General features: G+C 72.6%; 52 protein-coding genes and 1 pseudogene (1 of these 53 cut by a window edge). 23 read left to right on the forward strand and 30 right to left on the reverse strand.

Features of this window, described 5'->3' with window-relative positions; all coding sequences use genetic code 11:
* Positions 1-35: 35 nt before the first annotated feature.
* From ACZ6TV_RS15670 to ACZ6TV_RS15680, 3 genes are read right to left on the reverse strand one after another with little or no spacing between them, the layout of a single operon-like run.
* The gene (locus tag ACZ6TV_RS15670) at positions 36-3251 is read right to left on the reverse strand and encodes an ATP-dependent helicase (protein ID WP_465297851.1); all 3216 of its coding nucleotides are present in this window, start codon (positions 3249-3251) and stop codon (positions 36-38) included.
* A 12-nt stretch (positions 3252-3263) separates the two neighbouring features.
* Positions 3264-3830: an LOG family protein gene (locus tag ACZ6TV_RS15675; RefSeq protein WP_465297852.1), complete on the reverse strand. Its 567-nt coding sequence runs from the start codon at positions 3828-3830 to the stop codon at positions 3264-3266.
* Positions 3830-4624 (reverse strand): LOG family protein, encoded by a 795-nt coding sequence (locus tag ACZ6TV_RS15680; RefSeq protein WP_465297853.1) that lies wholly within the window; start codon positions 4622-4624, stop codon positions 3830-3832. The genes ACZ6TV_RS15675 and ACZ6TV_RS15680 overlap by 1 nt, the downstream gene beginning before the upstream one ends.
* Positions 4625-4663: 39 nt before the next feature.
* On the opposite strand from ACZ6TV_RS15680, the gene ACZ6TV_RS15685 reads away from it, so the two are divergent.
* Together ACZ6TV_RS15685 and ACZ6TV_RS15690 are read left to right on the forward strand one after the other, a co-directional pair.
* Positions 4664-5470 (forward strand): DUF3152 domain-containing protein, encoded by an 807-nt coding sequence (locus tag ACZ6TV_RS15685; RefSeq protein WP_465297854.1) that lies wholly within the window; start codon positions 4664-4666, stop codon positions 5468-5470.
* A 123-nt stretch (positions 5471-5593) separates the two neighbouring features.
* Complete coding sequence (locus ACZ6TV_RS15690; RefSeq protein WP_465297855.1) at positions 5594-5728, forward strand: hypothetical protein; 135 nt, start codon at positions 5594-5596, stop codon at positions 5726-5728.
* 6 nt (positions 5729-5734) lie between these two features.
* Here the strand turns inward: ACZ6TV_RS15690 and dapE are convergent, their stop codons facing one another.
* The gene (gene dapE / locus ACZ6TV_RS15695) at positions 5735-6802 is read right to left on the reverse strand and encodes a succinyl-diaminopimelate desuccinylase (protein WP_465297856.1); all 1068 of its coding nucleotides are present in this window, start codon (positions 6800-6802) and stop codon (positions 5735-5737) included.
* Positions 6803-6835: 33 nt separating this feature from the next.
* Here dapE and dapD point away from each other — a divergent pair, with 33 nt between their 5' ends.
* Complete coding sequence (dapD, locus tag ACZ6TV_RS15700) at positions 6836-7765, forward strand: 2,3,4,5-tetrahydropyridine-2,6-dicarboxylate N-succinyltransferase (protein ID WP_465297857.1); 930 nt, start codon at positions 6836-6838, stop codon at positions 7763-7765.
* A 56-nt stretch (positions 7766-7821) separates the two neighbouring features.
* Here the strand turns inward: dapD and dapC are convergent, their stop codons facing one another.
* Together dapC and fdxA are read right to left on the reverse strand one after the other, a co-directional pair.
* Positions 7822-8922: a succinyldiaminopimelate transaminase gene (gene dapC / locus ACZ6TV_RS15705; protein WP_465297996.1), complete on the reverse strand. Its 1101-nt coding sequence runs from the start codon at positions 8920-8922 to the stop codon at positions 7822-7824.
* A 5-nt stretch (positions 8923-8927) separates the two neighbouring features.
* Positions 8928-9254, reverse strand: coding sequence for a ferredoxin (gene fdxA / locus ACZ6TV_RS15710; protein ID WP_239136063.1), 327 nt, complete (start codon positions 9252-9254; stop codon positions 8928-8930).
* A gap of 107 nt (positions 9255-9361) precedes the next feature.
* On the opposite strand from fdxA, the gene ACZ6TV_RS15715 reads away from it, so the two are divergent.
* On the forward strand, positions 9362-10366 hold the full coding sequence (locus tag ACZ6TV_RS15715; RefSeq protein ID WP_465297858.1) for a GNAT family N-acetyltransferase: 1005 nt from the start codon (positions 9362-9364) through the stop codon (positions 10364-10366).
* Here the strand turns inward: ACZ6TV_RS15715 and ACZ6TV_RS15720 are convergent.
* The 3 genes from ACZ6TV_RS15720 to mshB are packed head-to-tail and all read right to left on the reverse strand — an operon-like array spanning position 10363 to position 12717.
* Entirely contained in the window at positions 10363-10827 is a 465-nt protein-coding gene (locus tag ACZ6TV_RS15720) for a hypothetical protein (RefSeq protein WP_465297859.1), read from the reverse strand. The two genes, ACZ6TV_RS15715 and ACZ6TV_RS15720, sit on opposite strands and share 4 nt — an antisense overlap.
* 43 nt (positions 10828-10870) lie before the next feature.
* Positions 10871-11860 (reverse strand): hypothetical protein, encoded by a 990-nt coding sequence (locus tag ACZ6TV_RS15725; RefSeq protein WP_465297860.1) that lies wholly within the window; start codon positions 11858-11860, stop codon positions 10871-10873.
* Positions 11857-12717, reverse strand: coding sequence for an N-acetyl-1-D-myo-inositol-2-amino-2-deoxy-alpha-D-glucopyranoside deacetylase (gene mshB, locus ACZ6TV_RS15730; protein ID WP_465297997.1), 861 nt, complete (start codon positions 12715-12717; stop codon positions 11857-11859). The genes ACZ6TV_RS15725 and mshB overlap by 4 nt, the downstream gene beginning before the upstream one ends.
* 144 nt (positions 12718-12861) lie before the next feature.
* Between mshB and ACZ6TV_RS15735 the strand changes: the two genes are divergently transcribed.
* The gene (locus tag ACZ6TV_RS15735) at positions 12862-14958 is read left to right on the forward strand and encodes a S9 family peptidase (RefSeq protein WP_465297861.1); all 2097 of its coding nucleotides are present in this window, start codon (positions 12862-12864) and stop codon (positions 14956-14958) included.
* Here ACZ6TV_RS15735 and ACZ6TV_RS15740 read toward each other — a convergent pair.
* Complete coding sequence (locus ACZ6TV_RS15740; protein WP_465297862.1) at positions 14936-15802, reverse strand: hypothetical protein; 867 nt, start codon at positions 15800-15802, stop codon at positions 14936-14938. The two genes, ACZ6TV_RS15735 and ACZ6TV_RS15740, sit on opposite strands and share 23 nt — an antisense overlap.
* Before the next feature lie 35 nt (positions 15803-15837).
* Here ACZ6TV_RS15740 and ACZ6TV_RS15745 point away from each other — a divergent pair, with 35 nt between their 5' ends.
* The 6 genes from ACZ6TV_RS15745 (at position 15838) to ACZ6TV_RS15770 (ending at position 22823) form a co-directional block, all read left to right on the forward strand.
* Positions 15838-16122 carry a 4a-hydroxytetrahydrobiopterin dehydratase gene (locus ACZ6TV_RS15745; RefSeq protein WP_465297863.1) on the forward strand — a complete coding sequence of 95 codons (285 nt, stop codon included), beginning with the start codon at positions 15838-15840 and terminating at the stop codon, positions 16120-16122.
* 70 nt (positions 16123-16192) lie between these two features.
* Positions 16193-17629, forward strand: coding sequence for a TldD/PmbA family protein (locus ACZ6TV_RS15750; protein ID WP_465297864.1), 1437 nt, complete (start codon positions 16193-16195; stop codon positions 17627-17629).
* Complete coding sequence (locus ACZ6TV_RS15755) at positions 17626-18993, forward strand: TldD/PmbA family protein (RefSeq protein WP_465297865.1); 1368 nt, start codon at positions 17626-17628, stop codon at positions 18991-18993. Before ACZ6TV_RS15750 ends, ACZ6TV_RS15755 begins: the two co-directional genes overlap by 4 nt.
* Positions 18994-19091: 98 nt before the next feature.
* Entirely contained in the window at positions 19092-19916 is an 825-nt protein-coding gene (locus ACZ6TV_RS15760) for a hypothetical protein (RefSeq protein WP_465297866.1), read from the forward strand.
* Between the two features lie 10 nt (positions 19917-19926).
* The gene (locus ACZ6TV_RS15765) at positions 19927-21792 is read left to right on the forward strand and encodes a fumarate reductase/succinate dehydrogenase flavoprotein subunit (protein WP_465297867.1); all 1866 of its coding nucleotides are present in this window, start codon (positions 19927-19929) and stop codon (positions 21790-21792) included.
* The gene (locus ACZ6TV_RS15770) at positions 21792-22823 is read left to right on the forward strand and encodes a succinate dehydrogenase/fumarate reductase iron-sulfur subunit (RefSeq protein ID WP_465297868.1); all 1032 of its coding nucleotides are present in this window, start codon (positions 21792-21794) and stop codon (positions 22821-22823) included. The genes ACZ6TV_RS15765 and ACZ6TV_RS15770 overlap by 1 nt, the downstream gene beginning before the upstream one ends.
* Before the next feature lie 417 nt (positions 22824-23240).
* Here the strand turns inward: ACZ6TV_RS15770 and ACZ6TV_RS15775 are convergent, their stop codons facing one another.
* Together ACZ6TV_RS15775 and ACZ6TV_RS15780 are read right to left on the reverse strand one after the other, a co-directional pair.
* Entirely contained in the window at positions 23241-23744 is a 504-nt protein-coding gene (locus ACZ6TV_RS15775) for a DUF1990 family protein (RefSeq protein WP_465297869.1), read from the reverse strand.
* Positions 23741-24139, reverse strand: a complete 399-nt coding sequence (locus ACZ6TV_RS15780) for a (deoxy)nucleoside triphosphate pyrophosphohydrolase (RefSeq protein ID WP_465297998.1) — start codon at positions 24137-24139, stop codon at positions 23741-23743. The genes ACZ6TV_RS15775 and ACZ6TV_RS15780 overlap by 4 nt, the downstream gene beginning before the upstream one ends.
* A 206-nt stretch (positions 24140-24345) precedes the next feature.
* Here ACZ6TV_RS15780 and ACZ6TV_RS15785 point away from each other — a divergent pair, with 206 nt between their 5' ends.
* Complete coding sequence (locus ACZ6TV_RS15785) at positions 24346-24657, forward strand: 4a-hydroxytetrahydrobiopterin dehydratase (RefSeq protein ID WP_465297870.1); 312 nt, start codon at positions 24346-24348, stop codon at positions 24655-24657.
* Between the two features lie 42 nt (positions 24658-24699).
* Positions 24700-25236, forward strand: a complete 537-nt coding sequence (locus ACZ6TV_RS15790) for a Uma2 family endonuclease (RefSeq protein ID WP_465297871.1) — start codon at positions 24700-24702, stop codon at positions 25234-25236.
* Here ACZ6TV_RS15790 and ychF read toward each other — a convergent pair.
* Genes ychF through ACZ6TV_RS15805 form a run of 3 tightly spaced genes read right to left on the reverse strand, consistent with a single transcriptional unit; the run spans position 25226 to position 28368 of the window.
* The gene (gene ychF / locus ACZ6TV_RS15795; protein ID WP_465297872.1) at positions 25226-26311 is read right to left on the reverse strand and encodes a redox-regulated ATPase YchF; all 1086 of its coding nucleotides are present in this window, start codon (positions 26309-26311) and stop codon (positions 25226-25228) included. The two genes, ACZ6TV_RS15790 and ychF, sit on opposite strands and share 11 nt — an antisense overlap.
* A gap of 9 nt (positions 26312-26320) precedes the next feature.
* The gene (locus tag ACZ6TV_RS15800; protein WP_465297873.1) at positions 26321-27487 is read right to left on the reverse strand and encodes an endonuclease/exonuclease/phosphatase family protein; all 1167 of its coding nucleotides are present in this window, start codon (positions 27485-27487) and stop codon (positions 26321-26323) included.
* A gap of 50 nt (positions 27488-27537) precedes the next feature.
* Positions 27538-28368, reverse strand: a complete 831-nt coding sequence (locus ACZ6TV_RS15805) for a sugar phosphate isomerase/epimerase family protein (protein ID WP_465297874.1) — start codon at positions 28366-28368, stop codon at positions 27538-27540.
* A 33-nt stretch (positions 28369-28401) separates the two neighbouring features.
* On the opposite strand from ACZ6TV_RS15805, the gene ACZ6TV_RS15810 reads away from it, so the two are divergent.
* Complete coding sequence (locus ACZ6TV_RS15810) at positions 28402-29220, forward strand: AAC(3) family N-acetyltransferase (RefSeq protein WP_465297875.1); 819 nt, start codon at positions 28402-28404, stop codon at positions 29218-29220.
* 23 nt (positions 29221-29243) lie between these two features.
* Here the strand turns inward: ACZ6TV_RS15810 and ACZ6TV_RS15815 are convergent, their stop codons facing one another.
* Positions 29244-29801 (reverse strand): hypothetical protein, encoded by a 558-nt coding sequence (locus ACZ6TV_RS15815; protein ID WP_465297876.1) that lies wholly within the window; start codon positions 29799-29801, stop codon positions 29244-29246.
* A 179-nt stretch (positions 29802-29980) separates the two neighbouring features.
* Here ACZ6TV_RS15815 and ACZ6TV_RS15820 point away from each other — a divergent pair, with 179 nt between their 5' ends.
* The 4 genes and pseudogenes from ACZ6TV_RS15820 to ACZ6TV_RS15835 all read left to right on the forward strand — a co-directional run.
* Complete coding sequence (locus ACZ6TV_RS15820) at positions 29981-31363, forward strand: AlkA N-terminal domain-containing protein (RefSeq protein ID WP_465297877.1); 1383 nt, start codon at positions 29981-29983, stop codon at positions 31361-31363.
* Positions 31363-31851, forward strand: coding sequence for a methylated-DNA--[protein]-cysteine S-methyltransferase (locus ACZ6TV_RS15825; protein ID WP_465297878.1), 489 nt, complete (start codon positions 31363-31365; stop codon positions 31849-31851). Before ACZ6TV_RS15820 ends, ACZ6TV_RS15825 begins: the two co-directional genes overlap by 1 nt.
* 143 nt (positions 31852-31994) lie before the next feature.
* Entirely contained in the window at positions 31995-33830 is a 1836-nt protein-coding gene (locus tag ACZ6TV_RS15830; RefSeq protein ID WP_465297879.1) for a tetratricopeptide repeat protein, read from the forward strand.
* Positions 33831-33854: 24 nt separating this feature from the next.
* Positions 33855-34994: pseudogene (locus ACZ6TV_RS15835) on the forward strand (DNA recombination protein RmuC); the annotation flags it as partial.
* A gap of 1455 nt (positions 34995-36449) precedes the next feature.
* Here the strand turns inward: ACZ6TV_RS15835 and ACZ6TV_RS15840 are convergent.
* From ACZ6TV_RS15840 to ACZ6TV_RS15855, 4 genes are read right to left on the reverse strand one after another with little or no spacing between them, the layout of a single operon-like run.
* A complete protein-coding gene (locus tag ACZ6TV_RS15840; RefSeq protein ID WP_465297999.1) occupies positions 36450-36671 on the reverse strand; it encodes an exodeoxyribonuclease VII small subunit in 222 nt (73 codons plus the stop codon).
* Position 36672: 1 nt separating this feature from the next.
* Positions 36673-37896 carry an exodeoxyribonuclease VII large subunit gene (gene xseA / locus ACZ6TV_RS15845; RefSeq protein ID WP_465297880.1) on the reverse strand — a complete coding sequence of 408 codons (1224 nt, stop codon included), beginning with the start codon at positions 37894-37896 and terminating at the stop codon, positions 36673-36675.
* Positions 37897-37905: 9 nt separating this feature from the next.
* Positions 37906-38547, reverse strand: a complete 642-nt coding sequence (locus ACZ6TV_RS15850) for a response regulator (RefSeq protein ID WP_465297881.1) — start codon at positions 38545-38547, stop codon at positions 37906-37908.
* Entirely contained in the window at positions 38535-39770 is a 1236-nt protein-coding gene (locus tag ACZ6TV_RS15855) for a sensor histidine kinase (RefSeq protein ID WP_465297882.1), read from the reverse strand. Before ACZ6TV_RS15855 ends, ACZ6TV_RS15850 begins: the two co-directional genes overlap by 13 nt.
* A gap of 110 nt (positions 39771-39880) precedes the next feature.
* Here ACZ6TV_RS15855 and ACZ6TV_RS15860 point away from each other — a divergent pair, with 110 nt between their 5' ends.
* Genes ACZ6TV_RS15860 through ACZ6TV_RS15870 form a run of 3 tightly spaced genes read left to right on the forward strand, consistent with a single transcriptional unit; the run spans position 39881 to position 43904 of the window.
* Entirely contained in the window at positions 39881-40624 is a 744-nt protein-coding gene (locus ACZ6TV_RS15860; protein ID WP_465297883.1) for an ABC transporter ATP-binding protein, read from the forward strand.
* Positions 40621-42915, forward strand: a complete 2295-nt coding sequence (locus tag ACZ6TV_RS15865) for an ABC transporter permease (protein WP_465297884.1) — start codon at positions 40621-40623, stop codon at positions 42913-42915. Before ACZ6TV_RS15860 ends, ACZ6TV_RS15865 begins: the two co-directional genes overlap by 4 nt.
* Positions 42912-43904 (forward strand): 4-hydroxy-3-methylbut-2-enyl diphosphate reductase, encoded by a 993-nt coding sequence (locus tag ACZ6TV_RS15870; RefSeq protein ID WP_465297885.1) that lies wholly within the window; start codon positions 42912-42914, stop codon positions 43902-43904. The genes ACZ6TV_RS15865 and ACZ6TV_RS15870 overlap by 4 nt, the downstream gene beginning before the upstream one ends.
* Positions 43905-45163: 1259 nt before the next feature.
* On the opposite strand, the gene ACZ6TV_RS15875 is transcribed toward ACZ6TV_RS15870, so the two are convergent.
* Entirely contained in the window at positions 45164-45526 is a 363-nt protein-coding gene (locus ACZ6TV_RS15875; protein WP_465297886.1) for a hypothetical protein, read from the reverse strand.
* Between the two features lie 80 nt (positions 45527-45606).
* A complete protein-coding gene (locus tag ACZ6TV_RS15880; RefSeq protein ID WP_465297887.1) occupies positions 45607-46143 on the reverse strand; it encodes a DUF4245 domain-containing protein in 537 nt (178 codons plus the stop codon).
* A gap of 128 nt (positions 46144-46271) precedes the next feature.
* Here ACZ6TV_RS15880 and glpX point away from each other — a divergent pair, with 128 nt between their 5' ends.
* Positions 46272-47312 carry a class II fructose-bisphosphatase gene (glpX, locus tag ACZ6TV_RS15885; RefSeq protein WP_465297888.1) on the forward strand — a complete coding sequence of 347 codons (1041 nt, stop codon included), beginning with the start codon at positions 46272-46274 and terminating at the stop codon, positions 47310-47312.
* Here glpX and ACZ6TV_RS15890 read toward each other — a convergent pair.
* Positions 47234-48178, reverse strand: coding sequence for a Rossmann-fold NAD(P)-binding domain-containing protein (locus tag ACZ6TV_RS15890; protein WP_465297889.1), 945 nt, complete (start codon positions 48176-48178; stop codon positions 47234-47236). The genes glpX and ACZ6TV_RS15890 overlap by 79 nt on opposite strands.
* A gap of 111 nt (positions 48179-48289) precedes the next feature.
* Between ACZ6TV_RS15890 and ACZ6TV_RS15895 the strand changes: the two genes are divergently transcribed.
* The gene (locus ACZ6TV_RS15895) at positions 48290-48973 is read left to right on the forward strand and encodes a TetR/AcrR family transcriptional regulator (protein WP_465297890.1); all 684 of its coding nucleotides are present in this window, start codon (positions 48290-48292) and stop codon (positions 48971-48973) included.
* A 7-nt stretch (positions 48974-48980) separates the two neighbouring features.
* Here ACZ6TV_RS15895 and ACZ6TV_RS15900 read toward each other — a convergent pair whose 3' ends face one another.
* The 7 genes in view from ACZ6TV_RS15900 to ACZ6TV_RS15930 are tightly spaced (at most 45 nt apart) and all read right to left on the reverse strand, a layout consistent with a single transcriptional unit that may run on beyond the window.
* On the reverse strand, positions 48981-50480 hold the full coding sequence (locus tag ACZ6TV_RS15900; RefSeq protein ID WP_465297891.1) for an ATP-binding response regulator: 1500 nt from the start codon (positions 50478-50480) through the stop codon (positions 48981-48983).
* Positions 50477-50905 carry a response regulator gene (locus tag ACZ6TV_RS15905; RefSeq protein WP_465297892.1) on the reverse strand — a complete coding sequence of 143 codons (429 nt, stop codon included), beginning with the start codon at positions 50903-50905 and terminating at the stop codon, positions 50477-50479. Before ACZ6TV_RS15905 ends, ACZ6TV_RS15900 begins: the two co-directional genes overlap by 4 nt.
* Entirely contained in the window at positions 50902-53424 is a 2523-nt protein-coding gene (locus ACZ6TV_RS15910) for a PAS domain S-box protein (RefSeq protein WP_465297893.1), read from the reverse strand. Before ACZ6TV_RS15910 ends, ACZ6TV_RS15905 begins: the two co-directional genes overlap by 4 nt.
* A gap of 45 nt (positions 53425-53469) precedes the next feature.
* Complete coding sequence (locus ACZ6TV_RS15915) at positions 53470-54450, reverse strand: NAD(P)/FAD-dependent oxidoreductase (RefSeq protein WP_465297894.1); 981 nt, start codon at positions 54448-54450, stop codon at positions 53470-53472.
* Between the two features lie 9 nt (positions 54451-54459).
* Complete coding sequence (locus ACZ6TV_RS15920) at positions 54460-55113, reverse strand: rhomboid family intramembrane serine protease (protein WP_465297895.1); 654 nt, start codon at positions 55111-55113, stop codon at positions 54460-54462.
* Between the two features lie 26 nt (positions 55114-55139).
* A complete protein-coding gene (locus tag ACZ6TV_RS15925; RefSeq protein WP_465297896.1) occupies positions 55140-55838 on the reverse strand; it encodes an aggregation-promoting factor C-terminal-like domain-containing protein in 699 nt (232 codons plus the stop codon).
* A gap of 3 nt (positions 55839-55841) precedes the next feature.
* A protein-coding gene (locus tag ACZ6TV_RS15930) for an aggregation-promoting factor C-terminal-like domain-containing protein (RefSeq protein WP_465297897.1) crosses the window boundary here: on the reverse strand, positions 55842-56040 show its final stretch. The gene runs 461 nt beyond the window's last position; 199 of the gene's 660 nt are visible here — the last part of the coding sequence; its start codon lies off the right edge, out of view; its stop codon occupies positions 55842-55844.

The raw sequence follows: 56040 nt of genomic DNA on the forward strand, positions 1-56040 counted from the left end.
TGCCGATGACCGGCCCGAGACGCTTCGCTGGCCGGTCATGTGACGTGCCGTCCCTTCCCGGACACCGGGCAGGAGGTCTTCACCGGGCAGACCCGGCACTTGTTGTTGACCACGGCGTTGAAGGTCGACGCGGCCATCGTCTGCGCGGTCTTCTTCACCAGCGCCTGGGCCCAGTTGGGGTCGCCGGACTCGCCCAGCGGGGGCTGGACCTGCTCGCGGGCACTGTTGGTCTCCCCGCCGAGCTGCACGAGCGACGCGCCGCCGGGGACGGTGGACTCCTCGAAGGCGCCGAGCTCGATCGCCGCCTGATAGGCCGCGAGCTGCGGGTGCTCGGCCAGGTTGGCGTTGGCGGGGATGGACTTGCCGGTCTTGAGGTCGACGACGACGAGCCGGCCCTGCTCGTCGAGCTCCAGGCGGTCGACCCGGCCCTTGATCTCGACCGGGGCCTCGGGGTCGGCGAGCTCGACGAGGAAGTCCTGCTCGATCGCGACCAGCCGGCGCGGGTTGCCGGCCAGCCAGCCGATGAGCTTGTCGAGCATCGTCTCGGCCCGGTCTCGCTCGCGGCCGGCGAGCCAGCGCGCGGAAAGCTCGATCGCGTCGAAGCGGTCGGCGACGTAGGAGACCAGGTGGGCCCGGTCGGCGGTGGCGTCGGAGGCGAGCATCGCGGCGGCGTGCACGAGGTTGCCGATCGACTGCTCCGGCGACGGCGCCAGCTTCCCGCCGTGCCGCTCCAGGAGCCAGCGCAGGCTGCACCGGTCGACGCTCTCGACCGTGGACGGGGTGACGGTCACCGGCTCGCCGGGGTCGACGAGCGGCCGGTCGTCCGACAGCGGCGGCAGCCCCCACCAGCTGTCCGGGTCGGCGCCGGGCACCCCCTCGGCGGCGAGCCGGGCGAGGATCGCGGCGGCCGCGGCCCGGCGCCCGTCGGTGGCGTCGGGGTCGATCAGCGCGACCCGCAGCTCGGCGACGAGCGTGGGCAGGGTCAGCGCACGCGGCGGCCGTCCCATGACCGCACCGTCGACGCCTTGGGCGGACACCACCGTGCCGTCGGGCTCGGCGTCGCCGTCGGCGCCGGTCAACTCGGTGAGGAAGCGGCTGGGCTGGTCCTCGCCGTCGCCGGAGGCGACCGCGGTGACGAGGACCTGCTCGCGGGCCCGGCTGACGGCGACGTAGAAGAGCCGGCGCTCCTCGTCGAGCAGCGCCGACAGCCGGCCGATGGTCTCCATCGTGCGCCCGGCGAGGACCTCGACGAGCAGCTCGGAGCCCAGCACGCTGCCGCGCAGCCGCAGGTCGGGCCAGACGCCCTCCTGCACGCCGGCGACGGCGACGACGTCCCACTCCAGGCCCTTGGCGGCGTGCGCGGTCAGGATGCGGACCGCCTCGCCGCGGTCGGCGGACGGGGCGAGGGAGTCGGCGGGCAGGTCCTGGCCCTCGACGTGGTCGAGGAAGACGGCGATGCCGGCGCCGGGGAGCCGGTCGGTGAAGCGGGCCGCCGCGTCGAACAGCGACACGACGGCGTCGAGGTCACGGTCGGCGGCGGCGCCGCGGTGGCCGCCGCGGGAGCTCAGCGACGTCCACCGGTCGGCGAGGCCGCTGCCCTGCCACGCGGTCCACAGCACCTCCTCGGCGGTGGCGCCGGGCCGGGCGGCGGCGTCGCGGACGGCCTGCAGCAGCTGCCCGACGGCGCGGGCCGGGGCGGCCCACTTGCGCTCGACCGGGGCCAGCTCGCCGGGGTCGCGCAGCGCCCGCAGGAGCAGCACCCCGGACGGGCGCCGGTCGCCGGCGGCGAGCGCGAGGGCCCGCAGGCCCTGCCGGAGGCGCCGCTCGGCCAGCGGGTCGGCGCCGCCGAGCGGCGAGTGCAGCAGCGCGATCGCGGCGTCCTCGTCGAGCCGGTCGGCGTCCAGGGCACAGCGCAGGAGCAGCAGCAGCGGCGCGATCGCGGACTGCAGGTGCAGCGGCAGGTCCTCGGACTCGGTGACGGTCGGCACGCCCGCCGAGTGCAGGGCCCGCTGCAGCGGCGCGAGCTGCCGGGCCGTGGAGCGCACGATGACCGCCATCCGCGACCACGGCACGCCGCGCAGCAGGTGCGCCTCGCGGAGCCGGTGCGCGAGGAACGCGGCCTCGGTCGTCTCCGAGCCGAACGTCGCGGTCTCCACGGTGCCGCCCGGGTGGGACGCCGCGAGCTGCCGGTGCCGGGCGGGTCCGCGCAGCCGGGACGCGACCCGCCGGGTCGGCTCGAGCAGCCCCTCACCGAGCCGGCGCGAGTGCGGGAGGACGACCTGCGGGGCGGGGGCGCCTCCGGCGGTGCGGAATCGGGCGGGAAACTCGCCGACGATGCCGGGGTCGGCGCCGCGGAACGCGAACGTCGAGGAGTCGGGGTCGGCGAACGCGACGAGGTGCGCGCCGGAGCCGGCGATCAGGTCGAGCAGCTCGATCTGGGCGGGGTCGGTGTCGGGCAGCTCGTCGAGGTAGACGCAGGAGATCCGGCGCCGCTCCGCGGCGAGGACGTCGGGCTGGTCGGCCAGCAGCCCCGCGGCGGCCCGCACCAGCTCGGCGTAGTCATAGGCGACCGCGCCCCGGCCGGCCGCGTCGCGCAGGGCGAGGACCTGCAGATACTCCTCGAAGAACGCGGCGGCGGCGGCCCAGTCGGGACGCCGGTGCACGGCCGCGAGCCGGGCCAGCCCCTGCGGGCCGACGCCGCGCTCGACGGCGCGCAGCAGCAGGTCGCGCAGCTCCGTGGCGAAGGCCCGGGTGCCCAGCGCGCCGCGCAGCGACTCCGGCCACGGTGCCCGCGAGTCCTCGTGCGCGCCCTGCAGCAGCTCCCGGATCACGAGGTCCTGCTCGGGGCCGGTGAGCAGCCGGGGCGACGGCTCGCCCCGCTCGACGGCGGCGCGGCGCAGCAGCCCGAACGCATAGCCGTGGAACGTGCGCACCATCGGCTCGGCGGTGGTCCGCAGCCCCGCGGCGCGGCCGAGCCGGGCCTCGATCGTGTCCCGCAGCCGCACCGCGCCCCGCCGGCCGAACGTCAGGACCAGGATCCGCTCGGGGTCGACGCCCTCGGCGACCCGCGCGGCGACGGACTCGACGAGCGTGGTGGTCTTGCCGGTGCCGGGCCCGCCGACGACGAGCAGCGGCCCGGTCGTGTGCTCCACGACGAGCCGCTGCCACGGATCCCGCTCGATCGCGACGGCCGCCGCACCGGGTCGCCGCACCAGACGATACTGGCGGCGGGAGGCAGCGGTCGCGGTCACGCCGCTATGCAATCACGACCGGCCGACAGTTCCTCCGAGGAGGCTCGCTTCCAGCAGGTCGAGTGACTCCGACACGTCCCGGGAGATCAGCAGCATCGACATCGCCGAGGACCGGACGAACTCCTGGGCGGCGAGGCCGCGCAGCCAGTCGAGCAGGCCCGCGTAGAAGCCGTCGGCGTCGAACAGCAGCACCGGCTTGCGGTGCAGGTCGAGCATGGCGGTCGTCCAGACCTCGAACAGCTCGTCGAGGGTGCCGAGGCCGCCGGGCAGGACCACGAACGCGTCCGACTTCTCGATCATGAGCGTCTTGCGCGAGGCCATGCCGTCGGTGACGACGAGCTCGGCCGACTTCGTGTCGGCGACCTCCAGGTCCACCAGCGACTGCGGGATCACGCCGTAGGTGCGGCCGCCGCCGTCGCGGGCCCCGTCGGCGACGGCGCCCATCATGCCGACGCAGCCGCCGCCGGAGACCAGCTCGTGGCCGCGGCGGCCGATCTCCAGGCCCAGCTGGTGGGCCAGGTCGAGCCAGCGCCGGTCGAGCCGCTGCGAGGAGGCGCAGAACACGCCGATCGAGGCCATCAGCCGCTCGCCTCGCGGGCGGTCCGGCGCGCGGACGCCACCTCGATCTCCTCCGAGCCGGCCGCCACGATGTACTGGACGGCCTCCTCGACGTCGTCGGTGAGGTACAGCAGCCCCAGGTCCTCGGGGCCGATCTTGCCGTCGGCCTGCATCGTGTCGCGCAGCCAGTCGACGAGGCCCTGCCAGTACGACACCCCCATGAGCACGACCGGGAACCTGGTGACCTTCTTCGTCTGCACCAGGGTCACCGCCTCGAAGAGCTCGTCGAGGGTGCCGAAGCCGCCGGGCAGCACGACGAACGCCTGCGCGTACTTGACGAACATCGTCTTGCGGGCGAAGAAGTAGCGGAAGTCGATGCCGAGGTCGACCCACTCGTTGAGGCCCTGCTCGAACGGCAGCTCGATGCCGAGCCCGACGGACAGCCCGCCGGCCTCCGCGGCGCCCTTGTTGGCCGCCTCCATGACGCCTGGGCCGCCGCCGGTGATGACCGCGTAGCCGGCCCGGGCGAGCGCCGCCCCGATCTCCTCGCCGAGCTTCCACTCCGGGCTGTCGGGCTTGCTGCGGGCCGAGCCGAAGACGCTCACGGACGGCGGCAGGTCGGCGAGGGTGTCGAAGCCCTCGACGAACTCGCTGAGGATCCGCAGCGCCCGCCAGGCGTCCTTCGTCTTCCACTCGCCGCGCAGGTGCGAGTCGAGCAGGCGCTGGTCGGCGGTGCTCGGCGGGATCGAGTCGCGGCGCAGGGTGACGGGTCCGCGGTGCCGCTCGGGTGGCTGACTGGTCTTGCCCTCGGTCATGGTCCCCACCGTACGTGGATCGCATGATGCAATGCAGCCATGGGGCGACGCCGAGGCTTGATCGTCGCGTTGGCGCTGGCGGTCACCGCGGGTGTCGGCGCGGCCTGGTACGGGCTGGGCACGGCCGCCGTGCCGGCGCCGGCACCGCCGGTCTCCCCCTCGCCGACCCTCTCCCCGTCCCCGTCCCCGTCCCTCTCGCCCTCGCCGTCGCCCTCCGCCTCGCCGTCGCCCTCCGCCTCGCCGTCGCCGCCGCCCTCGCCGGTGGTCACCGCGGTGCCCGCGCGCGGCAACGGGACGTTCGACTTCAGCACCGCCGGCGGCGAGCGGGTCGGCGGCGCCGGGCGGCTCGTCCGCTACACGGTCGCCACCGAGCAGGGGTCGGCGGTCGACCCGGAGGAGTTCGCGGCGGCGGTGCACGAGACGCTGGGCGACCCCAGGAGCTGGATCGCCGGCGGGAGGGTGTCCTTCCAGCGGGTCCCGGCGGGGCAGCCGAGCGAGCTGACCGTGCACCTGGCGACCCCCGGCACGACCGACACGATGTGCGCGAAGCGGGGCGTGCGCACCGGCGGCGAGGTCTCCTGCCGCGGCGGCCGGGACGTGATCATCAACCTGAAGCGGTGGCAGCTCGGCGTCGCCTGGTACCCGGTGCTCGCCGACTACCGGGACATGGTCGTCAACCACGAGGTCGGGCACTTCCTCGGCAACGGTCACGTGGTGTGCCCGCGCAAGGGGGCGCCGGCGCCGGTCATGGCGCGGCAGACGTTCGGCCTCGAAGGATGCGCCCAGAACCCGTGGCCCTACCCGGACGGCCGGACCTACGTGACCGGGCCCGCGGCGGCGCGCTGAGCCACCTGATGATTAGTCCGAACGTCGCGGTTCGGTGAGAAATCAGGTGCGGAGGGCAACGTTCGCCGGTTTCATCGCGTCGTACCCGATATACCGGACGGCAAGGTGTAGGGGGTGACCGGTATGACACGTGCTGAGCACGACCGTCGCAAGCGGCAGATGAACCGGCGGATCCGCGAGGTGCTCGCGGTGCGCCGCATGCTGGCCGCCATCGGTCCGCTGGTCGAGCCCCCGGAACCCTCAACACTCGAACGCTGAGGTCGGTTACGGCCTTCCGGTGAGCCAGCGCCTGACCACGTCGGCGCCCTCGGCGATCTTGTCGAGCTCGACGTGCTCGTCCTGCTTGTGCGCGAGGTTCGGGTCGCCGGGGCCGTAGTTGAGCGCGGGCACGCCGAGCGCGGCGAACCGGGCCACGTCGGTCCAGCCGAGCTTCGCCCGCGGCGGCTGCCCGATCGCGGCGAGGAACTCCCTGGCCGGCGGCGCGTCGAGGCCGGGGAGCGCGCCGGGCGCGGAGTCGACCACCTCCAGGTCGAAGCCGTCGAGCACGTCGCCGACGTGCGCCGCCGCCTGCTCCTCGGAGCGGTCCGGGGCGAAGCGGAAGTTGACCTCGACCACGCACGCGTCGGGGATCACGTTGCCCGCCACGCCGCCGCCGATCCGCACCGCGTTGAGGCCCTCACGGAACTCGCAGCCGTCGATGGTGACGGTGCGCGGCTCGTACGCCAGCAGCCGCTGCAGAATGGGCGCGGCCTTGTGGATCGCGTTGTCGCCGAGCCAGGAGCGGGCCGAGTGCGCGCGCCGGCCGCTGGTGCGGGCGAGGACCCGCAGCGTGCCCTGGCAGCCGGCCTCCACCAGGCCGTGGGTGGGCTCCAGCAGCAGCGCGAAGGACGCGTCGGTCAGCAGCCCGGGCCGGGCGTCGGCGAGGATCTTCAGCCCGTTGCGCGCCGAGTCGACCTCCTCGCACTCGTAGAAGACATACGTGACGTCGTGCCGCGGCTCCCGCTCGGTGACCGCGAGGTGCAGCGCGATCGCCGTGCCCGACTTCATGTCCGACGTGCCGCAGCCGTGCATCAGGTTGCCCTCGGTGCGCGACGGCCAGTTGTCGTTGAGCGGGACCGTGTCGAGGTGCCCGGCGAGGACGACCCGCTGCGGGCGGCCCAGCTCGGTGCGCGCGACGATCGTGTGCCCGAAGCGCTCGACCTTGAGCCCGGTGCCCTCCAGCGCCCGCTGGACCTGGTCGGCGATCTCGGCCTCGTCGCCGGACACCGACTCGATGTCGACCAGGGCACGGGTCAGGGCGATGGGATCGTCGAGCACGTCACGCGTGAGCATGCCCATACCCTAGATGCGGTAGCGTTCGATCACGTGACGACCGCCTACATCGACTCCCCCGCCTGGGGACTCGGCCTTGCCACCGTGACCTCGTCCGGCCAGGTGCTGGACGCCTGGTTCCCGACCGGTCACCTCGGGCTCGGCCCGATCCCCGCCGACCTTCCGCCGCTGGCCCCGACGGGTGCCGCGCCGCTGCCGTCGCTGTCGGTCGAGGTGGTCCGGGTCGAGATCGGCTCGCTCGGTGACGCGCCGGCGTCCACCGCCGACGTGTATCTGCGGCTGCACCTGCTCTCGCACCGGATCGTCCAGCCGCACCAGGCCAACCTCGACGGCCAGTTCGGGCTGCTCGCCAACGTCGCGTGGACGTCGGCCGGCCCGTGCCTGCCCGACCAGGTCGACGAGCTGCGGCTCGCCTCCGGTCGCCGGCTCAACGTCTTCGGCATCGACAAGTTCCCGCGGATGGTCGACTACGTCACACCGTCCGGCGTGCGCATCGCCGACGCCGACCGGGTCCGGCTCGGCGCCCACCTCGCGCCCGGCACGACCGTCATGCACGAGGGCTTCGTCAACTTCAACGCCGGCACCCTCGGCACCTCCATGGTCGAGGGCCGCATCTCCGCGGGTGTCGTCGTCGGCGACGGCACCGACGTCGGCGGCGGTTCCTCGATCATGGGCACGCTGTCCGGCGGCGGCAAGGAGGTCATCCGGCTCGGCGAGCGCTGCCTGCTGGGCGCCAACGCGGGCATCGGCATCTCCCTCGGCGACGACTGCGTCGTGGAGGCCGGCTGCTACATCACGGCGGGTTCGAAGCTCACCCTGCCCGACGGGCGCGTGGTGAAGGCCCGGGAGCTGTCGGGGGTGTCGAACCTGCTGTACATCCGCGACTCGGTCTCCGGCCGCCTGGAGGTCCGCGAGCGGGCGGGGCGGGGCATCGAGCTGAACGCCGCGCTGCACTCCAACTAGCCGCACCGACCAACCCCGCAGACCCCGGCGCGTCACGACGTGCCGGGGTCTTCGAGTCAGCTCAGGCGTCTCGCCGCTTCGTCGACGCGCTCGTCGGAGGCGGTCAGGGCGGCTCTGACGTGGCGGCTGCCGTCCGGACCGTAGAAGGCGCCCGGTGCGGTCAGGATGCCGCGCCCGGCCAGCCAGGCGACCGTGTCCCAGGAGTCCTCGTCGCGGGTCAGCCACAGATACAGGCCGGCCTCGGAGTGCTCGACCGTGAAGCCCGCCTTCTCGAACGCCTCCCGCAGCACGGCCCGGCGGCGCGCATACCGGTCGCGCTGCTCCTGGACGTGCGTCTCGTCGCCGAGGGCGGCCACCATCGCGGCCTGCACCGGCGCGGGGACGATCATCCCGGCGTGCTTGCGCACCGCCAGGAGCTCGTCGACCAGTGCCGGGTCGCCGGCGACGAACCCGGCACGGTACCCGGCCAGGTTGGACCGCTTGGACAGCGAGTGCACGGCGAGGACGTTGCTGAAGTCCCCGTCGCAGACCGACAGGATCGAGACCGGCTCGGCCTCCCACGGCAGCGGCAGGTAGCACTCGTCGCTGGCCACGACCGCGCCGCGCTCGCGGGCCCAGTCGACGACCTTGCGCAGGTGGGCGGCGGGCAGGACGCGACCCGTCGGGTTGGACGGCGAGTTGACCCACACCAGCCGGACGCGGGCCGGGCCGAGCGACGTCAGGGAGTCCGACCGCACCACGGTCGCGCCGGACAGCTGCACGCCGACCTCATAGGTCGGGTAGCAGACCGGCGGGATGACCACGGTGTCGCCGGGACCGAGCCCGAGCAGCGTCGGCAGCCACGCGACCAGCTCCTTCGAGCCGATCGTCGGCAGCACGCCGAAGCCGCCGTCCGCCGCGCACCAGCGGGTCACCCAGGCGCGGATCGCCTCCCGCAGCCGCGGGGTGCCCGCGGTCAGCGGATAGCCGGGAGAGTCCGACGCCTGCGCCAGGGCAGCACGGATCGCCGCGGGGACCGGATCGACAGGCGTGCCGATCGACAGGTCGACGAGACCGCCGGGGTGAGCGGCGGCGCTGGTCTTGGCCGGCTCAAGCCGGTCCCACGGGAAATCCGGGAGCCCGGCAGCGAGCGAGCGCCGGGCTCCGGGCGGGACGATGCCGGTCAGTGGTCGTGCTCCTGCGGCGGCAGGCCCGCGACGAACGTCGCGTCCTTCTCGACCTTGCCGACCTTCGAGGCGCCGCCGGGCGAGCCCAGCTCGTCGAAGAAGGTGTAGTTGGCGCCGACGAAGTCCTTCCACTTCTCCGGGACGTCGTCCTCGTAGAAGATCGCCTCGACCGGGCACACCGGCTCGCAGGCACCACAGTCGACGCACTCATCCGGGTGGATGTAGAGCATGCGGTTGCCCTCGTAGATACAGTCGACAGGGCACTCCTCGATGCACGCCTTGTCGAGCAGGTCCACGCAAGGTTCGGCGATGATGTATGTCACGGGTCGCCCTCTTTCGCACCTGAGGCTGCCAACGTGGTCGGCGAGCCCCGCCGCATCCCTACCGCGGCGGGTACGAGCCTAGTATCCCGCGGCGCAGGAGGTGCATCGTGCTCGGACCACAGCACGTGGGAAGTCGGGTCGTCGTGCGCCGCATCGTGGGACAACGCGGAGATCGGCCCGTGTACTCGGACATTCTGGGTCATCTGGTCGAGGCTACCGAGACACATCTCACAGTGCGTGCGCGCACCGGAGCCATCCGCGTTCCAACGGCTGAGATCTACAGGGCCAAGCAGGTCCCGGACCGGCGCCGGTTCACGCCGACCGAGGCCCTGGAGGTCGCGGCCGCCGCCGGGTGGCCGGCCGGCGAGCAGGACCGCCTCGGCGACTGGCTGCTGCGCGCCACCGGCGGCTGGACGATGCGGGCCAACTCGGCGCTGCCCGTCGGCGACCCCGACCTGCCGCTGCCCGACGCGGTCGACGCGGTCACGCGGTGGTACGAGCAGCGCGGCCTCCGCCCGACGATGAGCGTGCCGCTGCCGATGTTCCGGCGCGTCGACGTCGAGCTGGAGCGCCGCGGGTGGACGCCGACCCCGCTGACGATGGTGATGACCGCACCGCTCGCGGCCCTCACCGCGCTGCCGCCGTCGCCGGCACCGTCGCAGGATCCGGCGGTCGCGTCGGACGCCGTGCCGGCGGGGGATCCGGCGGTCTCGCTGGAGGCCGTGCCTTCGGAGGAGTGGCTGGCGTCGGTCGCGGGCCGGAAGGGGCCGCTGCCCGAGGCCGCCCGGGCGGTCCTCACCGGGGTGGCGGCGGTGCGGTTCGCCGCATTGCGCGACGCCGCAGGGACGCTCCTGGCCACCGGGCGCGGCTGCGTCGCCGACCCCGACGGGCGCTGGCTGGGCCTGTCCCTGATCGGCACCGACGAGCGCGCCAGGCGGCAGGGCCTGGCCCGCCGGGTGATCGCCGCCCTGGTCACATGGGGCGTGCAGGCCGGCGCCACCGACGCATACCTGCAGGTCGAGCAGCGCAACACGGGGGCGGTCGCGCTCTACGAGAAGCTCGGCTTCAGCACCCACCACGTCTACATGACGCGGCAGCTCATCGCCACCTAGCGGCGCACGACCCGGCGGGGCTTGGTGCCGGCCCGTTCGATGTACCGCTTCCACGACTGCGACCGGTGGTCCAGGCCGAGCGTCATCAGCGCGAGCATGCCCAGGACCGCCCCGATCGCGGAGAGCCCGACGAAGTAGAAGAACTGCCGGAACACGAGCCCGACCCCGTCACCGAACGGCGTGGCACCCGACACGAACGGGCCGACCACCACCGCGAGCACGCACGCGGCGACGACGGCGATGCCCAGGTCGGCCACGACGCGGAGCATGGGGTGGCGGCGCCCATACCAGAACGCGACGGGGATCATCACGGCGCCGACGGCGAACAGCGCCCACAGCCCGATGGTGATCTGCTTGTCGTCGTCGTCACCGGCGGCGAACCGCACGATCAGCCTGGCGACCACGTTGACGAGGAACAGCGTCCCCGCGATGACGCCGACAGGCAGCCAACGCTCCTTCATGCCAAGCCTCCGCTGCTGCTCGCTCCCCGCGCGCCGCCGGATGTCACGGACGGTGCGGGAACGTGTCTACCGCTCCCACGCTCGGTGGCGCAAGAGGCGTTGCCTTGGAGTTCGCTGAGCCCGCGACCCGCTGCCGGACCGCGGACACATAGATCCCGACCGCGAACGCCACCGGCCCGGCGAACAGCGTCAGCAACCCCACCCAGTTGTCGTTGGTGATGAGCAGGTCGCCCTCGGTCGTGCGGCCCGCCGCGAGGATCCACACGACGCACCACGCCCCGGCCGGCAGCAGCGCCGCGAACCTCCGCCCGGTCGTCGTGAACGCGAACCACCCCAGCAACGGATTCGTCACCAGCGCCAGCACCAGCGAGACGGGGACGCGCCAGTTGCTCTCCCCCGTGCCCGTGAACCCGAGGTCGGACACGTGCAGCGGCGCGAGGAACGCCTCGAAAACCGCGAGCGCGACCGCCAGGAGCACGGCGACGACCAGGCCGCCGACGGTGATCGCGAGGTCGAGCGGACCACCGGCGACCTCGGGTTTCCGCTGGTCCTGGGGCACCTCGAACCCGCTGTCGGGCGCATAGGGGACGGCGTCGCCGCTCCCGGCGGAACCCTCCGCGGGCACGAGGTCCGCAGAGCCGCCCGCAGCGCTGCCCGCAGAGCCGCTGCCCGCGGCACCGCTGTCGTCCGCGGCACCACTGCCGGCCACCGGCCCGCCGCCGAGCACAGGGCCACCGCCGACGACGGGACCGTCCCCGACCACCGGACCGCTGCCACCCGCCGGACCGCCGCCGGCCGAACCGCTGCCACCCGCCGAACCGCTGCCACCCGCCGAACCGCTGCCGGCCGCCGAGCCGTTGCCGCCCGCCGGACCGCCACCGTCAGCCGCTGAGCCGCCGCCCGCCGAGCCGTTGCCGGCCGCCGAAGCGGCGGCGCCCGCGGCCGGATCGCCGGGGGTGGCGCTCTGCGACTTGGACAGGCCGACGTGCGGAGCGCCGGCGCGCTGCGCGGTCCCCGCCTTCCGCTTCGTCACGACGCCGCGGTCTCCAGCTGAGGGGCGCCCTGCGCCGCGGCCGCCTCGACGCCGAGGCCGGCGAAGAGGTCCTCCTCCCAGCCGTGCGGACCCACGCCGGGCCCCTTCACACCGCGCGCGAGCTGGTAATACTCCACGCCCATGAACTCGGCGCCGAAGTTGCCCGCGATCGCGAACAGCCACGACGACGGCGGCACCTGCGTCGCGTGGGCGCGCAGCGCGGCCGTCTTCTCCTCGGCGAACTCGTGCCCGTCCAGCCGCGCCGCGATCTCGTCGTCGGGCGTGCCGAACGGCAGGTCCTCGGCCCGCTCCACCTCGGCGAACGGGTTGTCCGACGAGTCGCGGAACTCCCGCATCCCCGCTTCCAGGACGCTGCGCGGCACCGCCGTCCAATACACCTTCGCCGGCGCGATCCCCTCGGCGTCGGCGAGCTCGACCGCCCGCATCAGCACCCGGTGCGCCTGGATGTGGTCGGGGTGGCCATAGAAGCCGTTGGGGTCATAGGTGACCGCGACCTGCGGCCTGACCTCGCGGATCACGTCGAGCAGCTCGCCCGCGGCCACGTCGAGGTCGGCGCCCCAGAAGGCGCGCGGGTGCTCGTTGGGCGGGGTGCCCATCATCCCCGAGTCGCGATAGCGCCCCGCGCCGCCCAGGAACCGGTGGTCGGTGACGCCGAGCCGGCGGCAGGCCTCCTCCAGCTCCGCGATGCGATAGCCGCCGAGCTGGTCGGCGGCGCCGGCGGCGAGCCCGGCGAGCTCGGGCCGGTGGATCTCGCCCTCCTCGCCGAGGGTGCAGGTGATCAGGGTGACGTGCGCGCCGGCGGCCGCGTAGTGGGCCATCGTCGCGCCGGTCCCCATCGACTCGTCGTCGGGGTGCGCATGGACGAAAAGGATGCTCCGAGCACTCACAGCGCCAACTCTACGACCTGCCTGTGACACTTCCTCCGCGGCGCGGCCCCCGCAGAGCATGACAATCGGGCCGCTTCGGGTAAACATTCAGCGGTGGACTATCCGGAGTTGGCAGCGCGCACCCGACGCTTCTCCTACGGCGCTCCCCGCGCCGTGACGGTGACCTCCGACGGCGCGCGGGTGGTGTTCCTGCGCTCGTCCGGGCCCGAGGACGGCAGCGACGCGCTGTGGGTGTACGACGTGGCGACGCGGGCCGAACGCCTCCTGGCCGACCCCGCGACCCTGCTGACCGACGACGTCGACCTGCCGGCGGCCGAGCGTGCGCTGCGCGAGCGGCTGCGGCTCTCGGCGGGCGGCATCGGCTCGTACGCGATGGACAGCGCCGGCGTGATCGCGGTCTTCCCGCTCGGAGGCCGCCTGTTCCGCGTGGATCTGCTGACGGGCGACCTCACCGAGCTGCGCACCGCCGGGCCCGCCGTCGACCCGCGGCTGGACCCGCAGGGGCGGCGGGTGGCGTACGTGACGGGCGGCGCGCTGCGCGTGATCGAGCCCGACGGCACCGACGCGGTCCTCGCCGGCGAGGAGGGCGTGACCTGGGGGCTGGCGGAGTTCATCGGCGCCGAGGAGTTCCACCGCTTCCGCGGCTACTGGTGGTCGCCGGACGGCCGCAGCATCCTCACCGCGCGCGTCGACGAGTCGCGGGTGCCCCGCTGGCACCTGCACGACCCGTCCCAGCCGGACCAGCCGCCGACGACGGTCGCGTATCCGCACGCCGGCGCCACCAACGCGAAGGTCACCCTGCACGTGCTCGACCTGGACGGCGGCTGGGTGGACGTGCACTGGGACCGGGAGACGTATCCGTACCTGGTCGAGGCGTCCTGGACCGAGCAGGGCGGCCCGCTGCTCACGGTGCTGCGCCGCCTGCAGCAGCACGGCCTGGTGATCGCGGTCGACCCGCGCACGGGCGAGACGCAGGTGCACGCCGAGCTCGCCGACCCGCGGTGGGTCGAGCCGGTGCCCGGCACCCCGCAGCACCTGCCGGACGGGCGGGTCCTCGTCGGCGGCGAGCTCGCGCACGACGGCTACGACGCGCGCTGCCTCTTCGCCGACGGCAGCCTGCTGACGCCGCCCGACCTGTACGTGCGGCGCGTCGCGGGACGGCTCGGCGGTGACCTCGTCGTCGAGGCCGCCGAGGGCGAGCCGAGCGAGCAGCACGTCTTCCGCATCCCCGTCTCGCACGCGGGTGCCCAGGCGCAGCGGCTCACGTCGGAGCCGGGCTGGCACGTCGCCCACGCCGCCGCCCGCACGCTGGTGATAGGGTCGCAGACCCTGGAGCACGCCGGGTGGCAGTACACCATCCACCACGACGACGCCGTGATCGGCACGATCCCCTCGCTGGCCGCGACGCCGCCCTTCGCGCCGAGGCCGGCGCTGGAGCGGGTCACCGACCGGCGGCTGCCCGCGGCCGTGCTGTACCCGCGCGGGCACGTCGCGGGGCGGAAGCTGCCGGTCCTCGTCGCGATCTACGGCGGCCCCGGCCATCAGGAGGTCGTCGCGGCGCGGGCCCGCTGGCTGGAGAAGCAGTGGTGGGCGGACGCCGGGTTCGCGGTCGTCACGATCGACAACCGGGGCACCCCGGGCGTGTCGCCGACGTTCGAGAAGGCGATCCACCGCCGGTTCTCCGACGTCATCCTCACCGACCAGGCCGACGCGCTGCGGGCCCTGTCGGAGAAGCACCCCGACCTGGACCTGGACCGGGTCGCGATCCGCGGCTGGTCGTTCGGCGGCTGGCTGTCCGCGCTCGCGGTCCTGCGCCGCCCGGACGTCTACCGCTGCGCGGTCGTCGGCGCGCCGGTCACCGACTGGGAGCTCTACGACACCGCGTACACGGAGCGCTACCTGGGGCTGCCCGCGGACGCGCCGGAGGTGTACAGCCACAACTCGCTGATCGAGCTGGCCGCGGAGCCGCCGGTGCGCCCCGAGGACGCCCGGCCGATGCTGCTCGTGCACGGGCTCGTCGACGACAACGTGGTCGCCGCGCACACGCTGCGGCTGTCGGCGGCGCTGCTCGCGGCGGGCCGGCCGCACTCGATGATCCCGCTGACCGGCGCGACCCACATGGCCGCGGGCGGGCTCGCCGAGAAGCTGCTGCGCATCGAGCTGGACTTCATCCGGCGATCCGTATCGTGACGTCGCCGCCGAGGCGGCCCTCGGCGGGCTCCCTGGTCACCGCGCCGCTCTGCAGCAGCGCGGTGACCACCTTGACCGCGTCGGCGGCCCGGTAGACCGTCTCGGTGAGCGCGAAGCGCTTCAGCTCGGTGACGGTGCGCCCGCCGCCGCGCAGGAGGCCGAGGATCTCCCGCCGCAGCGCGCCCGGGTTCGGTTCGAGGGTGATGTCCATCAGGTGACCCTCGGGGTCGTTCGGGTCGCGGTAGCGCACGCCCGCGTACTCGTCCAGGGCCCACATCTCGTTCTTGAACGCCTCGAGGCTCTTCGCCGACCTGGTGCCGAACCCGAGGTGCCGCTCCCGGTGGGCCTCCCCCTCGCCCTCCACATCGCCTTCCACCAGGGTCACCCCGGCGGTGAGCTCGAAGTCGCGCAGCCGCTCCCGCGGGACGTCGACGGTGATCACCTCGGCCGGCTTGGCGGTCGCGACGACCGCGGGGTCGATCCCGTCGATCATCGAGAGCAGGGGGCCGGACCTGGCGCCCAGGGCCTTGAGCATGACGGCGACGTCGCCGGACATGACGTGCAGCGACAGCTCCGGTGGCGGCCGCAGCTCCTGGTGTACCGCGTCGAGCCGGCCCTTCAGGCCTTCGGCGCCGGGCGTGACGTACAGCAGCGTCAGCCGCCGCCTGGTCAGCCTGTCCCCGAACTCGGCGCACACCCGCAGCGCCGCCTCCGCGACGTCACCGTCGAGGCCCGTCGCGGACGCGTGCAGGAACGTCGCCCCGTGCGGCGAGTGCACCGCGCCCGGCACCCACAGGTCGAGGTAGCGCACGAGGAGCTCACGGGTGACACCGGCGATGGACATGCTCCCTTTGTACGGCAAGGGGTAGCGTTTCCGGCATGACCGCTGTTCTCGGCAGTGACGAGGTGGCCACCGCGCTCGCGGACCTGGGCGGATGGTCGGGCGACACGTCCGGCATCGAGCGCTCGGTGACCGCGGAGACGTTCCTCGACGGCATCCGGCTGGTGGCCGAGGTGGCGCACGTGGCGGAGCAGGCCGACCACCATCCCGACATCGACATCCGGTGGCGGACGGTGACGTTCCGGCTCAGCACCCACAGCGAGGGCGGCGTGACCGCCAAGGACGTCGCGCTCGCGGGGCAGATCAACGAGCTGATCGGCTGAGCCGCTCCGTTTTGCGGGGGTGTCCCGTTGGGCGGGGCAAATGTCGTACCCGGTCGGTAGGGTCCCAGGCATGAGCCATTTCGACGTGGCGGGCGCGGCGGTCGAGGCGGCGCTCGCCGCCGGGGCACGGTATGCCGACGCGCGCGTGATGCACCGCCGGTCCGAGTCCATGACCGCGCGCAACGGTGAGATCGAGGACCTGAGCCAGGCCGAGGACGCCGGCATCGGCGTGCGGGCGCTGGTCGGGTCGAGCTGGGGCTTCTTCGCGCTGCCCGACCTGGGGCGCGACGCGGCACGGCGGGCGGGTGAGCGGGCCACGGCCATCGCGCGGGCGTCCGCGTCGGTCCCGGGGCCGCCGGTCGACCTGGTCGAGGTCGAGGCCCGCACCGACTCCTGGGCGAGCGCCTGCGAGGTCGACCCGCTGGGCGTCGCCCTGTCGACGAAGGGCGACCTGCTCACGGCCGCGACGAGCGAGGCGCACAAGGGCGGCGCCGACATCGCCGAGGGGCTCTATCAGATCTGGGACACGCGCAAGTGGTTCGTGTCGTCGCAGGGGCACCGCATCGACCAGCACATCCGCGAGTCGGGCGCCGGGATCTCCGCCACCGTGGTCGGCGACGGCGAGACCCAGCGCCGGTCCTATCCGTCCTATCGCGGGCAGTATGGGACGAGGGGCTGGGAGCTGGTCGACGAGCTGGACCTGACCGCGCACGCGGCGCGGATCGCCGACGAGGCGCGGGCGCTGCTGTCGGCGCCGCTGTGCCCGGCGGGCGAGACGACGCTGATCCTGGGCAGCGAGCAGATGGCGCTGCAGATCCACGAGTCGGTGGGGCACGCGATCGAGCTGGACCGCATCCTCGGCTGGGAGGCGGCGTTCGCCGGCACCAGCTGGCTCGATTTGGCCCAGCTGGGCCGGCTGCGCTACGGCTCCGAGCTGATGAACATCACCATCGACCCGACGATCCCCGGCGCGCTCGGCTCGTTCGGCTATGACGACGAGGGCACCCCGGCGCAGGCGCGGCACGCGGTCCGCGACGGGATCTGGGTCGGCACCCTGGCCGGGCGCGAGTCGGCGGCCGTGGCGGGCCTGGACTATGCCGGCAGCGTGCGGGCCGACGGCTGGGCACGGCTGCCGATGGTGCGCATGACGAATGTCGGGCTCGCCCCGGGGCCGCACACCCTGGAGGAGATGATCGCCGAGACCGCCGACGGCGTGCTGATGGACCTCAACCGGTCCTGGTCGATCGACGACAAGCGGCTCAACTTCCAGTTCGGCTGCGAGATCGGCTGGGAGATCAAGGACGGCAGGCTCGGGCGGATGCTGCGCAACCCGACCTACACGGGCATCGGGCCGAAGTTCTGGGGGTCGATGGACATGCTGTCCTCGGAGGTCGTGTCGTGGGGCACGCCCAACTGCGGCAAGGGCCAGCCGGGCCAGATCGGGCACACGGGCCATCCGGCCGCCGCGGCCCGCTTCCAGAACGTGCGGGTGGGGGTCAGGGGATGAACGAGACCGATCTCGCCGAGCGGATCCTGAAGCTCGCCGGCGACGGCGTGGAGGCCGAGGTGGTGGTGGAGCGGGCGGCGCTGTCGCTGACCCGCTTCGCCAACTCCTACATCCACCAGAATGTCGCCGACGAGACCACGTCGGTGCGGCTCAGGCTGCACGGCGGCGGGCGGACCACGACGGCCACGACCACGGTCGTCGACGGCGTCGAGGACTTCGTGCGGCGCACCGTGGCGGGCCTGGCCCTCGCCCCCGCCGACCCGGCCTGGCCGGGCCTCGCGCCGCCCGCGGCACCGCGGTTCGGCGGCAACTTCGACGAGGCGACCGCCGCGGCCGAGCCGGACGACCGGGCCGCCCGGGTGCGGGCGTTCGTCGACCGGGCCGCGGGGCTGGAGGTGGCGGGCTACTGCCGCACCTCCGCGACCAGGGTCGTCTATGCCAATTCCACGGGTCAGCACGTCACGGGCGGCAGGACGGGCGCGGCGATGGACGGCGTCGCGCGCACCGGCACGTCCGACGGGGTCGCCCGGCTGGCGTCGGGGCGCCTCGCCGACATCGACGGCGCGGTGCTGGGCGCGCGGGCCGCGGCGAAGGCCAGGGCCGGCGCCGACCCGGTGGAGCTGCCGCCGGGTCGCTATGAGGTGGTGCTGGAGCCGACCGCGGTCGTCGACGTGCTGTCGATGCTCGCGCTGTATGGGTTCAACGCGAAGATGGTGCAGGACCGGCAGTCGTTCCTGGAGCTCGGCGCGGCGCAGTTCGACCCGGCGGTCACGCTGGTCGAGGACTCGACGGCGGCCGACTCGACGGTGCTGCCGTTCGACGTGGAGGGCACCCCGCGGCAGCGGGTCGTGCTGGTCGACGCGGGCGTGTCGCGCGCCGTCGTGCACGACCGGCGGACCGCGGCGAAGGCCGGCGACGGGGCGGTCTCGACCGGGCACGCGATCGCGGGCGGGGCGAGCTTCGGCGCGATCCCGGCCAGCCTGCGGCTGCTCGCGCACGACGGGCCGGCACCCGTCGAGGTCGACGGCCCCGCCGCGGACTCCGGGGTGGCCGGGCTGGTCGCCGGGGTCGAGCGGGGCCTGCTGGTGACCGACAACTACTACACCCGCGTCCTGGACCCGCGCACGCTGGTCGTCACCGGCCTGACCCGCAACGGGGTCTGGCTGATCGAGGACGGCGCGGTGACCACGCCGGTGCGCAACTTCCGGTTCACGCAGTCCTATCCGCAGGCCCTGGCACCCGGCGCGGTGCTGGGTGTCGGGCCGCGCGCGGTCGAGCTGCCGGGCGCCTGGTCGGAGTCCGGATCGTTCGCCCCCGCCCTGCGGCTCGCCTCGTGGAATTACACCGGCGGCGCGTCTGGGTGAGGGCGATCACAAGGCCGGATGCGTTCGGGCGTAACGTGTGCACCGACCTCAGATCGGTACATCGGCCCGTCCCTCAGCGCCAACAGGGAGCAATCACCATGACGACCACGCCGGCCAGGCCTCGGTCTGCCCCGGGCTCGGGGCCCCGCGCAGCGATCAGTGAGAAAACGTTGCGGACGGACAGGTGGTGGCTACAGCCGCTGCTGGTGTTCCTCGGTCTCGGGGCCTTCGTGGTCTACGGCCTGGTCCGCGCCATCATGAACGACCACTACTGGGCCGGCGCCGAGCACTACCTGGCGCCGTTCTACTCCCCCTGCCTGACCCAGAGCTGTGTGGAGGGCTCCAGCCACTTCCTCGGCCAGCCGATCCCGCAGCTGCCGTCGTGGATGTCACCGGCGATGATCATCCTGGTGCTGCCCGGCGGCTTCCGTCTGACCTGCTACTACTACCGCAAGGCGTATTACCGCTCGTTCTGGCTGTCGCCGCCGGCGTGCGCGGTCCCGGACGGTCACAAGACCTACTCCGGTGAGACCCGCTTCCCGCTGATCTTCCAGAACATCCACCGGTACTTCTTCTACGCCGCGATCCTGGTCGGCTCGGTCCTCACGTATGACGCCGTCATCGCCTGGCACGGCAAGGACGGCGGCATCGGCATGGGGCTCGGCACGCTGATCCTCGCCGTCAACGCGATCCTGATCTGGGCGTACACGCTGGGCTGCCACTCCTGCCGCAACATCATCGGCGGGCGGCTCAAGCACTTCTCGAAGCACCCGGTGCGGTATCGCGCGTGGGGTCTGGTGTCGAAGCTCAACGCCAAGCACCAGCAGTACGCGTGGGCATCACTCTTCTCGGTGATCATCGCCGACGCCTACGTCATGGCGGTCTCGGCCGGGTGGATCACCGACTTCCGGTTCTTCAACTAGGGACATTCCGATGACGAACATCGAGCGACACACCTACGACGTCGTGGTCATCGGCGCCGGCGGCGCCGGGCTGCGCGCCGCGATCGAGGCTCGGCTCGCCGGCAAGAAGACCGCCATCATCTCCAAGTCGCTGTTCGGCAAGGCGCACACCGTCATGGCCGAGGGCGGCGCCGCCGCGGCGATGGGCAACGTCAACTCGCGGGACAACTGGCAGGTCCACTTCCGCGACACGATGCGCGGCGGGAAGTTCCTCAACAACTTCCGGATGGCGGAGCTGCACGCCAAGGAGGCCCCGGACCGCATCTGGGAGCTGGAGACCTACGGCGCGCTGTTCGACCGCACCAAGGACGGCAAGATCAGCCAGCGCAACTTCGGCGGTCACGAGTATCCGCGGCTCGCGCACGTCGGCGACCGCACCGGCCTGGAGCTGATCCGCACCCTGCAGCAGAAGATCGTGTCGCTGCAGCAGGAGGACTTCGCCACGCACGGTGACTACGAGGCGCGCATCCGGGTCTTCCAGGAGTGCACGATCACCGAGCTGTTCGTCGAGGACGGCGCGGTGTCCGGGGCGTTCGGCTACTACCGCGAGTCCGGCGACTTCGTGCTGTTCGAGAGCGCCGCGATCGTGCTCGCGACCGGCGGCGTCGGCAAGTCCTACAAGGTGACCTCCAACTCCTGGGAGTACACCGGCGACGGGCACGCCCTCGCGCTGCGCACCGGCGCGACGCTGATCAACATGGAGTTCCTGCAGTTCCACCCGACGGGCATGGTCTGGCCGCCGTCGGTCAAGGGCATCCTGGTGACCGAGTCGGTCCGCGGTGACGGTGGCGTGCTGCGCAACACCGAGGGCAAGCGGTTCATGTTCGACTACGTCCCCGACGTGTTCCGCAAGCAGTACGCGGACACCGAGGAGGAGGCGGACCGCTGGTACTCCGACCCGGACAACAACCGGCGCCCCCCGGAGCTGCTCCCCCGCGACGAGGTCGCCCGCGCGATCAACAGCGAGGTCAAGGCCGGCCGCGGCACCAAGGCGGGCGGCGTCCTGCTCGACATCGCCAGCCGGCTGCCCGCGGAGCAGATCCGCAAGCGGCTCCCGTCGATGTACCACCAGTTCAAGGAGCTGGCGGACGTCGACATCACCAAGCAGCCGATGGAGGTCGGCCCGACCTGTCACTACGTGATGGGTGGCATCGAGGTCGACGCCGACACGACCGCCGCCGCGGTCGCCGGGCTGTTCGCGGCCGGTGAGGTCTCCGGCGGCATGCACGGCTCCAACCGGCTCGGCGGCAACTCGCTGTCGGACCTGCTGGTCTTCGGCAAGCGGGCCGGCGAGCACGCGGCCGCGCACGCCGAGAAGATGGGCCGGCGCAAGCCGTCCGCCGCCGCCGTCGACGCGGCCGTCGAGACCGCCCTGGCACCCCTCGCCAGGGCCGACGCCGGGGAGAACCCGTACACCCTGCACCATGACCTGCAGGAGATCATGGGCGTCCTCGTCGGCATCATCCGGCGCGACGGTGAGCTGCGCGAGTCGATCACCCGGCTGGCCGAGCTCAAGGAGCGGGTCAAGAAGGTCGGCGTGGGCGGTGGCCGCAGGTACAACCCCGGCTGGCACCTGGCGCTGGACCTGCGCAACATGCTGATCGTGTCGGAGTGCACCGCGAAGGCCGCGCTGGAGCGCACCGAGTCCCGCGGCGGGCACACCCGCGAGGACCACCCGAAGATGGACCCGAAGTGGCGCAAGGTGAACCTGGTCTGTTCCCTTGACGGCGAGGACGTCCGGCTGGAGCACCAGCCGCTGCCGGTCATGCGGCCGGAGCTGCAGGGCCTGTTCGAGCAGAGCGAGCTCGCCAAGTACATGACCGACGAGGAGCTGTGATGGGCACCAAACGCCACTTCCGCGTCTGGCGCGGCGACGACACCGGCGGCGCGCTGGAGGACTTCCAGGTGGAGGTCAACGAGGGCGAGGTCGTGCTCGACGTCATCCACCGGCTCCAGGCCACGCAGACCCCCGACCTGGCCGTGCGGTGGAACTGCAAGGCCGGCAAGTGCGGCTCCTGCTCGATGGAGATCAACGGCAAGCCGCGGCTGGGCTGCATGACCCGCATGTCGACGTTCGAGGACACCGAGACGGTCACGGTGACGCCGCTGCGGACGTTCCCCGTGGTCCGCGACCTCGTCACCAACGTCAACTTCAACTACCAGAAGGCCCGCGAGCTGCCCGCGTTCGCGCCGCCCGCCGGTGTCGCCCCCGGTGAGTACCGGATGCAGCAGGTCGACGTGGAGCGCTCGCAGGAGTTCCGCAAGTGCATCGAGTGCTTCCTGTGCCAGAACGTGTGCCACGTCATCCGTGACCACGAGGAGAACAAGCCCGCGTTCTCCGGACCGCGCTTCTTCATCCGGGCCGCCGAGCTGGACATGCACCCGCTGGACGCCCGCGACGACCGCAAGGAGCTCGCGCAGGCCGAGCAGGGACTGGGCTACTGCAACATCACCAAGTGCTGCACCGAAGTCTGCCCCGAGCACATCAAAATCACTGACAATGCGATCATCCCGATGAAGGAACGTGTTGTCGATCGGAGGTACGACCCGGTGACCTGGCTCGGACGCAAGATCTTCCGTCGTGACCAGCTGGACGAGCAGCCGGCGCACGCGCACGCCGCGGCGACGAGCGTCAAGACCACCTCCGGCGACCTGGCGGTGTCGGACACCGGCAGCAGCTGGCACCAGGAGGGCCCCGTGCCGCAGGAGGCGCCGGTCGGCGCCGACGGCAAGCTCGTGGTGGCGGAGCTCACCCTGGACCGGGCGGCGGCGGGCTCGCCGTTCGGCGACGACCAGGAGTTCCCGCTGCCGCCGGAGCAGCTGCGCTACCAGCACCCGTCGTCCCCCTCCGGGGACGGCCACCACTAGCTCACACGCTGTCGAGAAGGCGCCCCGGCCGTGGCCGGGGCGCCTTCTTCGTGCGGCGGGCGCCCGCGATCACAACTGGGGTGCCCTCGGCACGCCGATCACGGCTCGGGCCGCACTCGGGCCGCACCAGGGCGGCCTCCGCGCCGCCGGTCGCGGCGCGGGCTTCACCCGGGGCACGGTGGTCACCGTGGCCGGTGGGCTCTCGGTCGAGCGCACGCTTTTTCTGATGATCCGGAAGACTTCGTGTCGTCATGGCAGCACAAAGTCTTCCGGATCATCAGAACGAGGCCAGCATCGATAGCTGGACCGTGGAGTGCCACGGTGCGGGTTCGACCACATGACGATTTCGGTGCGCGGCGGGCCAAGCACCGCAGAGCGGGGCACCGCGGTCACGTGCCGGCGGTGCGGCGTGGCCGGTCACGGGCGGGGTGGCTGGAGCATGGCGGTCGCGTAGCGGTCCGTGATCTTCGACTGGACGAGGCGCATCACCGGGGCGCCGAGCCGGGCCCACCAGGTGGCCGGGCGGCTGAACGCCCTGACCTCGAACCACACCTCGCCGCCGGGCTCCACCTTCAGCAGGAACGACTCCTCGCCGGTGGCGACGTGGCCGGGGAGCGTACCGAAGCCGAAGCCGTAACGCTCCGGCTCGTCCACGACCCACACGATCAGGCACGGGGCCCACAGCCGGAGCGGGCCGGCGCCGATCCCGGTCGAGAACCTGCCACCGAGCGTGACCTTGTCCTCGTCGCTGCGTAACTTCAGCCCCGCGCCGCGCTGGGGCTGCCAGCGGGCCAGGGCGGCCGCTGCGGCGGTGAACGTCTCGTGACCATGTCCTACCCTCACCCGGCGGGTGACGTGGACGTAGCCGGGCGGCAGGGGCCCTTCGCGGGTGGCCCCGATCTCGGGGTAGGTGACGTTCACGCGGTCGAAGGTAGCAACGGCATCAGCGCGTGCACGATCGGCGCGTCGGCCGGCAGCCACGGGACGCTGTCGAGCTCGTGGACCGCGAGCCATCGAAGGTCGCTGTGCTCCAGCGGCACGGGTTGGGCACCGTTCAGCAGGCGGGCGAGGTACACCTTGAGGATCGCGGCACCGCCGAGCATCATGATGTCTGCGCCGACTCGCGCGCCCACCTCGACGTCGACCCCGAGCTCCTCCTGGCACTCCCGCACCAGCGCCTGCTCCTCGGTCTCCCCGGGGTCGACCTTGCCCCCGGGAAACTCCCACTTTCCGGCCATTTCGGGCGGTAACGCGCGCTCACAGGCCAGGACCCGACCATTCGAGATGATCGCGGCACCGACGATGATCCTTGGCATCAACCGTTCGGTCTGCACGGGCAACCAGCGTGCCAGATCCAAATGAAGTTCTGGTTGCTGGCTATGCCCTGTTGTTCACCAGACGAGGGAAATGTGGCCGTGGACAGATCCACCGGTTGCCCAGGAGACTTGCAGACACCGTTGATGACGGGCAGGCTTCGAAACGGCCACAAGCCGGCAACGATGCCGCGGGAGGGTAGGTCGTTATGCGGGCCAGGCGGAGCGAGCAGCACCGTGACTATCTCAGCGATGCGCTGGGCTTACTGCAAGGCTGGACGCACGACGGCGAGGAGATCCGCCGGACGCTGCATCTGGACGATTCCCAGCATGCGGCACTCACCGAGCGCATGAAGATCGTCGCCGACGCCCTCCAGGTGCGCCCGGACGTCCGCCGCCTCGACGGCCGGACCCAGATCCGCCTGCGCGTGCCGGGCATGTCGGCCCTGTCCCCGGGTGAGGTGACCCTGGCGGCCAGGATCGAGGACCTCTACCGCACGATCATCGCGGGCGCCGCCTGAGTGGTGGCCCATGACCGCGACGCGGACACGGTGCCCGGCTGGATGCGCGCACCCCGGATCGAGGGGTGGTATGCGGACGATCTCGATCACCTGCCGGACATTCCGCAGCACGCCGAGTTGATCGACGGCGCGCTCATCCTGAGCGGGTGGCCGCGGCAGCAGTGGCACTCCCGGCTGGTCAGCGCGCTGGCGCGAGCGCTCGGCAGGCAGGCGCCCGCAGGCGTCCGTGTCGAGGCGCAGATGACGATCCGGCTCGACGAGCGCAGCCGCCTCACGCCAGGCCTTCTCGTCACGACGGCGGGCCACGACCCGAACCGCACGTGCCGCACCCCCGACGAGGTGCTGCTGGTCGTCGAGGTCGAGTCGCCGGAGTCCGCCCACCGCGACCGGACGGTGAAGCCGCGCAAGTACGCCGAGGCCGGCATCGCGCACTACTGGCACGTGGCGAAAGGGAACTCCTCGCCGGTCGTCACCGCCTACGAGGCCGACGGGCGTCGTTACGCACCCGCCGGCATCCATCGCGGCACGCTGGAGGTCACGGTGCCGTTCGCGGCGAGGATCGACCTGACTACACGTTGAAGCGGAACTCGACGACGTCGCCGTCCTGCATGATGTAGTCCTTGCCTTCGATGCGGACCTTGCCGGCGGCCTTGGCGGCGTTCTGGGAGCCGGCGGTCATCAGGTCGTCGAAGCTGACCACTTCGGCCTTGATGAAGCCGCGCTGGAAGTCCGAGTGGATGACGCCCGCGGCCTCGGGGGCGGTGGCGCCGATCGGGATCGTCCAGGCCCTGGTCTCCTTCGGGCCGGCGGTGAGATAGGTCTGCAGGCCGAGGGTGCGGAAGCCGACGCGGATCAGCTGGTGCAGGCCGGGCTCCGGCTGGCCGATCGACGCCAGGAGCTCCAGCGCCTCCTCCTCGTCCAGGTCGGTGAGCTCCGACTCGATCTTGGCGTCGAGGAAGATGGCCTCGGCGGGGGCGACCAGGGCGCGCAGCTCGTCGAGGAACGCGGCGTCGGACAGGCCGGCCTCGTCGACGTTGAAGACGTAGAGGAACGGCTTGGCGGTGAGCAGGTGCAGCTCCTGCAGCTCCGCCACGTCGATGCCGGCCTTGGCGGCGCCGGCGTAGAGCGTGGTGCCGCCGTTGAGCAGCTCGGCGGCGGCCTTCGCGGCGGCGGCGATCCCGGCCCGCTGCTTCTGGACCTTCGCCTCCTTCTCCAGCCGGGGTAGGGCCTTCTCGATGGTCTGCAGGTCGGCGAGGATGAGCTCGGTGTTGATGGTCTCGATGTCGTCGGACGGGGAGACCTTGCCGTCGACGTGGACCACGTTGGGGTCGGCGAAGGCGCGCACGACCTGGCAGATCGCGGAGGCGTCGCGGATGTTGGCGAGGAACGCGTTGCCGCGGCCCTGGCCCTTCGACGCGCCGCGCACGAGGCCCGCGATGTCGACGAACGACACCGGCGCCGGGATGATCTTCACGGAGCTGTGCAGCTCGGCGAGCTTGCCCAGCCGCTGGTCGGGCAGGCCGACGACGCCGACGTTGGGCTCGATGGTCGCGAACGGATAGTTCGCGGCGAGCGCGTCGCCCTTCGTGAGCGCGTTGAAGAGGGTGCTCTTGCCGACGTTGGGCAGGCCGACGATCCCGATGCTGAGTGCCACGCGTAAAAGCTACAGGTCAGCCTCGACCCAGACCGCACCGTGGTCGGACGCGGCGTGCCGGGCGCTGGTGATCTCGGGGTACGCGTCCCACAGCCGCGGCCGCTTGACGTTGGAGGGCGTGCCCCACAGGCCGCGCCGGAAGACCCCGCCGTCGGTGACCCGCTCCGCGAGCTGCGGCGACAGCAGGATGTAGTCCAGCCGGTTGCCGATCGTGCACGACTGGAAGCTGCCGGGGCGCTCGTGGTCACGGTCCAGCGGGTCGTACAGGCCGGAGAACGCGGGCAGCGAGTACGCGTCGACGAGCGGGGAGTCCGGGCCGAGCAGCGGCCGCAGGGAGGCGTGGTCGGGGCGTTTGTTGAAGTCGCCGACGACGGCCACGTAGTCGGCCCCGGCGGCGCGGAGGCGGTCGTAGATCGCGCGGACCTCGGTCGCCTGCCTGGTCCGCAGCGGGTCGGGGTCGCCGTTGGTGAAGGACTGGCTCTTCAGGTGGTTGAGCACCATGTACAACTCGGCGCCGGAGGGCAGGAGCAGCCTGTAGACGGGACAGTCGCGGCTGAACAGGCGGCTGCCCTGCGAGACGACGTCCACGTGGCTGCGGACCCAGTCGATCTCGATGCCGGCGACGCAGAAGAGGCCGACGTCGATACCGCGGGGGTCGTTGCCGTCGACCAGCATGGCGTGGCCGTACCGGCCGCCGAGCAGCTCGTCGTTGAACTTCACCAGCGACGGGCGGCTCTCGGCCTCCACGACGCAGAGCACGTCGGCGGCGACGTCGGCGACGACCCTGGCGGTCATCCGGGTGGAGAGCTCGTCGACGGGGTCGACGATGAGGTCGACCCAGCCGTTCCAGGACCCGCGCCCGGCGGCGACGATGCGCGGCTCGGCGTCGGCGGGCGCGGACAGGAAGTCGCCCCTGTTCTCGCGCAGCACCGCGAACGCGTCGCCGAACAGGTCGGGGTTGGCCCGCCGGCCGGCGCGGGTGCGCACGAACACGCGCAGGGTCTCCAGGGCGTCGAGCATCGCGGCCCGGTCCTCGGCGGAGTAGACGGGGTGGGCCGCGATCCGGTTGAACTCCTCGTACGCGGACAGCGCCGGCTGCCCCTTCGCGGGGTCCGCCGGGTCGAGGGCGCGGGCCCGGGCGAACAGGTTCTCCACGTTGTACGTCGCCAAGCGCATGAACCGGGACCGTAGCAACGCCCCCGCGGAACTACAGTCGGTAACTTGTCCTACCGCAGCGTGATACCCGCGCCCGCGGTGAGCGCCGCGAACGCCCGGGCCGCCCGGCCGAAGCCCGCCGGGCCGGTCTTCGCCGGGTTCGCGGGGTCGGCCAGGTGCGGCTCCAGGGACGCGAACCCGGTCCAGCCGTCGTCGCGCAGCGCCGTCACCGTCTCGAGCAGTTCGCCGTCGCCCTCGCCGGGGGGCACGACCGCGCCGCCGGCGAACCGGGCGTCCTTGACCTGGAGGTACTCCAGATGCGGCCGCAACATCGCGTAGCCCTCGCTGAACGGGCGGACCCCGACCTGCACGAAGTTGGCGTTGTCCCAGGCCACCCGCAGCGCCGGCGAGCCGACCGACTCGACGACGTCCAGCACGCGGGCGGGCACGTCGCCGTAGACGTCCTTCTCGTTCTCGTGCAGCAGGACGACCTGCTCGCGTTCGGCCAGGTCGGCGAAGGCCCGCAGGCGCCGCAGGACGATGTCGCGCACCGCTTCGGCCTCGACGCCCGCAGGGCGGTAGAAGGAGAAGATCCGCACGTACCGGCTGCGCAACCGCTGCGAGAGTGCGATCACCGACCGGAGCCGGGCGAGTTCGAGGTCGGCGTCGCCGTGGACGTCGGTCTTGCCGATCGGGGACGCGACCGCCGACACCGCCGTCCCGGAGTCGGTGAGCGCGACCGCGAGCCGCGTCGTCAGCTCGTCGTCGAAGTCCACCACGTTGACGCCCCAGGCGCTGCGGACCTCGACGTGCGAGGCGCCGAGCGCGCGCAGCACCGCCAGCTGCACACGTGGATCGTCGTCGATCTCGTCACCGAACCCGGAGAGCACCCACTCGACCATGGCGATCAGTATCCACCGCTAAAATGGCTCGACGTGGAACACGACGCCGTCGCCAGGGCGGCCGTGCCGGGCACCGTGCGCGGCATGGTCGCGCAGCTGGCCACCCTGGGGCTTCCGGTGGGCGCGACCGTCATCGTCCACACGTCGCTGTCGCGGCTCGGCTGGGTCGCCGGCGGGGCGCAGGCGGTCGTGACGGCGCTGTTGGAGGCGCTCGGGCCGGACGGGACGCTGGTCATGCCGACGCATTCGCGGCAGCTGACGGAGCCGTCCGACTGGGGCAACCCGCCGGTGCCGCAGTCCTGGTGGTCGGCGATCCGGGCCGAGACACCGGCCTTCGACCCCCGGCTGACCCCGACGAACTTCATGGGCGCCGTCGTCGAATGTTTCCGGCATTTCCCGGGTGTACTGCGCAGCGACCACCCGACCGTCTCGTTCGCCGCGCACGGTCCGGACGCGGAGCGGATCACCGCCGGGCACACGCTCGACGACGGCCTCGGCGAGGGCTCGCCGCTCGCCCGGCTCTACGAGGCCGACGCCTGGGTGCTGCTGCTGGGCGTCGGGCACGACAACAACACGTCGCTGCATCTTTCGGAGTACCGCACCGCCTCGCCGGGCAGACACCTGCGGCAGGGCTCGCCGATCATGGTGGACGGCGAGCGGCGGTGGGTCGAATACACGGAGCTGGCCGACGACACGTCGCTGTTCGAGCCGCTCGGCAAGGACTTCGCCGCGATCACCGGCGAGGAGCGGGTCGGGCCGGTCGGGTCGGGCACGGCCCGGCTGATGCGCCAGCGGGCGCTGGTCGACTTCGGCGCGATGTGGCTGTCGCGCCGGAGCCCCGGCCGGTCCTGAGACCGGCCGGGGCCTCGCACGACTCAGGCCTGCGCCAGTGGGTTGGTGGTGGGGTCGTCGTAGCGGACGGTCTCGAAGGTGCCGTCGCCGTCGGTGTCGGTGACCGTCACGTCGCTGTCGCCGTCGCCGTCGGTGTCCTGGGAGACGGAGTCGGCGACGCCGTCGAAGTTCTCGTCCCTGACGTCGGTGTCGATGACGCCGTCGCCGTCGGTGTCGGCGACCACCCGGTCGACGAGGCCGTCGCCGTTGGAGTCCAGCGCCGCGACGTCGATCTTGCCGTCGCCGTCGGTGTCGGTGAGCACCGCGTCGAACGTGCCGTCGCCGTCGAGGTCGACCATCCGGGTCTCCAGCGAGCCGTCGCCGTCGGTGTCGAGCGCGATCTCCTCGAGCTGCCCGTCGTTGTCCCGGTCGAGGCCGGCGGCGTCGGCGTGGCCGTCGTGGTCGACGTCGACGGCGTAGATCGTCGAGCCGTCCTGGCCCTCGAGCGTGATGATCTCGGGCTCGCCGTAGCCGGCGCCCGTGGCGTCCGCGCCGGCCTCGCCGAGGCCGCCGGCGGTCGCGTCGGTGTCGTAGTCGCTCATGGTGCTATCTCCATCTCGGCTGGGGGGCCGTTTGTTTGTCGCTGGTGGGATCAACTTAGCCAACCCACCGATCGGGTGAATCCCGCAAACGTGCCAGTGGCGGGTCCTCCGGCGGGGCTCCACGACCACGTCTGATTCCCGCCAGCCGGCGGGTGGACCTGCGGGGCAGGATGGATGGCATGGAACTGGACTTCGAAACCTGTCGCAGGGCGGCGACCAGCCGCGACGCGCGGTTCGACGGGGTCTTCGTGACCGCGGTGAAGTCGACGAAGATCTACTGCCGGCCGTCGTGCCCGGCGATCACGCCGAAGGCCGAGAACGTGCGCTTCCTGCCGACGGCCGCGGCCGCGCAGCGGGAGGGCTTCCGGGCCTGCCTGCGCTGCCGGCCGGACGCCGCGCCCGGCTCGCCGGAGTGGGACGTGCGCGGCGACGTGGTCGGCCGGGCGATGCGCCTGATCGCCGACGGGGTCGTCGACCGCGACGGCGTCCCGGGGCTGGCGGGGCGGCTCGGGTACACCGAACGCCACCTGCACCGGATGCTCACCGCGGAGGTCGGGGCCGGCCCCTTGGCGCTGGCCAGGGCGCAGCGCGCGCAGACGGCCCGGGTGCTGATCGAGACGACCCGGCTCGGGCTCGCCGAGATCGCGTTCGCGGCCGGGTTCGGCAGCGTGCGGCAGTTCAACGACACCGTCCGGGAGATCTACGGCCGGACGCCGTCCGACCTGCGGGTGCGGCGTTCCCAGCCGTCACACGATCCCGGGGTGGTGTCGGTGCGGCTGCCGTACCGCGCGCCGCTGCACGCCGAGGCGCTGCTGGCGTTCCTCGGCGACCGCGCGATCGAGGGCATCGACGGGCGGGACGGTGACTCGTACACGCGGATCCTCAGACTGCCGCACGGCACCGGCACCGCGGTCCTGACCCCCGGGGACGGCCATGTCGCGGCGACGCTGCGCCTCGCGGACCTGCGCGACCTGGCGCCCGCGGTGGCCCGCTGCCGCCGGCTGTTCGACCTGGACGCCGACCCCGCGGCCGTGGACGCCGCGCTGGGCGACGATCCGCTGCTGGCGCCCCTGGTGCTGAAGGAGGCGGGGGTACGGGTGCCGCGGGCCGTCGACGGCTTCGAGATCGCGGTCCGGGCGGTGGTCGGGCAGCAGATCTCCGTGGCCGCGGCGCGGACGGTCCTGCGGCGGTTGGCCTTCTCCACCCCCCTTGAGCTGCTCGAACTGCCGGACGCGGCGTTCTCGATGCCGGCCGCGCGGCGCCGGACGTTGCGCGCGCTGGCCTCGGCGGTCTCGTCCGGTGAGCTGCACCTCGACGGCAGCGGCGATCGCGCGGAGACCGTGGCCCGGCTCAAGGACCTGCCCGGTATCGGGGACTGGACGGCGTCGTACATCGCGATGCGCGCCCTCGGCGACCCCGATGCGTTCCTGCCCACCGACCTGGGGGTGCTGCGCGGCGCGCGGGCCCTCGGACTGCCCGACGACCCCCGCTCGCTGGCCGCGCACGCCGAGCGGTGGCGGCCGTGGCGCTCGTACGCCGTGATCCGACTCTGGAGGATTTGATGTACTTCTCGACTTTCTCTTCTCCCGCCGGGCCGCTGACCATCGTCGTCGACGGTGACGGAGCGGTGCTGGCCAGCGGCTTCACCGACGACCTCGGGACGCTGGCGCTCTTCGTCGACCCCGCCTCGCTGCGGCCCGTCGGCGACGTCGGCGACGCGCAGAAGGCGGCACTGTCCTACCTGGACGGTGACGTGCACGCGATCGACGACGTCGTGGTGCGGCAGAAGGCGGGCGGCGAGTTCCTCACCCATGCCTGGGACGTCCTGCGTACGGTGCCCGCCGGCGCTCCGGTGACGTACAGCGAGTTCGCCGTCCTCGCCGGCCGGCCTCCGGCGATCCGGGCCGCGGCGCAGGCCTGCGCGCGCAACGCGGCGGCGCTGTTCGTGCCGTGCCACCGGGTGCTGCGCACCGACGGGACGCTCGGCGGGTTCCGCTGGGGGCTGCCCGTGAAGCGCTGGCTCCTCGACCACGAGGCTTCTGTCGCCTAATTGACAGTTTTGCATTCCCAACTGCGTGAATGGCGGGGTTCACGTACGCGATCTACCGTGGACTGGTTCATTCGTGGGAAGATTCTGGTCACGCTGCGGATCTTTCTCATTGCTGCGGGCGTATGTCGCATAGAAGAGGGCCGATGACTGGCGGACGATGGAGTAGCCAGACCCGATTCACCGTCGTGCTCGTCGGGCTGGCCTTGGTCGCGCTGGGTGTGCTCACCACGATGCAGTTCCGCAGCACCGCCGGCGCGGCCGCCCTCGTGGCGGCCGGCGTCCTGGTCGGGCTCGCGGGCCTGTCCGGCGGCACGATCGTGGTCCGCTCCGCCGACCGCGAGGAGCGGCTCGCCTCCGCCGGCAAGGCCCAGCTCGAAGGCGACGCCGAGGGCGCCTACGACCGCTTCGTGCAGCTCATCCGCGGGCACGCCCCGCAGGCGATCGCCTATCACGAGGGGGCCAACGCCGCGCTGTACGAGGCGGCCGGGCGGGAAGGCCAGAAGCTCCAGCCGGTGTTCGGGTACTTCCTCGGGCCGATCGCCATGTCGGAGTCGCACATCATCGTCGACATCCGCGCCGGCACAGGCTTCTCCATCGCGCGCATGCAGAGCACGTATCAGGCGCTCCTCGTCGGCCAGACCGCCGCGTTCCAGGCGGCGCTGGTCATCGTCAACGCCTCACCCGACGACTCGATCCTCAGTTCGGTCCGGCAGCTGAGCATCGCCCTGGACCGGCCGGTGATCGCCGTCGCGTGGCGCCTCGGCGACCAGAGCGACGGCATCTCCGACGCGATCGTCGCCCTCAAGCGGGAGCTGCGCCGCCGCGGGCTGGAGTCGCCGATCGACGTGCCGGAGGTGGTCCTGCAGCCGGCGACGAACGTGCCGGCGGACCGGTTCGTGCCCGAGCGCTTCTCGCCCGACTCGTTCGAGCCGGAGCCCGATCCGTATGTGGACGACGACATCTTCGAGCCGCAGCAGGCCGTGCGTATCCCGACCCATCCCGTGCCCCCTCCCCCGCCGAAGCCGCCGGTCATGCGGCCCGCGGCCGCTTCGATCCCGGTGCAGCGGGACCTGCCGCCGCCCGCGGCCGACCCCGTCGAGTGGCCCGAGCCGGAGCCGCGCCGCCGCCCCTCCCCCGCCCCGCGCGTCTACGACGACTCGGCGGCCTGGCAGCGGGCGACCGACCTGCACTGGCGGGGCCAGCTGCAGGAGGCGAAGGAGGCGTACGGCGAGATCGTCGACGCCCGCGCGCACGCCCTCGGCTGGGACCACCCCGACACGCTCACCGCCCGCGACCAGCACGCGACCGTGCTGCGCGACCTCGACCGGCTGGCCGAGGCGCTGGTGGAGTGCGACGAGGTGCTCACCGCCCGGATGCGCATCCTCGGCGAGGACCACCCCGACACGCTGACCAGCCGCAGCCACCTCGCCACGATCTACCACCAGCTCGGCGACCTGACCCGCTCCGAGGGCGAGCACCAGCGGGTCCTGGAGGCCCGCACCCGCGTCCTGGGCAGCAACCACCAGGAGACGCTGATCAGCCGGAGCAACCTCGCCAAGGTGTACCAGGACATGGGCGAGCTCGACCGGGCCATCGACGAGCACAGCACCGTCATGCGGGCCCGCGCCCGGCTGCTCGGCCATGAGCACCGCGACACGCTCATGTCGCGCAGCCTCCTCGCGTCGGCGCTGCACCACGCGGGACGGCTGCCGGAGGCGGAGGCGGAGCACCGGGCGGTCCTGGGCAGCCGGCTGCACCTGCTCGGGCCGGTCCACCTCGACACCGCCGTGTCCCGGCACCGGCTCGCCAGCGTCCTGCACGACCTGGGCCGCCTCGACGAGGCCGTCACCGAGTATCGCGCCGCCCAGTCGGTCTACGCCCAGCTCCTGGGAGCGAGCAGCCCGTTCGCGCGGGCGGCGGCGTCCGACCTGGCACTCGCCGAGCGGGCCTCACGGGGTGCGCAGGGCAGCCGGTACTGACTTTTTCTGTCGTACCCCTCGGGCATGCTGATACCCGTGGAACTCCTGCTGATCCTCATCGGGCTCGCCGCCGGCATCGCGCTCGGCTGGTTCGCCGCGCGGTCACGCGCCGCCGTCGATGTGGCCAAGCTGGAAGCGACCCTGCAGGCGACCCGCGACGGCGAGGCCCGGCTCGAGTCGTCCCTGCGCTCCCTCACCTATGAGGCCCGCGCCCAGACCCAGGACGCGGTCGCCGACGCCGTCGCCCCGCTGCACGACGCACTGCTGCGCTATGAGCGCCGCGTCGCCGACCTGGAGCGCGACCGCGTCGGCGCATATGAGTCGCTCCGTGAGCAGGTCCGCGCCATGCACGACGTCTCCGGCGAGCTGCGCACCGAGACCCGCCAGCTCGTCTCCGCCCTGCGCGCCCCGCAGATCCGCGGCCGCTGGGGCGAGCACCAGCTGCGCCGCATCGTCGAGGCCGCCGGCATGCTGGAGCACTGCGACTTCGACGAGCAGGTCAGCGCCACCACCGACCGCGGCGTCCAGCGCCCCGACCTCGTCGTCCGCCTGCACGGCGGCCGCCAGGTGGTCGTCGACGCGAAGGCCCCCTTCGAGGGCTATCTCAGCGCCATGGAGGCCCGCGACGAGGCCGGCCGCACCGCCCACCTGACCCAGCACGCGAAGCACCTCCGCGGCCACGTCGACGCCCTCGCCGCCAAGTCCTACTGGGACGCCTTCGAGCCCGCCCCCGAGTTCGTCGTCCTCTTCATGCCCGCCGACACGTTCCTCGACGCCGCCCTCCAGCACGACCCGACCCTGCTGGAGCACGCCTTCACCCGCAACGTCGTCCTCGCCACCCCGGCCACGCTCGTCGCCCTGCTGCGCACCATCGCGTATGCCTGGCGCCAGGAGTCCCTCGCCCACAACGCCCTCGCCGTCCACCGCACGGGCCGCGAGCTCTACGCCCGCCTGACCACGATGGGCGACCACTTCGCCAAGCTGGGCACCGCCCTGGGCACGGCGGTCTCGTCGTACAACCGAGCCGTCGGCTCCCTGGAGGCCCGGGTCCTGGTCAGCGCCCGGCGGCTGGCGGAGCTCGGCATCAGCGCCGACCCTCTGCCGGCGCCCGCCCAGGTCGAGCTCACCCCGCGCCACCTCCAGCCCCAGGACGCCACTGACCCGGCCGGCTCCCCGGGCTCGGCCGCGCCCGGGGATCCCCTCACCCCGGCGAGCCCCACGGACGCCGCCGGTCCGGCGGACGCCGCGAGTTCCCCGGGTGCGGCAGGTCAGGCGGGTGCGGCGGGACCGGCAGGTGCGGCAGTTCCCGCGGGTCCGGCAGGTGTGGCCGGTTCCGGGCATTCGGCAAGCGCCTCTGGTGCGGCAGGCCTCGCAGGTGGCGCCGGGGATTCCTCCGAACATCGGCGGACTCTCGGTTCGCAGCACGCCGGCTCGCCCGGAGCACCGGGATCGCTGACCCCGCCGGCGCGTCCCGGCGACCAGGCGCGATCCAGCCGGTCGCCGCTCGATGGCGCGGGGGGTGGTGGGCAGCGCCCGCAGACGGGTTCTCCGTGGCACCGGGCCGACCAGGCACCTCCCGCGTCGGCGGCGTCGCGCACCCAGGAGTCCGAATACGAGATCCTGCTCGCAGCCCTGCGCGAGGACCCTCCGCAGTAGCGCCCGCCGCACAACTCTCCTGGTCCGCCACCGACTTCTTCAGCGGATTCCTGCTCCGCCAGTGCCGGCTTCACGGCCGCCGCGTTCCGGCTCCCATCGAGGCGCTCACTTCGCGCCGCTTCGACGGCCCAGCATCGACGTCCCCAGCCACCGCCGCCGCGCAGCGTTCGACTCGGCGTAGACATTCCTAGCCACAGACAGGACGACACTCGCTTCACGCCCATTCGAGCCGCCTGGCGCCGGCATTCCCAGCTGTGAACAGGCCGATCTTCACCTCGCCCGCTCGGACCTCACCGCCGTCGCGTGCCCCTTCGGCCCTGCGAAGACCTACCGCAGTGGCGCCTGTCGCACAGCCCCCTGGTCTGACGCCGACTTCCTCAGCTGTAGACAGGCCGACGCGCTCCGCCCGTGCCGACTTCACGGCCTCCGCGTTCCGGCTCCCAGCGAGGCGCTCACCTCGCGCCGCTTCGAACGGCCCGGCATCGACTTCCCCCGCCACAGCCACGCAGCGCTCGGCCTGGCGTAGACACTTCCTCCGGCCACAGGCCGGACTCGCTTCACGCCGTTCCGGGCGGCCCAGCGCCAGCTTTCCCAGCCGTGACCATGCCGATCTTCACCTCGACCGCTGGGACCTCACCGCCGCCGCGTGCCCCTTCGGCCCCGCGCGGAGGTCCGCACTGCCTCACCTCCTCTGAAGACCGACCGCAGTAGCGCCCGCCGCACGACTCCCCCGGGTCTGACGCCGACTTCTTCAGCCATGGACAGGCCGACCCCCGCTCCGCGCATGCCGGCTTCACCGCCGCCGCGCGCCCCATTCCCCAGCGTGGAGGTTCCTGGCCGCACGCAGCGAGACGTTCGGTTCGTGCTGCTCGGGTTCGGCGGTGGCGGAAGCGGGAGTCTTCGTGGTGCCGGTCGCGCTCCAGTGCGATCTCGCTCGGGGGGCTTGCCGCGTAGGTGGCGCTGTCACTCGGCGGTCAGGCGGGCTCGGGCGGTGTCGAGCCAGCGTTGGCAGACGAGGGCGAGTTGTTCGCCGCGTTCCCACAGGGCCAGGGACTCTTCGAGGGTGGAGCCGCCCGACTCGAGCTTTTCCACGACCGTGGCGAGTTCGGCTCTTGCCTGCTCATAGGACAGCTCGGTCACTTGGACTCCTTCGTCAGGAAGGCGACGGGAAGGGGGCGGCGGCATGTCAGTCCTCATCAGGCCCGGACACGGTGGCCGTGAAGGAGGACTCGGCGACCCGGACGCGGAGTTCGTCGCCGGTGGTGACGTCGGTGGCGGCGCGGACGACGCGGCCGTCGGGGCGCTGCACGATGGCGTACCCCCGGGTGAGCGTCGCCAGCGGGGACAGGGTCCGTAGCCGGGCGAGGGTGTGCTCCAGCTCGGTGCCGGCGCGGTCCAGGCGGTGGCCCAGCACCCTGGTGGCCCGGGCGCGGAGCTGGTCGACGTCAGTCGCGCGGTTGTCGACCATCGACAGCGGGCGGGCGAAGACGGGGCGGGAGCGGATCGCGTCGAGGCGGTGCTGCTCACGGTCGAGCAGGCCGCGCATGGCCCGGTCCAGGCGCTGCTTGGCCTGGCCGATCAGGCGGAACTCGTCGGCGAGGTCGGGCACGATGCGCTTCGCGGCGTCGGTGGGGGTGGAGGCGCGCACGTCGGCGACGAAGTCGACGAGCGGCACGTCGGTCTCGTGGCCGACGGCGGAGACGACGGGGGTCCGGCAGGCGAAGACGGCCCGGCACAGCGCCTCGTCGGAGAACGGCAGCAGGTCCTCGGTGGAGCCGCCGCCGCGGGCCAGGACGATGACCTCGACGGTCTCGTCGCGGTCCAGGACGTTGAGGGCGTCGATGATCTGCGGCACCGCCGAGGGGCCCTGCACGGCGACGTTGACGACCCGGAAGTCGACCGTCGGCCAGCGGCGGCGGGCGTTGGTGAGCACGTCGCGTTCGGCGGCGCTGGCCCGGCCGGTGATCAGGCCGATCTTCGCGGGCAGGAACGGCAGCCGGCGTTTGCGGGCGCGGTCGAACAGGCCCTCGGCGGCGAGGAGCTTCTTGAGCTGTTCGAGCCGGGCGAGCAGCTCGCCGAGGCCGACCTGGCGGATCTCGTCGGCGCGCAGGCTGAGCGAGCCGCGGGCGGCGTAGAACTCGGGCCTGGCGTGCACGACGATGCGGGCGCCGTCGCTGAGGCCGGGCGCGCCCATGTCGACGACGTCACGGTTGGTGGTGACGGTGAGGCTCAGGTCGGCGGAGGTGTCGCGCAGCGTCAGGAAGACGGTGCTGGTGCCGGGCCGGCGGGTGATCTGCGCGACCTGGCCGTCGACCCAGATCCAGCCGAGCTTGCCGATCCACGCACCGATCTTCTGCGAGACGACCCGGACCGGCCAGGGCGAGTCGGACGACGAAGGCGCACCATCCATCACAGCACCCTATCCGCGCAGGTACGCCAGGACGGCCCGCACCCGGCGGTGGTCGTCCTCGTCCGGGGGAAGGTCCAGTTTGGACAGCAGGCTGTTGATGTGCTTGGAGACCGCGGCCTCGGACACGACGAGCGTCCGGGCGACCGCCGCGTTGGACCGGCCCTCGGCCATCAGGGCGAGCACGTCGCGCTCTCGCGGGGTGAGGCGCTGCAAGGGGTCGCGGCGGCGGCCGAGCAGCTGCATCACCACCTCCGGGTCGACGACGGTGTGCCCGGCCGCGACCCGGTCGACGGCGTCGACGAACTCCGTCACGTCCCCGATCCGGTCTTTCAGCAGATACCCGACGTAGCCGTTGCGACCGCAGTCCAGCAGCTCGGCGGCGTACGTCTGCTCGACGTACTGGCTCAGCACCAGGACCGGCAGCGACGCGAACGAGGCCCGCAGCGCGATCGCGGCCTGCAGGCCCTCGTCGGTGAACCCGGGCGGCATCCGCACGTCCGTGACGACCAGGCCCGGCCGCTCCGAATGGACCGCCGCCACGAGCTCGGCGGCCGTGCCGACCGCGGCGACCACGTCGTGGCCGAACCGCCGCAGCAGACCCGCGATGCCCTCACGGATGAGGACCCCGTCCTCGGCGATCACGACCCGCACGGAAGCTCCACGTGCACCACCGTAGGCCCTCCGTGCGGGCTGGCGAGCGCGACGGTCCCTCCCACGGCGGCGACCCTGTCGACGAGTCCCGCGAGGCCGGTGCCCCGGGCCGGGTCGGCGCCGCCCCGGCCGTCGTCGCGGACCTGCACGGTGAGCCGGTCGAACGCGACCGACGCGACGACCCGGGCCCGGCCCGCCCCGCTGTGCTTCGCGACGTTGGCGAGGGCCTCGACGACGACGAAGTACGCGGTCACCTCCACGGCCTGCGGCAGCCGCGCCGGCAACGCGATGTCGCAGTCGACGGTCAGCGGCGCCCGGTCAGCGACCTCGCTGACGGCGGCGGCGAGTCCCCGGTCCGTGAGGATCTTCGGGTGTACCCCGCGGATGAGCTCCCGCAGCTCCGCGAGCGCCTCCTTCGCGAGGTCGTGCGCACGGCGTACCGAATCCGCGGCCGGGGAGTCGTCGGGCAGCTCCAGGCGGGCCAGGCCGAGCTGCATGCTGAGCGCCACGAGCCGCTGCTGCGCGCCGTCGTGCAGGTCGCGCTCGATCCGGCGGCGCTCGACCTCGAACGCGTCGACCAGCCGGGCGCGGGAGCGGGTCAGCTCGACCAGCTGCGGGTCGTCGTCGGCGCGGGGCGCCAGGATCGCCCTGGTGATCGCGGCGCGGGCGCCCGCCCAGGCCGTCATCGGGTACAGGCACACGACACCGAGGACGAGGCCGGCGACGCTGCCCATCGACGTCATCCACAGGGGACTGTCGTCGATGTACAGCGGGCCGCACAGCAACGCCGTCACCGCCCACAGCACGAACGCGACCACGACCGCGTCGATCCAGGCCAGGATCGCGCAGGTCACGATCGTGTAGCCCAGCTCGCGCCAGGTCACCTGCTCCCGCAGCCGGGTCGTCACCCAGGCGACCAGGCCCGGCTGCTCCACGGGACGGTGCGCGTCGGGCAGGTCGACGCGGTCGACGAGCCGGAGCCGCCACCGCTCGACCCGGGCGACGGCGACCCCGGACAGCGCGAACGCCAGGAAGCCGACGATCCCGACCGCGACGATCGTGAAGATCGCGCCGAACGCCAGCAGCGCGAACAGGGCCGCCCCGGCGATCATGCCGAACAGGCCGCCGCTGCCGAGGTACACCAGCGAACGCCACGGCCAGGACGACGTCAGGAACCTCGTCGGCGGCAGCGTCAGCGACTCCAACGCGGATCGGACCGGCACCCGGGTGACGCTACCGACCGCGCGACCCGGGCACGGTAAAGCTGGCGTTACCTTCGACTCTCCCCGCAGCGCGACTGCGCCGGCGCCGCGCGGACGGTTGGCTCGACAGCGTGACGACGACATTGCAAACACGCCAGGCGGTCGAGCTGCACGGGGTCGTGCGCCGGTACGGCACCGGCGAGCGGACCGTGACCGCGCTCGACCGGGTCTCCGTCGGGTTCGCCCCGGCCAGCTTCACCGCCGTGATGGGGCCGTCCGGCTCCGGCAAGTCGACCCTGCTGCACTGCGCGGCCGGTCTCGACCAGGTCAGCGAGGGCAGCGTGCTCGTCGACGGGGTCGAGCTCGGGCCGCTGCGGGAGAAGGCCAGGACCCGCCTGCGGCGCGACCGGATCGGTTTCGTGTTCCAGGCGTTCAACCTGGTCGCGTCGCTGACCGCGGCGCAGAACGTGGAGCTGCCGCTGCGCCTGGCCGGCCGGCGCGCCGCCGCCGGGCAGGTCGGCGCGATGCTCGCCGAGGTCGGGCTCGCCGACCGGACCGGGCACCGGCCGGGTGAGCTGTCCGGCGGGCAGCAGCAGCGGGTCGCGATCGCCCGTGCCCTGGTCACCAGGCCGGTCGTGGTGTTCGCCGACGAGCCGACCGGGGCGCTGGACGCGACCGCGTCCCGGGAGGTGCTGCGGCTGCTGCGCTCCGCCGTCGACCGGCACGCCCAGACCGTCGTCATGGTCACCCACGACCCTCTCGCGGCCGCGTACGCCGACCGGGTCCTGTTCCTCGCCGACGGCGCGATCGTCGAGGACCTGCACGAGCCGCGCGGCGCCGAGCACATCGCGACCCGGATGGCGGCGCTGTCATGACCCTCGCATCGGTGCGGCACCGGTGGGCCGCTCTGCTCGGCACGTTCGCGGCGCTGCTGCTCGGCGTCGCCGTCATCTCCGGCAGCCTCACCCTGTGGGCCGCCGCGCAGCCCCGGGTGCCGGACGCCCTCGCGGCCACGGACGCGGTGATCGCCTCGCCGGCGACCGAGCCCGCCGAGGGTGGTTTCCCGGTGCACCGGCCGTGGTCGCCGGAGGAGGTCACCTCGATCGTCGACCGGCTCACGGCGACGCCGGGGGTGGCCGCCGCGGTGCCGTTCCGGACATTCTACGTGCAACGCCTCGTCGACGGGCAGCCCGTCGGGGACACCTCCGGCGCCCTGCACGGTGGACGCGCGTGGTCGTCGGCGGCGCTCGGCGGGTACGCCATCCGCGACGGGAAACCGCCGGCCGGCCGCGGTGAGGTGGCGGTGCCGGCCTCGGCGGGCGTGCCGGTCGGCGCGGCACTGCCGGTCCTGACCGCCGCCGGCCCCGCGAGCTGGACCGTGACCGGGGTCTTCGACGGCGACGGCTTCTATGTCGACGAGGCCACCGCGTCCTCGCTGGCGGGTGGTGTACGGGCGATCGGCGTCCTCTTCGCGCCGGGCGCGGCCGTACACCTGGATCCGGGCGGCACGGTCCTCACCGGCGCCGCACGGTCCGCGGCGGAGCCCGAGCAGGACGTCCGGACCAGGTGGATCGGCGCCCAGCTGATCATCGCCACGGTGTTCGTCGGCGGGTTCGTCGCGGTGTTCGTGGTGTCGTCGACCTGCGCGTTCGCGGTCACCACGCGGCGCCGGGAGCTCGGCCTGCTGCGCGCCGTGGGTGCCACGCCTGGGCAGGTGCGGCGGCTGCTGCTCACCGAGACGCTCGTGGTCGCGCTCGCCGCCGGGGTGCCCGGCGCGCTGCTCGGCGCGCTGACCGCGCCGCTGCTGGCCGGGCCGTTCGTGGCGGTCGGGCTGGAGCCGGAAGGGTTCACCGTCGGCGTGTCCTGGTGGGCGCTGGGCGTGTCGGTGCCGGCCGGGCTGCTCGTGGCCGTCGCCGGGGTGTGGCTGTCGGCGCGGCGGGCCGGCCGGGTCCCGCCGCTGGACGCGTTGCGCTCCTCCGCCGCGGAGCCCCGGCCGATGACCCGGACGCGGTGGGCGGCCGGCATCCTGTGCGTCCTGGCCGGCGGTGGCGTCGCGCTGCTCCTGCCCGGCTCGAGCGCGCAGGACAAGCCGACGCTGGTGCTCGGTTCGGCGATGTTGTTGCTGGTCGCGGCGGCATTGCTGGCTCCGGTCGCGGTGGTTGCGCTGGTACGGCTGCTGCCCGCCGGACGGGGCGCGACCGGCGTACTGGTCAAGGGGGCGGCCGCGGTCTCCGCACGGCGCCTGGCGGCGGTGGCCTCGCCGGTGCTGGCGGCGGTCGGGTTCGCGGTGCTGCTGGTGGGGACGTTCCAGACGGCCGCGGAGGCGGTCGACATCGAGGACGCGGCGGCGATCCCGGCCGTCTCGGTGGCCGCCGGCGTCGCCGGGGTCCCCGGGCTCTCCGAGGCCGCGGTACTGGCCCAGCCCGGCCGGTCCACCCTGCCGTCGGTCGCGTACCTGCCGTCCGGCGCCGCCGTGGACATCACCGGCGTGCCCGGTTTCTCGGGTTTCTCGGTCCCGCCGGCGCTGGGACTGCGGACCGGCGAGGTGGTGCCGATACGGTTCGCCGACGGCGTCGTGGCGGACCTGACCGTGACGGGTGAGTCGGACACGGCCCAGCTGCCGCGGGACCTGGTGCGGCGGCACGACCCGACCGCGTTGACGCAGGTCGTGCACCTGTCGGGGGCGTTCGTGCCGTCGCCCGGCGCCACCTCGATGACGGCCCGGGCGTACGTCTCACGCGAGGCCGACAGCGAGAACGACCTGGTCGACCTGTTCCTGGCGGTGCTGCTGGGCATCTCGGTCGGCTACACCGCGCTCGCCGTGGCCAACACCGTGCTCATGGCCACCTACGCCCGGCGCCAGGAGCTGGCGACGCTGCACCGTACCGGCGCGACCGTGGCCCAGACAGCGCGCTTCGTGGTCGTCGAGTCACTGCTCGCGGTGGCGATCGGCGTGCTGCTGGGACTCGCCGTCGCGGTGCCGGCGCTGCACGAGGCGCGGGCGGGCCTGCAGGACGAGATCGGAGCACCTGTGACGCTCGTCATGCCGTGGCCCTGGCTCTTGCTCGTGACGGGGGTCTGCGCACTGCTCGCGGCCTTCGCGGCACTTCTACCGTTTCTGCGGCGGGGGATGTTGTCGGTGGGGGCACGTACCATGGCGGGGTGACTGGTTCGAAGCGCGTCCTGCTCGCCAAGCCCCGCGGCTACTGCGCCGGCGTCGACCGTGCTGTTCAGACGGTCGAGGAGGCCCTGAAGCTCTACGGCGCGCCGATCTATGTCCGCAAGGAGATCGTGCACAACAAGCACGTGGTCGGCACCCTGCAGTCCAAGGGCGCGATCTTCGTCGAGGAGAACGAGGAGGTGCCCGAGGGCGCCACCGTCGTCTTCTCCGCCCACGGCGTCGCCCCCGAGGTCCACGAGCAGGCCGCCGCCCGCTCCCTGAAGGCCATCGACGCGACCTGCCCGCTGGTCACCAAGGTCCACCAGGAGGCCCGCCGGTTCGCCGCCGACGACTACGACATCCTGCTCATCGGTCACGAGGGGCACGAAGAGGTCATCGGCACGGCCGGCGAGGCCCCCGCCCACATCCAGCTGGTCGACGGCCCCGAGGGCGTCGACAAGGTCACCGTCCGCGACCCGTCCAAGGTCGTCTGGCTCTCCCAGACCACCCTCTCGGTCGACGAGACCCTGGAGACGGTCGCCCGCCTCAAGACCAAGCTCCCCCTGCTGATGTCCCCGCCCAGCGACGACATCTGCTATGCCACGTCCAACCGGCAGGACGCCGTGAAGGCCATGGCCCCCAACTGCGACGTGGTCCTGGTCGTCGGCTCCCAGAACTCCTCCAACTCCCAGCGCCTGCGCGAGGTCGCCGTCGACGCGGGCGCCGACGCCGGCTACCTCATCGACTACGCCCACGAGATCCAGGACGCCTGGCTCGAGGGCGCCACCACGGTCGGCGTCACCTCGGGCGCCTCCGTCCCGGAGGAACTGGTCATGGAGGTCCTCGACTTCCTGGCCGCCCGCGACTTCACCGACGTCGCCGAGATCACCACCGCCCAGGAGAAGCTCGTCTTCTCCCTCCCGCAGGAGCTCAAGCGCGACATGAAGGCCGACGCCGCCGCCCGCGCCGCCGAGGTCGCCAAGACCCTGTCGTAGCGGTTTCCGGCCTCGGCCCGGGCGGCTCACGCTCAGGGCGGGCCGGGCCGGGCCGCTCGCGGCCTCTGGCCGGGGCATCGTCGCCGTCTTTCCTCGGGGGCGGGGAAGGTCTGACCTGGTCCTCGTGCCGTTCGCATGATCCGGGTCTACTGTCGCAACTTCCGGGCCACTTGTCGATGCGCCAGATGGCGTCGACGTCGACTCCGGGGTGCCGCCACAGCGCCAAGCGGCGTCGGCGGCTTCCGGGACCGCCCGCCGCACCACCATGCGACGCCAACTGCCGGCTCTAGGGCACTGCCACAGCGCGAAGAGGCGTCGACAGGTGCTTCCCGGGGGCTGTTTCACAGCGTCGGCTACCAGCTCCGGGCGCAGGCGCAACACCAGGCAAGTCAGCGGACCACCGGCAGAAGCCCGGGTAAGCCCGCCCGACCCCCCAGCCGCCTGAGCCGAAACCGCCCGCGCAGCACCAGCCCTCGCCGACAGGCCCAACAACTACGACTCGAACCACCCCGGACAACACCTGGTCCGAACCGCTGCTGCCGGAACCGCGGAGGATCGCGCAACGACAGGCGGCATCGGCAGACCGCCGTTCAGGGACCTGGCCCGCTTCCGGACCGGCCTGTCCAGGGTGTGGCTGCCGGCCGACGTTCCGCGGCGCCCAGCCACCGGGACCGCCACAGATCTGGGAAGTGCGCCACCGGCCGCAGGTCCGCACGACTCCCATGATCCGGAAGAGTTTGCGCAGCCAGAGGTGCACAAGGTCTTCCGGATCACGAAAACCAGCCAGCCCAGCGAGCGGCCAGCGGCGCAACCCATGATCCGGAAGAGAAGTTGTCGCTCTAGCGACCAAAAGTCTTCCGGATCACGGAAAACAGGCCCGCCCGACGGCCGGCCGGCACGACCCTCGTGATCCGGAAGAGTTTGCGTAGCCAGGAGTGCACAAAGTCTTCCGGATCACGAAAACCAGCCAGCCCAGCCCAATCAGCGGCCGGCACAACCCGTGATCCGGAAGAGATTTCGTCGCTCTGGCGACCATAAGTCTTCCGGATCATGGAAAACGCGGCGGCGAGCCTCCGGGGATGGCACGCGGATGCGTAGGAGGCTGCCGCGCGTCCTGCGCGCTGGCAGTGCGTCGCGGAGCGGCGCATTGGGGGGCTCCGGGGGTGAGAATCCCCCCGGCGGGACCCGCGCGGAGCGTGGGGCAGCGAGCCCATCGCCGAAGGCGACACAGCGGGAAACAGCGACAGAGCGGGAAACAGCTAGCGGGCGGTGGCTATGACGCTGATCGGGGGGTCGCCGTGGGTGTACAGGGTGTCGACGACGCGTTGGAGGGCGGGGTTGGACCGGACGCGGTCGTACGCTCTGACCTTGATGCGGTCGCGGTCGAAGTCGATGCGGTCCTTGTTGTTCGGCTGGTAGCGGACCCAGGTCTCCTCGCCGAGCATCGGGGCGGCCGTGCCGCGCAGGTGCACCTTGATGGAGGCCAGGAACGGGGCCGCGCCGTCGGGGAAGACCTGGACGCCGACGGTGAGGCGGGTCTGGTCAGGGCCGAGGTCGACGTGTGCGATCTCCCCGCGTGCGGTGACCGCTTTGGCGCCGGGCTTCCGGCCGAGTCCGAACATGAGCGGGACGGTAATCGGCGGGCCGGTGGCGCGCGATCATCTGCCCGACACTAGCGGGCCCGACACCAGCGGGCCCGACACTAATGGAGCGACGATGCCAGGCGTTGCAGCTGCGCGTCGGTGGCGTGGCCGAAGATGATGACGGTGCGGCCGGTGGAGGACTGGGTGAGGGCGCGCTCGCCGGGGCGGCCGTCGTCGTGGCGCTGCCAGTCGGTGCCGTTGACGGAGACCGCGGCGCCGGGGGTGCCGCCGGTGCCGATGATCGACGGGATCAGGGTGGCGGCGGGCTGGGCACTCTGGGCGACCTGCATCGCGCCGTCGGAGGGGGCGGTCACGCCGAGGCGCAGGACGCCGTCGGTGAAGGTGGCCGACGCGATCCGCCAGCCGGGCGGCAGCTCCGAGGGTTTGAGCGGGGTGAACTGGCCGGCGCGCTGGACGGAGCCGTACACCTCGTCGGTGTCGACGGCCGGTGGGTCCTCGTTGCCGAGGAAGCGGTAGAAGCCCACGAGCAGGAAGACCGGCACCAGCAGGACCAGCATCGACAGCGCCATGTCCCGGGGGCGGCGGCCGGCCCGCTCCGAGGACGGGGCAGCGGGGGCAGGAGCAGCGGTTTCCACAAGTACATCGTGAACCATCGGATGGAAGATGCCACAACCGCCCGGTCCGCAGCGACGCGGACCACGCCCGCCTGCCACGATGACAGGTGGCCCGCCCGCCCACGCAACGCCGCGCGAGGAGAGCACACATGAGTCGTGAGATGGATCGGAATCTGGCCCTCGACCTGGTACGGGTCACGGAGGCCGCGGCGATGGCCGCCGGGCGCTGGGTCGGTCGGGGTGACAAGAACGGCGGTGACGGTGCGGCCGTCGACGCGATGCGCCTGCTGATCAACTCGGTGCCGATGCAGGGTGTCGTGGTGATCGGCGAGGGTGAGAAGGACAACGCGCCGATGTTGTACAACGGCGAGCGGGTCGGTGACGGCACCGGGCCCGAGGTGGACGTGGCGGTCGACCCGGTCGACGGCACGACGCTGATGAGCAAGGGGATGCCCAACGCGGTCGCGGTGCTCGCCGTCGCGGAGCGGGGCGCGATGTTCGACCCGAGCGCCGTGTTCTACATGGAGAAGCTGGCGGTCGGGCCGGACTACGCGGACGTGATCAACATCGACGCCGGTGTGGGGGAGAACCTGCGGCGGATCGCCCGGGTGAAGCGCTCGAGCGTCTCCGACGTGACGGTGTGCGTCCTGGACCGGCCCCGGCACAAGCAGCTGATCCAGCAGGTCAGGCAGACCGGGGCCAGGATCCGGTTCATCTCCGACGGGGACATCGCCGGGGCGATCAGCGCCGCCCGCGAAGGGTCCGAGACCGACGTGCTGATGGGCGTCGGCGGTACGCCCGAGGGCATCGTCGCCGCGGTGGCCCTCAAGTGCATGGGCGGCGCGATCCAGGCGAAGCTGTGGCCGCAGGACGAGACCGAGCGGGAGAAGGCGCTCGCCGCCGGCCACGATCTCGGTCGCGTGCTGCACACCGACGACCTGGTCAGCGGCGACAACATGTTCTTCTGCGCGACCGGCGTGACCAGCGGCGACCTGCTCAAGGGCGTCCGCTACCGCCGCGGCGGGGCGGAGACGCAGTCGATCGTGATGCGGTCCCGGTCCGGCACGATCCGGGTGATCGACTCGTTCCACCGGCTGGAGAAGCTGCGCGCCTACTCGCTGGTCGACTTCGACGGCACCCTGCCGCCGCTGGGGATCGAGTCCGAGGGCACGTTGCCGAGCACCGACTGAACGGCCTCGTCCACCGGCGTGTGCGTCAGGCCGAACGTCGCGGTGACCCGCGAGGAGTCGAGCACGAACGGCTTGACGTGCTGGTGGCGGACCTCGCGGAACTCCTTGGCGAACCTGTCGGTCAGCCCGGATGCCCACACGGCGGCGGCCGGGTAGGGGCGCAGGCGCGGGGTGGGCAGGCCGTCGAGGCGGGCCACGGCCGACAGCAGTGCGCGGCCGGTCATCGGGGGCGGCGACGGCACGTGCCAGGCCCGCCCCCACGCCCGCTCGTCGGTCGCGAGTGAGATCAGCGTGTCGGCGACGTCGCCGATGTACGTGTAGCTGTGCGGCACGTCCAGCGCCCCGGGGAGCCACGCGGTCTTCCCGGCCCGCATCGCCGGCAGCGCCATCTCGATGATCGACGAGGTCGGGCTGATGTAGTCCGACGCGCGGGCCTCGAACGTGCGGATGCCGGCGGCCAGGGCGTCCTGCCACATCCTGATCCGGACGCGTCCCTTGTGCCCGGTGGCCGCGAGCGGCGTGTCCTCGGTCATCGGCCGGTCGACGCGGCCGTAGACGTACAGGTTGCCGGTGATCGCGAGGACGGCGTCGTTGGCGGCGGCGGCGCGGATGAGCGCGTCGTTGATCGGCGGCCAGTCGGTCGGCCAGGCGTAGTACTGCGGGTTGACGCAGTTGTAGATGACGCTCGCGCCGGCGGTGGCGGCGCGCAGGGCGACCGGGTCGGCGGCGTCGGCCGCGACGCGCTCGACGAGCGGGTGGACGGGCCCGCCGCCGGAGCGGCTGACGATCCTGACGTGCTCGCCGAACTCCGCGAGCCGCTCCGCGACGATCGTGCCGACGGCGCCGGCACCGACGATGACCTGCATGACTGCCTCCCTAACCGCGAATAAGAGATCACTGCTCTCTCAGTAGAGCACGCGTCACGCCGGCAATGCAAGAGCAGCGCTCTCGCAATGGAGCATGCGACTATGTACGGCATGAAGGCGACCAGCATCAGGGCCCGGGTCCGCGCGGAGATGACCGAGGAGATCAAGACGATCGCCCGGCGGCACCTGGCCACCGACGGAGCCAACCTGTCGCTGCGCGCGGTGGCCCGGGACCTCGGCGTCGTGTCGTCGGCGATCTACCGGTACTTCGCCAGTCGCGACGACCTGCTGACGGCGCTGATCCTCGACGCGTACAACTCGCTCGGCCAGGCGGTCGAGGACCGGGAGCGCGCCGTCGGGCGCGACGACCTCACCGGCCGGTGGATGGCCGTCTGCGACGCGGTGCGGGGCTGGGCGCTGGAGCGGCCGCACGAGTACGCGCTGATCTACGGCAGCCCGGTCCCCGGCTACCAGGCGCCGCCGGACACCGTCGCCGCCGCGACCAGGGCGGTCACCGTCCTGGGCACGATCATCCAGGACGCCGCCCTCCAGGGGCGGGTCGAGACGCCGTCGGCACCGCCGCCGGACGCGGTCGCCGAGGACGTGCGCCGGGCCGGCGCGGCGATCGCGCCGGACGTGCCCGACGCCGTCACCGCCCGCGCGCTGTCCGCCTGGGTGACCCTCTTCGGGCTGGTGAGCTTCGAGCTGTTCGGGCAGCTCAACAACGTCGTGCAGCACCGCGACGAGTTCTTCGCGTACCAGATGCTGGCGCAGGCGAGATACGTGGGGCTCTGAGAAACCGCTAGGGGGTCGGGATGCCGAAGCCGACGGTGGTGCCGCTGCCCTCGATCGACTCCAGGGCGATCCAGCCGCCGTGCGCCTCCACGATCGCCTTGCTGATCGCCAGCCCCAGCCCGCTGCCCTTGATCGCCCGTTTCTGCGCGTCGGCGGTGCGGAAGAAGCGGGTGAAGAGCATGCCCTGCTCGTGCTCGGGGATGCCGACCCCGGTGTCCCGGATCCACACGACGACCTCGCCGTCGCGTTCCCGGCCGGTGACGGTGATCGAGCCGCCCGGGTCGGAGAACTTGACGGCGTTGGTCAGCAGGTTGAGCACGACCCGTTCGAGCTGGTCGCCGTCGCCCTGCACGACCGGGATGTGCTCGTCGACGTCCAGGGTGACGCCCAGGCCGGCGGTCTCCACCGACGGGCGGATCGCCTCGTAGGCGGCGTCGATGATGTGCTTCACCTTCACCGGGCCGACGCTGAGCGTGAGCGTGCCGGACTCGATCCGGGAGAACGTCAGCAGGTCCTCGATCAGGTCGAGCAGGCGGCGGCCGTTGCGGTCGATGATGCCGACGATCTTGCGTTCGGTCGCGCCGAGGGAGCTGGCGTGCGCGTCGGCGAGGATCTCCGTGTACCCGCGGATGCTGGTCAGCGGCGTGCGCAGCTCGTGGGAGACGGTGGCGACGAACTCGCTCTTGAGCCGGTCGAGTTCCTGCAGGTCGCTGTTGGTGCGGGCGAGCCGCGCCGCCTGCCGCTGCAGGGCCTCCTCGGCGCGGCGGCGGTCGGTGACGTCGGCGATCTGGTGCACGACGTGGTGCGCCCCCGGATGCCTGCCGGCGCCCGCGCCGATGAGCGACGCCGAGTACTGCCCCCACAGCGGCGCGCCGTCGGAGCGGCACAGCCGCAGCTCCTTGCTCACCTTCTCCGCCTCACCGGCGACGAGGCGCTTCATCTTGTCCGCGACGATCGTCCGGTCCTCCTCGACGACCATGTCCAGCAGCAGCTGCGACGGCTGCAGGCCGGTCATGCGGGCCAGCTCCTGGTTGACCTCCAGCACGTGCCCGTCGAGGTCGGTGACGGCCATGCCGACCGGGGCGTGGTCGAACGCGGCGCGGAACGTCTCCTCAGCGCGGCGCTGGTCGGCGGCGAGCCGCTGCTGCGACAGGGCGTGCTGCACGGCCGAGGCGAGCCGGCTGAGCCGGTCCTTGAGCAGGTAGTCCACGGCGCCGTGGCGCAACGCGTCGACGCACGACTCCTCGCTCATCGCGCCGCTGACCACGATCGTGGGGATGTCGTAGCCGCCGGTACGCAGCATGTGCAGCGCTTCGAGGGCGGTGAACTGCGGCAGCGAGTAGTCGGCGAGGATCACCTCGGGCGGCCCCTCGGGGTGCTCCAGCGCGGCCTGGAACTCCTCGCCGGACTCGACCCGCTGCCACACGGGCGCGAACCCGGCCCGCCGCAGCTCGAACGCGAGCATCTCGGCGTCGTCGGGGTTGTCCTCCAGGAGCAGGATCCTCATGAGTGCGTGTCGGTCAGGTTGAGGCCCAGCCAGTACCGGCCGATGCTGTTGACGGCGGACATGAACTGCTCCATGTCGACGGGTTTGACGATGTAGCTGTTGGCCCCGAGCTCGTAGCAGGCGTGCAGGTCGCGGTCCTGCGCCGACGAGGTGAGCATGACGACCGGGATGTGCCGGGTCCGCGCGTCGGCCTTGACCCGGCGCAGCACGTCGATGCCGTCGACCAGCGGCAGCTTGATGTCCAGCAGCACCACCCGGGGCGGGTCGGCGGCGCCCGGCCCGAACAGGTAGTCGAGCGCCTCGGCGCCGTCGCGGGCGACGTCGATGCTGCGGGCGAACCTCCCCCGCTCGAACGCGAGCCGGGCGAGCTCCAGGTCGTCGGGGTTGTCCTCGACGAGCAGGACCCTGTTCGACAGCGGTTTCACCCGCCCACCTCCAACAGCGATCGTGCGTATGCCGGAAGGGTGAAGTAGAACGTGGCGCCCTCGCCGGGAGCCGCGTCGGCCCAGATCTGGCCGCCGTGCCGCAGCACGATGCGGTGGGCCAGGGCGAGGCCGATGCCGGTGCCCTCGTAGTCCTCCGCCCGGTGCAGCCGCTGGAAGACCTTGAAGAGCTTGTCGGCGTACCGCATGTCGAAGCCGGCGCCGTTGTCCTTGACGTAGTACGTGGCGTCGCCGCCCGCGGTGACCCGGTGCCCGACCTCGATCCTCGCCGGCGAGACGTCGCGGGTGTACTTCACGGCGTTGCCGACCAGGTTGGCCACCACGTGCCGGATGAGCCGCGGGTCGCCGTCCGCGTCGGGCAGGTCCCCGACGGTGAGGACGATGTCGCGGGTACCGCGCTCCACGCCGAGCTCGTCCCAGACGTCGGCGACGAGCTGGTCGAGGTGCACCCGCAGGCTCGCCATCTCCTGCCGCTGCAACCTGGAGAAGGCGAGGAGCCCGTCGATCAGCTCACCCATGTGCTGGGCGCCGGCGCGGATCCGGGTGAGGTACCGGCGGCCCTGCTCGTCGAGCACGTCGCCGTGGTCGAGGGCGAGCATCTTCGCGAAGCCGTCGACCGCCCGCAACGGCGCCCTGAGGTCGTGGGAGACGCTGTACGAGAACGACTCCAGCTCGGCGTTGGCCTCGCGCAGGTCGGCGGTGCGCTCGGCGACCCGCACCTCCAGCTCGGCGTTCAGCCGCTCGACCGCCAGCTCCGCCGTCCTGCGCTCGGTGACGTCCTGGCTGACCGCGACGAAGCCGCGGACGGACCCGTCGGGGTTGCGCACGGCGTTGAGCAGGCCGTGCGCCCAGAACCGGCTGCCGTCGCGCCGGACCCTGCACCCGTCGATCTCGAGCCGCCCGCGGTCCGCCGCCTCGTCGAGGCCGCGCTGCGGTACCCCGTCGGCGGCCTCCTCCGGGGTGAAGAACATCACGTACGAGCGGCCGATGACCTCGTCGGCGCGGTAGCCCTTGATCCGTTCCGCGTTGGCGGACCAGCTCACCACGTGCCCCTGCCGGTCCAGCATGTAGATCGCGTAGTCGCGGGCGCCGTCCAGCAGCAGCTGGAGCAGCTCCTCCGAGGAGCGGACCTTCTCGTCGGCGTCGTGCAGCTCGGTGATGTCGCGCAGCACGGCGACCGCGCCGTCGGCGTCCTCGGCGCCGCCGTGGCGGACCAGCGGCCGGATCCGGACGTCGAGCCGGCGGCCGCGCACGATCGCCTCCACCCGCGACTCCAGGTGCTGCCGGACGAGACCACGGAACTCGTACGGGGTGGTGCCGTCGGCCTCGTAGACGTCGAGCAGCCGGGCCCACTCGGTGGTCGGGTGCCGCTCGATGTCGTCGCCGAGCAGCTCGCGGGCGCTCTGGTTGAGCCACACCGCGGTGCCGGCGGCGTCGAAGACCACGACGCCGTCGCCGATCGTGCTCATCACCGCGGACAGCAGGGTCGCCTGGTGCCGCAGGTCGGCGGTGGCCCGGGTGACCCGCTCCTCGGCCCGGCGGCGTGACGTCGCGAGGGTGTAGACCAGCACGGCGGTGACGGCGGTCAGCGCGACGCCGCTGACCAGCATGCCGGCGTCCAGGTGACCCTCGGCGCCCATCAGGGCCTCGCTGTCGGTCTCGACCGCCAGCTGCCACTGCTGGTCGGCGACCTGCACGATGACGGTCCGGCGCAGCTCGGGCCCGCCGACCTGGTGCCGGTCGATGCGGGCCATCGGCGACCACCCGCCGCCCGCGACCGCGGACAGGGTCACGTCCAGCAGCTCGCGGGACGTCTGCAGCATCGTGTCGGTGAAGAAGTCCTGCATCCGCACGGTCAGCTCGACGAAGCCGCGCAGCTCGCCGGTACCCCGGTCCAGGACCCGCTGCAGGAGCGCCACCGAGTGCTGCCGCTGCGCCTCCGGCAGGGTGGTGTCGTGCCGCGGCACGTACGGGTCGGAGATCGCGGGCAGGCCGATGCGCCGCGCCCGCTCGACGGCCGCGGCCGCCTCCGGCGACGCGGTCAGGTCGTGCCCGACGCCGTCGTTGCCGCCGCCCTTGTCGAGGATGCGCTGCAGGACCGTGAAGTGGTGCCGGTCGGTGCCGGAGGGCAGCAGCGTGAGGCCGGTCGCGCCGCGGGTCCGCCAGCGCTCCTGCGCCGCCGCGACGTCCTGGTCCGGCACGGCGACGACGAAGTCGACCGAGGTGGCCCCGGGCAGCCACAGCTGGCCGAGCGGGGCGGTGGCGGTGGCGAACGACTGGGCGTCGACCGCGGGCACCGCCTCGAGCCCGCCGGCCGTCAGCTGGACCGCGTCGACGTACCGCTGGGCCGTCGAGGCCACCGACTCCTGCGCCGCGGCGACCCGCCGGTCCAGGGTCTGGCCGGCGTTGACCAGCTCGACGCGGTGCATCAGCAGCCCCGCCCCGCCGGAGACCAGCAGGCCGAGCAGCACCACCCCGAACACCTGGAGACGGACGCCCACCACGCATCTCAGATCGGCGGTGCGCTGAGGTAATTGAGGAGTTGCTCACCCGTTGTCGGAGGAGTGTCCCGGGAAGAGATGGGCGGCCGGGTCGATGATCACGGCGGCGTTGTTGACGGCGGTGGCGGCCTCGCCGAAGCCGACCGCGATGAGCCGGACCTTGCCCGGATACTCGCTGATGTCGCCGGCGGCGAACACCCGCGGCAGGTTGGTCGCGGTGGTCGAGTCGACCTTGATGTGGCGCTTGTCCAGCTCGAGACCCCAGTCCGCGAGGGGGCCGAGGTCGGCGGTGAAGCCGAGCGCGGCCACGACCGAGTCGGCCGGCAGGGTCCGCGGCCCGGCGCCCCGGACGGTGACGTCGACGCCGGTGCACCGCCCGCCGCCGTCGGCGCCGGCGTGGATCCGGGTGACCTCGGCGTTGACGATGATCTCGATCGGCAGCGCCTGCGCGCGGGCGACGGTGGAGGCGTGCGCGCGGAACTTCTCCCGGCGGTGCACGAGCGTCACCGACCGCGCCAGGGGCTGCAGGGCGAGGGCCCAGTCGAAGGCGGAGTCGCCGCCGCCGACGATGACCACGTCCTGGCCGGCGAGGTCGGCCAGGTGCGGCACGAAGAAGACCAGGCCGGTGCCGGTGAAGTCCGCCGCGGCGGGCAGCGGGCGGGCGGTGAAGCTGCCCAGCCCACCGGTGATGAGCACGGCACCGCAGTGCAGGACGGTGCCGTCGGACAGGGTCAGCACGGGCCGCTCGCCCTCGTAGGCGAGGGTCTCGGCCCGCATGCCGAGCAGGTACTGGGGACGGAACTGGTCGGCCTGCTCGACCAGGTTGGCGACCAGGTCCCTGCCGCGGATCCCGGGGAACCCCGCGACGTCGAAAATCATCTTCTCCGGATACAACGCCGTGACCTGGCCGCCGGGCTCCGGCAGCGCGTCGATCACCGCGGTGCTGAGTCCCCTGAAGCCCGCGTAATACGCACCGAAGAGGCCGGCCGGTCCCGCACCGACGATGGCCAGGTCGACTTCCCGCATAGAGGCACGCTATGCGGCGTCGGTGCCGATGGCCAGAGGATCGTCGGACCGGCGCGGGCGGCGGCGCCGGAACAGGATCGCCGCGACCAGGCCACCGATGAACCCGCAGAGGTGACCCTGCCAGGAGACCCCCTCCTCGCCCGGCAGCACGCCGAAGAGCTGCCAGCCGTACAGGAGCCCGATGAGGACACCGACGGCGATGTGCCACCAGCTGTGCTCGACCACGCCGCGCATCAGGATCACGCCGAGGTAGCCGAAGATGACGCCGCTGGCGCCGACGACCACGGTGTCCGGATCGCCGATGAACCACACCCCGACCCCGGCGACGATCGCGATGAAGGCCGTGGTGAGCAGGAAGCGGGTGGTGCCGGCGGCGAGCACGAACGTGCCGAGCAGGATCAGCGGGATGCTGTTGGCCAGGACGTGGCTGAAGCCCGCGTGCAGGAACGGCGAGAAGAGGATGCCGTCGAGCCCGTCGAGGTGGTGCGGCCGGATGCCGCCGTCCTGGTCGAGCCGCTCACCGGTGAGCCGGTCGAGGAACTCGATCGCGAACAGGACCGGGACGAACGCGCACATGGCGACGAAGGCCCGGCCGACCGAGGCGTAGAACGCCTCGGTGCCGAAGCGGGTGGGGTCGGACTGACCGGTCGCGTCGAGGGTCACGCCACTGTGGTAACAGGTTTCACTCGCTAATACCAGCCTGACGACTGGCTGTGGGACCAGGCGGCGCACGGCGTCTTGTAGCGGCCCTTGATGTAGCCCAGGCCCCACTTGATCTGGGTCTCCGGGTTCCACGACCAGTCACTGCCGACGGAGGCCATCTTCGAGCCCGGCAGGGCCTGGGCGATGCCGTAGGCACCGGACGTCTTGTTCTTCGCCGTCGTGGTCCAGTGGCTCTCTTTGTCCCAGAGCTTCTCCAGGCACCCGGACATCTGGTCGAAGCCGAAGCCGGCCTGCATGAGCAGCCCGCAGCCGCGCCACTTGTTGTCGCTCTTGCCCTTGTACACGTCGCACACGGCGGGGATCGGATAGGTGGGCGGGCCGAGCGTCCGGGTGACGGACCGGCTCGCCTCCTCTTCCTTCTTCTTGCGCGCGGCGTCCTCGGCGGCCTTGGCCTGCGCGGCGGCGGCCGAGGCGGCGTCCTGCGCCTTGCTCTGCGCCTCCTGCGACGCAGGCGAGGACGGCGAGGACGGCGAGGACGGGCTGCCGGCTTCCGAGGCGGAGGCCCGCGGGAGGGCGGCGTCGGCGGCCGCGTTGACCGGCTCGACCTTCTTGCCGCTGTCCCAGTTGGCGACGACCACGCCGCCCACGATCGCCAGGACCAGCGCGAGGACGGCCAGGGCGCGGATCTTGCCGACCCGGCGCCACAACAACGTCACGACGTCCATGAGCTAGTACCACCCCGTGCTCTGGCTGTGACCCCATGCGCCGCACGGCGTCTTGTACCGGCTCTTGATGTAGCTCAGGCCCCACTTGATCTGGGTGCCGCCGTCGTTGTACCAGTTCGGACCGTAGGCGGCCATCTTGTCGCCGGGCACGGCCTGCGGGATGCCGTGGGCGCCGCTGCTCTTGTTGTGCGCGAGCGGGTTC

This window comes from Dactylosporangium sp. NPDC051087, from assembly GCF_055586325.1.

Coding starts and splice junctions, on each gene's coding strand:
- ACZ6TV_RS15865 (WP_465297884.1), top strand. CDS start 40,621: ATGACCCTCGCATCGGTGCGGCACCGGTGGGCCGCTCTGCTCGGCACG.
- ACZ6TV_RS15680 (WP_465297853.1), bottom strand. CDS start 4,624: ATGACCGAGGGCAAGACCAGTCAGCCACCCGAGCGGCACCGCGGACCC.
- ACZ6TV_RS15815 (WP_465297876.1), bottom strand. CDS start 29,801: ATGAGCGACTACGACACCGACGCGACCGCCGGCGGCCTCGGCGAGGCC.
- ACZ6TV_RS15675 (WP_465297852.1), bottom strand. CDS start 3,830: ATGGCCTCGATCGGCGTGTTCTGCGCCTCCTCGCAGCGGCTCGACCGG.
- ACZ6TV_RS15690 (WP_465297855.1), top strand. CDS start 5,594: ATGACACGTGCTGAGCACGACCGTCGCAAGCGGCAGATGAACCGGCGG.
- ACZ6TV_RS15820 (WP_465297877.1), top strand. CDS start 29,981: ATGGAACTGGACTTCGAAACCTGTCGCAGGGCGGCGACCAGCCGCGAC.
- ACZ6TV_RS15790 (WP_465297871.1), top strand. CDS start 24,700: ATGCGCGCACCCCGGATCGAGGGGTGGTATGCGGACGATCTCGATCAC.
- ACZ6TV_RS15760 (WP_465297866.1), top strand. CDS start 19,092: ATGACGACCACGCCGGCCAGGCCTCGGTCTGCCCCGGGCTCGGGGCCC.
- ACZ6TV_RS15830 (WP_465297879.1), top strand. CDS start 31,995: ATGACTGGCGGACGATGGAGTAGCCAGACCCGATTCACCGTCGTGCTC.
- ACZ6TV_RS15765 (WP_465297867.1), top strand. CDS start 19,927: ATGACGAACATCGAGCGACACACCTACGACGTCGTGGTCATCGGCGCC.
- ACZ6TV_RS15770 (WP_465297868.1), top strand. CDS start 21,792: ATGGGCACCAAACGCCACTTCCGCGTCTGGCGCGGCGACGACACCGGC.
- ACZ6TV_RS15915 (WP_465297894.1), bottom strand. CDS start 54,450: ATGCGGGAAGTCGACCTGGCCATCGTCGGTGCGGGACCGGCCGGCCTC.
- ACZ6TV_RS15890 (WP_465297889.1), bottom strand. CDS start 48,178: ATGCAGGTCATCGTCGGTGCCGGCGCCGTCGGCACGATCGTCGCGGAG.
- glpX (WP_465297888.1), top strand. CDS start 46,272: ATGAGTCGTGAGATGGATCGGAATCTGGCCCTCGACCTGGTACGGGTC.
- ACZ6TV_RS15900 (WP_465297891.1), bottom strand. CDS start 50,480: ATGAGGATCCTGCTCCTGGAGGACAACCCCGACGACGCCGAGATGCTC.
- ACZ6TV_RS15685 (WP_465297854.1), top strand. CDS start 4,664: ATGGGGCGACGCCGAGGCTTGATCGTCGCGTTGGCGCTGGCGGTCACC.
- ACZ6TV_RS15785 (WP_465297870.1), top strand. CDS start 24,346: ATGCGGGCCAGGCGGAGCGAGCAGCACCGTGACTATCTCAGCGATGCG.
- ACZ6TV_RS15825 (WP_465297878.1), top strand. CDS start 31,363: ATGTACTTCTCGACTTTCTCTTCTCCCGCCGGGCCGCTGACCATCGTC.
- ACZ6TV_RS15800 (WP_465297873.1), bottom strand. CDS start 27,487: ATGCGCTTGGCGACGTACAACGTGGAGAACCTGTTCGCCCGGGCCCGC.
- ACZ6TV_RS15780 (WP_465297998.1), bottom strand. CDS start 24,139: ATGCCAAGGATCATCGTCGGTGCCGCGATCATCTCGAATGGTCGGGTC.
- ACZ6TV_RS15895 (WP_465297890.1), top strand. CDS start 48,290: ATGAAGGCGACCAGCATCAGGGCCCGGGTCCGCGCGGAGATGACCGAG.
- ACZ6TV_RS15925 (WP_465297896.1), bottom strand. CDS start 55,838: ATGGACGTCGTGACGTTGTTGTGGCGCCGGGTCGGCAAGATCCGCGCC.
- dapE (WP_465297856.1), bottom strand. CDS start 6,802: ATGCTCACGCGTGACGTGCTCGACGATCCCATCGCCCTGACCCGTGCC.
- ACZ6TV_RS15720 (WP_465297859.1), bottom strand. CDS start 10,827: ATGAAGGAGCGTTGGCTGCCTGTCGGCGTCATCGCGGGGACGCTGTTC.
- ACZ6TV_RS15750 (WP_465297864.1), top strand. CDS start 16,193: ATGAGCCATTTCGACGTGGCGGGCGCGGCGGTCGAGGCGGCGCTCGCC.
- mshB (WP_465297997.1), bottom strand. CDS start 12,717: ATGGGGACCGGCGCGACGATGGCCCACTACGCGGCCGCCGGCGCGCAC.
- ACZ6TV_RS15805 (WP_465297874.1), bottom strand. CDS start 28,368: ATGGTCGAGTGGGTGCTCTCCGGGTTCGGTGACGAGATCGACGACGAT.
- ACZ6TV_RS15875 (WP_465297886.1), bottom strand. CDS start 45,526: ATGTTCGGACTCGGCCGGAAGCCCGGCGCCAAAGCGGTCACCGCACGC.
- xseA (WP_465297880.1), bottom strand. CDS start 37,896: ATGGATGGTGCGCCTTCGTCGTCCGACTCGCCCTGGCCGGTCCGGGTC.
- ACZ6TV_RS15840 (WP_465297999.1), bottom strand. CDS start 36,671: ATGCCGCCGCCCCCTTCCCGTCGCCTTCCTGACGAAGGAGTCCAAGTG.
- ACZ6TV_RS15740 (WP_465297862.1), bottom strand. CDS start 15,802: ATGTCCATCGCCGGTGTCACCCGTGAGCTCCTCGTGCGCTACCTCGAC.
- ACZ6TV_RS15745 (WP_465297863.1), top strand. CDS start 15,838: ATGACCGCTGTTCTCGGCAGTGACGAGGTGGCCACCGCGCTCGCGGAC.
- ACZ6TV_RS15755 (WP_465297865.1), top strand. CDS start 17,626: ATGAACGAGACCGATCTCGCCGAGCGGATCCTGAAGCTCGCCGGCGAC.